Source organism: Pinibacter aurantiacus (genome assembly GCF_019130065.1).
Classification (GTDB): Bacteria; Bacteroidota; Bacteroidia; order Chitinophagales; family Chitinophagaceae; genus Pinibacter; species Pinibacter aurantiacus.
The window spans coordinates 692,057-739,429 of record NZ_JAHSPG010000003.1 but is presented as its reverse complement, the minus strand read 5'-3'; the positions used below and the strand labels follow the sequence as shown (position 1 = coordinate 739,429).

Here is a 47,373-nt window from a genome sequence, read left to right as displayed (position 1 = left end):
GGAATTAGGTATTAAAAATTAGGACGTTGCGGGTTGCCAGACCTGACAGGTTTTTAAAACCTGTCAGGTCTGGGAACCCGCATCTAAACAAAAAAAGCGACACCTTCCGGTATCGCTTTTCAATATTATGTGAAAAAAATTAAGCTTTTGGCTTTCTGAATATAGCAAAAACTTCTACCCCAAGACCAATAATGATCAACAGTGGAGCAATAGTAATGCGACGAGCGCTGTACACTTCATTTTGGTTAAATTCTGCAGGATTACTGCTTTTGCCCCCGGCCATCAGCATCATTCCCAAAGCAATGATGGCAACACCAACCAACATCCACATGAAATTTTCTTTACCCAGTACAAGATTGCTTGAGCTGCTTTTTTTGGCAGTAATTACTTTCTTTTCGCTCATATAGATTAAAAACTTAGGTGCGCAATATAGCAATAATTCAATAACTGAGTAACTGAATGACTGAATAATTGAGTGTATAACTATTAAAGGTTTGGTAAAAATGTAAACCTTCAGTTATTCAGTTACTCAGTTATTCTGTTATTAATAAAGGTCGTCCAGTTTCATTTTTAGGTATTTGATCACACTGCGGTGCGTACTTACCAGCGAAATGAAGATGCCGATCACCAACAGGCCAATGCATAAAATGGTGAACCAGTAAGGATCGCGAAGTGCTTTTAGCTCCGGAATTTGTTTTTCCAGGAAAATCACCAATCCAAAGACGCCAGTAAACGCCAGGATAGCGCTCAAAGCCCCGTTAATGATTGCGCGGATATCCATCGGTTTGGCGATAAACCATCTTGTGGCCCCCACCATTTGCATTGTTTTAATAAGAAAACGGTTGCTAAACATGGCCAAACGAATGGTATTGTCAATCAAAATAATCACCACAATGGAGAATATGATCGCAAGGATAAGAAAGCCCAGGCTTATCGGCCTCATGTTTTTCAGGATCTTGTCAACCAAAGATTGTGGGTATTGCACGTCGCTTACCGAAATGTTTTGCTCAAGATCTTTTTTAATGTTAGCCAGCGTGTCGCTGTTAACATATTCGCTTCTCAGCTTGAAATCGATACTTGCAGGCAGGGGATTTGCATCCAGCACGTTTTTCCAGTCTTCGTTCCCATCACCGATAAATTTTTTACGGGCAAGGTCCTTTGTTACATATTCGTATTCCTTAACGTAAGGCTTATTCGCAATATATTGTGTAAGGGCCACACTATCTCTTGAGGTGATATTTTCGCGCAGGTAAACGCGCACTTCGACATTTTCTTTAAAATACTGGCTAAGCTTATTTGCGTTGATTGCTATCCAGCCCCAGATGCCAAGAATAAAAAGTACGAGCGATACTCCTAAAATGGACATGAAATAGGAAGGTTTGGATCTTTTTGCGGAACTTTTTCCGGTTTGCGCCATACTGTTGATATTTTTCTGGTTAGTATTACGTTGCTAGACAGGCAAAAATAAAGGATTTAAATGCTGAATCCGTATTTTTGCCGCCCTAAGTAACGAGTAGGTTTTGCAAAATATTTTTCAAATGCGTCGATAAAAATAATTGCCAGCTTTTTTTAAGGTTTGTTTAAGGATTTCTATTTTACACGTCAGCAAATTTCGAACCCTTGAATGGACGGTCTTCTATGAAGCTTGGGCTATTATAAACTAAACATGAGCCGGAAATTTTTCTGCAAGAGTATACAACTCAAAACTGTTGGATTCCGGGGCTTTTACTCAGCCGTTAGCAATATAACAAAACGAATAAACATTTTTCTATAAACTGAAGAATAATGGAATACGATTTCAGACGAATAGAGAAAGACTGGCAAAAGAAATGGATCGATGCCAAAGTCTACAAAGTGAGCAATGATACAACAAAGCCAAAGTATTATGTACTGGACATGTTTCCTTATCCAAGTGGTGCGGGATTGCATGTAGGGCATCCTCTTGGTTATATTGCCAGTGATATTTTCAGCAGATACAAAAGACTAAAAGGTTACAACGTATTGCACCCAATGGGCTACGATGCATTTGGCTTGCCTGCCGAGCAATACGCCATCGAGCACGGCATTCACCCTGCCGTAAGTACGGATCAGAATATTAAAAACTTCCGCAGCCAGCTTGATAATATTGGTTTCTGCTACGATTGGGACAGAGAAGTAAAAACAAGTGATTCCAATTACTACAAATGGACGCAATGGATATTTCTGCAATTGTTTAAAAGCTGGTACAACCGCAAAACACAAAAAGCGGAAAGCATTGATGGGCTGATAAAAATATTTGAAACAGAAGGCAACGGCAATAATGTTTGTCCCGGCGATAAATCAATTTCTTTTTCAGCTGAAGAATGGAAAGCCTTTGATGAAAAGCGTCGCGAAGATATTTTGATGGAATATCGCTTATCGTTTTGCGGATACGGGGAAGTAAACTGGTGCGAGGCGCTGGGAACCGTGCTGGCAAATGATGAGGTGGTAAATGGCGTGAGTGAGCGTGGCGGTTATCCGGTGGTGAAAAAGAAATTGCGCCAATGGTACCTGCGCATTACTGAATATGCTGATCGCTTGCTAACCGGACTTGACAAGATCGAGTTCAGCGAAGCAATGAAGGAAATGCAAACCAACTGGATCGGTAAGAGCTATGGCGCAGAGATAACTTTTAATATCGTGAATGGTGAATCGTCAATCGTGAATGGCGCATCCATTGACGATTCTCGATTGACGGTTTACACAACCCGCCCCGATACTATTTTCGGTGTTGACTTCATGGTAATTGCTCCTGAACATGATTTGATCGAAAAGATTACTTCCGCTGATCAAAAGCAAGCCGTTGAAGAATACGTAACCTACGTGAAAAGCCGTAGCGACAGGGAAAGACAAGCTGAGAAAAAAATTACGGGTGCTTTCACCGGTGCTTATGCGGTGAATCCATTTAACGGAAAACAAATCCCTATCTGGATTTCAGAATATGTGTTGATCGGTTATGGAACCGGCGCTATCATGGCCGTTCCGTGTGGTGATGAAAGAGATTTCAAATTTGCACAGCATTTCAATATTCCGATTACCAACATTATTGGAAGTCATTTTGATGGAATAGAAGCAAATGCCACCAAAGATGCGCTTTTGGAAAACAGCGATTTCCTGAACGGTGTAAAAATGCGTGACGCAATGGACATCGTGATCACGAAACTGGAAGAAATGAGCATTGGTAAGCGCCAAACCAACTACCGCATGCGCGACGCTGCGTTTAGCCGCCAGCGTTACTGGGGCGAACCTTTCCCAATCGTGTGGAAAGATGGCATTGCGCATCCTTTGCCAGAAAATGAACTGCCGGTATTGCTTCCGGAAATGGATAAAATTAAAAACGGACCGGAAGGTGAGGGGCCATTGGCAAACCTTACTGAATGGAAAAACTATAACGGCGGCGTTCGTGAAGTAAATACAATGCCGGGTTATGCGGGATCATCATGGTATTTCCTGCGCTACATGGATCCTGAAAATAACCAGGAGTTCTGCAGCAGAAAAGCAAGCGATTACTGGGGCCAGGTTGACTTGTACATCGGCGGCACCGAACACGCAGTAGGACATTTGCTGTACAGCCGTATGTGGACGAAAGTATTGTTCGACCTTGGTTTGATTGGTCACGAAGAGCCTTACAAGAAACTGGTGAACCAGGGCATGATTCAGGGTTCTTCAAGATTTGTTTATCGTGTTCACGGATCAAATAAGTTTGTTTCTCACGGTTTGAAAGGAGAGTACCAGGTAGATGCGATTCATGTGGACGTAAACATTGTGGACGGCGTTGAGCTCGATACGGAGGCATTCAAACAATGGAAGAATGCAGAATTTGGTGATGCTGAATTTATTTTGGAAGGCGATAAATATATCTGCGGCGTTGAAGTGGAGAAAATGAGTAAATCAAAATTCAACACTGTTAACCCGGATTATCTAGTTGATAAATACGGAGCCGATACTTTCCGCATGTATGAAATGTTCCTTGGTCCGGTGGAAATGAGCAAGCCCTGGGATACAAAGGGCATTGAGGGTGTGCATAGATTTTTGAGAAAATTCTGGCGCTTATTTGTTGACGAAAACAAAGGCCTAATCGTTACCAATGATGCTCCTACAGACGCGGAATGGAAAGTGTTGTACAAAGCTGCTAAGAAAATTGAGGAAGACACTGAAAAATTCTCTTTCAATACAGCAGTAAGTACATTCATGATTGCAGTGAATGAGTTAGGAGATTTGAAATGCCACAAGAAAGCGATTCTTGAAAAATTGCTGATCGCGCTTACGCCGTATGCACCGCATATTGCGGAGGAACTTTGGCATATGATCGGCAATGAAGGTTATATCTTGGATGCAGGTTATCCGCCAATTGAAATTAAATACCTGGTTGAAACTGCGAAGGCGTATCCTGTTGCTATTAACGGTAAAACGAGAACAGAATTAACCATTGCACTTGATGCCACACAGCAACAAGTAGAAGAAATGGTAATGGCTGATGACATAGTAAAAAAATGGCTCGAAGGCAAAGCCCCTAAAAAAGTGATCTACGTGAAAAACAAAATGATCAACGTGGTGATGTAGGCAGCTTGGCTGTGCAAGAATATTTCACGCAAAGGCGCGAAGGAGCAAAGACGCAAAGGGTTCTTAAGTATAGAGGAGAGACTGTAGTTAAACAGTCTCTCCTTGTTTTTTAAGGAGCTCGTTCCGAATATTAATAAAAGAAAAAGGGTATTCTGCGTAAACAGAATACCCTTACTTATCTTAAAAAATCTTTGCGTCTTTGCTCCTTCGCGCCTTTGCGTGAAACTTAAACCAGCATTCTCAAAGGCTCTTCCAGGAAGCTTTTCAGCGTTTGCAGGAAAGCAGCGCCGGTTGCGCCGTCCACTACGCGGTGGTCGCAACTCAAAGTAACTTTCATGATGTTTCCTGGTTTTACAACGCCGTCTTTCACTACAGGCACCTGGCTGATACCGCCTACTGCAAGTATACAAGCATCTGGTGGATTGATGATCGCTGTGAATTCGTCTACGCCAAACATACCTAAGTTAGAGATGGTGAATGTGCTTCCTTCCCAATCTGCAGGTTGTAATTTTTTAGCTTTTGCGCGGGCAGCGAAGTCTTTTACTTCTGTACCGATCTGAGTAAGAGATTTAGTATCTGCGAAACGTACAACCGGAACCAGCAAACCTTCGTCAACCGCAACGGCAACGCCAATGTTCACGTGATGGTTCACACGAATTTTATCGCCCAACCAGCTGCTGTTGATAGCAGGGTGTTGTTTCAATGCAATAGCACAAGCTTTTAATACTAAGTCGTTGAATGAGATTTTTACAGCCGCTTTTTCATTGATCTTTGTACGTGCTGCAACAGCGTTATCCATATCGATAACCATTGTTACGTAGAAGTGAGGAGCAGTGAACAAGCTTTCACCAAGGCGTTTCGCAATTACTTTACGCATTTGAGAAACAGGTACTTCATCGAAGCTCACTTGTCCAGCAGGAGCTGAAGCCACAGCAGGTGCGCCTTTCGCAGCTGGGGCCGCTTGTTGTGCAGCAGGTTTGTAGCTGTCAACATCTGCTTTTATGATGCGTCCGCCATCACCACTTCCCGGAACTTGTGAGAGATCGATACCTTTTTCTTCGGCTACTTTTTTAGCAAGCGGAGAAGCTTTTACTCTTCCGTTGTCTGTAGAAGATTGTGCAGGGGCGCCTTGTGTCGGAGCAGCCTGTGCAGCAGAAGCCGTTTGTTGAGCAGGTGCAGCCGCTGGTTGAGAAGCGCCAGCAGATGCAGTGCCACCCCCTTTTGCAGCAGCAACAATTTTATCAACATCTACTTTTCCTTCTTCACCAATGATGCAAAGCAACGCGTTCACAGGAACTTTGTCGCCTTTTTGCGCACCTATATATAATAACTTACCATTCTTGTAGCTTTCCAGCTCCATGGTAGCTTTATCCGTTTCGATTTCCGCAAGTAGGTCGCCTTTTTTAACGTCGTCGCCTACTTTTTTGTGCCACTCAGCAATTACACCCTCGGTCATGGTGTCGCTAAGGCGAGGCATTAAAATAACCTCTTCAACTTTAGAAAGGTCAACCGAAGAACCGCCACTTGCAGGAGCAGCTTGGGGAGCCTGTTCTTGTTTAGGAGCTTCTTCCTTTTTCTCAGCCGCTGGAGCTGCAGCCGGAGTGCCGCCTTGTTTATTTAAAATTCCGGAAATATCTTCACCGGGAGCGCCGATGATGGCTAACAAATCATTCACCTGCAATTTTCCGCCGTTCTGTACGCCGATATGCAATAAGGTACCGTCTTTATAGCTTTCCAGTTCCATTGTGGCTTTATCTGTTTCTACTTCAGCTAACAGATCTCCTTTCTTCACAGTATCGCCTACCTTTTTATGCCATGCAGCAATAACCCCTTCTGTCATGGTATCACTCAAGCGGGGCATTAATATCTCTTCTGCCATAGATTATGATTGTTGATTTGAGGGTTCGAAATTAGGGCAAAATGAGGAAAAATCAGCAAAATAGCTTGAGGATCACCCAATAACTCCGTTGCACCCCGGTTAACGCATTTTATTTTCAGCGATTTCAACAAAAAACCGGTTTTAGTTAAACCGGTTTATGATAAATATCAGTTGTAAACGAAATTCTTACAAACCAAATTTACCCAGCAAGCTCGATAATCCTCCGCCACCGCCGCCGGTAAATGCGCCGATGATGTTTTGGAAATTGAAGCTTTGATCGTTGGGGTCATTTGTTTTGTGAATGAATTTTGCCATTACCATTGGAATGATAGCTGCAGCGATGCTTTGCGCCTGCGTTCCGCTAATGCCAAATTTTGAAGTGATGGATTCAACAAAATTGTTCGAAATGCCCTGCACCGCCGGATGATCTGCGGAAACGCCACTTTGCGATTGGAACAACTGCATAATACCATCTGCATTTCCCTGGCCATAGCTCTGCAGGCCGTTGGTAATGGAGCTTACTGCCTCGTTCATCACGTCCTGATTGTGCTCATTGGGAATAGCAGTGTTATCAACAACGGCCTCCTGGCTGTGTTGTTGAACCAGTTGTAATAATTCTTCAAACATAAAAATTGTTTTAATGAAGATAGGAGTTAAAAAAAATGTTTTGAGTAATAAGTTTTGAGTTATGAGTTATCATTTTATGAAATTCGATTGCCTACAATTCATAACTCATAACTCAAAACTCACAACTTCCTATGCAGGCTGCAAATACTGCGCATATGCATAGCCTTCAGCACCTCCATCTGTTCTGATAAGGTACCACTGGTCGCTTGTTTTATTTACCAGTGTTACGATCTCATTGTGCCCCGCTTTACCTACGATAGGTTGGTCGGTGCCCGGACCTTTGCGAATATTCAGGTTGCTGCTTTCTGTAACTACTTTCAGTTTGCCGCCATCTACAGCGCCGCCAACATTTACATTTAATACAAGATCGCCTGCGCGAAAATCCGGATCTATTTTATTGTAAATGTTCCAAAGGCTGTCTTTAGCGCCGCCATTTGGTGCATCACCGTCAACGTATAAAACACCATCCTGCTCTCTTACTTGCAGGTTAGACACGCCTGATGAATTCGCTGTATCGATCAGCTCTTTATATTTATCCTGTAGTGCCATGATATTTTATTTTATGGTTAATTTGTTTTCAACTTTTTTCGGTTTCAGAGATTGAACCTTTTGCATGAGCTTGGGAAGGTCGGCTCTTTTGATTTCTCCTGTCAAGGTTACCACGCCATCTTTTACAGAAGCCACAACTCCTGCATTATCTTTAATGGCATCAGTTACCATTTTGCTTAAATTGTCATCAGGAGAAATAGTAACAGGAGCAGCCGGTGGCAATGGTGGTGGTGGTGGTGCGACGGTCACATTGTTAACTACTGATTTTACGCCCTTTATCCCTTTCACAACATTTTCGCTGCTTACTTTGCACGCATCGTCTTTGCACTCACCGCTAATAGTTGCAACTCCATCTTTTACACTCACCTGGAGTGCAGATGTTGTAGGGTCGCCAGCAAGTGCGGTAGCTGCAGCAGATTGGACGTCTGCATCTTTAGGACCACAGGAAGCAATGCTTAAAGAAATGATCACTGCCGTTCCGAGAATGGCAAGGTTTTTTAGCCAGTTTTTTTTCATATTCATGATGTTTAATTCTAGTATTCAGCAATTTATCACTATCGCTGTTTCCACGTCATTACTATCAAAAAATGAACCTTTTGTAATAGTGATTGAGTTTATAACAGCTACAAAAAACAAAATGCCTTATGATCTATTGCATTTTGCGTGCCACTTGCGGGCAAGCACAATTAAACAACCATTCAGACTAAAAGGTTTGTTACGTTTTTAAGAAAATTGGGTTGGGAAAATAATGTGATGCGGCTAGAAAGCATACGCGGCTTTTAATACCCAAATACCGTAGCCACCTTTCGTTAAAGTGTTTGCTTCGGGCGTTCCATAACCAGGCAATGTATTTATTAGCCGGAGGCCAACGTCGATGCCATGTTGTTTTGCAACATCAAACTTATAACCAACTGAAGGAGCCAGCGAAATGTGAGTGCTTGTATTACTGCTACCTTGAATCATTGCGCCAATTTCTGCACCAAGAAATAATTTTTTCCAGCAGTAATATCTTAAACCTGCAAACAAAGGGATGTGGCCATAGCTGCTTATGCTCGTGTCATGAGCGATACTCGAATAGTCGATATAGGTGTATGTGCCCGAAAAATGGATGTAACCAAGACTTGCTGTGCAGGAAAAATTTTTCGAGAAGAGACGTTCTGTTTGTATCTCAAGGCCAACGCCTGTGGTGTTATTGCTTTCTGTGTTGGAAAAATAAGCAGGTTTTGAAAGCAATAGACCGGCTGAGTATGTTGTCTTTTTAGATTGCGCGAAAGACAACATAAATGTGAGACTTGTAACCAATAAAAGCAACAACTTTTTCATCAGGTGGTTTTTGTAGTTGACCCCGGCGCCGATGAAGTCGTTGCATCGCAAAGTTGTTAGCTAATGGTTGTTAGTTGTTAGGCTTTAAATCCTTTAACTGCAACTTAAGAATGCAGCACCTAAAGTCTAACAACTAAGAACTAACAACTTTCCTAGTCCCTGCTGAAACCCTGCATTACATAAAGCTGGTAAAGTCCAACAGGTATATATATCTGTAGTAATCTCGCTTCTGCGCAATTGCGGTTGATGGCCTGCTTAAGAGCCGGAATATAAACACGTTCAATGAGTGTTTTTAATTCCGCATCTCCATTCGCATATAGCTCCTGGGCAACGCTCATGCATTTTTTAATTCGGGAAATATCACAATCCTGTGCCGATTGGCGCGTGTAGGTAGCAAAGGCAAGCATGGCATCTTCAATGCCATTTTCTTTAATAGTGATTTTGGGGATGCTTTTCAATAATAAGCCGTTTGCCTCTTTACTTGTAATCATAGTCGGTGCTCTTTCTCTGTTTTTTTAAAAGTTAACCAGTAAACACAATCGTTAGTTTTTTTCCTGGAGCTTGTTTTGCAAGCATTTGGAAAAAACGTTATTTAATAAATTTACTGAAGTTTCAGATTTTTGACAAAAGTTTTTTGAAAAATCCAAATTTTTTGAACAGAATTTCCGGTAAATGAATTTCAAAAAACTGATGCGGATCATATCTTGGTCGTATTGGGTGGAGAGGTGGGCAACGGAAGTATGATGAATAACCGAATAATTGAATAACTGAATGTTTCTGTTTAACAGTCATCTTTGACTTTGAACATCAGTTATTCAGTTACTCAGTTATTCGGTTATTCGGTCATTGAAAAATCAGTGTCATCTGTGTGCTAGGTTTGTTTTTTAACAATTCCTGCCGCGTACAAATCAAATGTTCAAACTATTTTCCGTTTTAATTAAACCCTTATGACCCAAACACCATTTACCTTGTCAGGCAAACTTCTAATTGCTATTATTTTTCTTTCTCTCTGTGTCACGCAGCGTACAACGGCTCAAAAAAAATTCAGTCTTACAATAGTTGCTGATTCGTCGATTGATGTTAAAGGATTACATTGTCAGTATTATAACGGTTTCGGACTTGCTTTTGTACCGGATACTTTTACCGGAAACAAGATCACACTAACGGACGAATATATTTCGAAGTATGCTGCTGTTGATATCTCTTATAATAATCATGGAGATTTCCAGGGCGGCTATACATTTTTTATAGATGAAGAACCTGCAACGATTCACATAGGCAGTGTTAAAGATGGAACTGAAAATAAACTTCGTTACTCCAAACTTGAAAATGCAACCGACTTTTTTGATACGTCAACCAATTTTCTGTTGAAAGAATTGCGGGAGTTTCGGAAAGATGAAGATGAGGCCCTGTCAAGGCTTTGGGCAAATCATAATTACCATGACATAACCTATAACGATTCGCTGCGAGCCCTTAATGAAAAACTCCTAAAAGCTGGCAGCGAAAAGAATATCTTATTCATCAAGAAGCATCCTGAAGAATATTTTTCTTTCTATTGGTTCCAGGATCAGGTTGTTGGGAATTCACTGGAAAAGGAAAAAGACACCGCGTATTTGCGAAGTCTTGTTACGACAATGACAGAAATTTTTCCTGAACGTGTGGTAAGTAGTGCGGAAGGGCAGTGGTTGATCGTACGCATTAATGCTGCATTGTACCCGCCGCCGCAGAAAGGAATGCCCGTGCCTGACGTTCAACTCAGGGACATAAATGGGAAGAGTGTTAAGCTGTCGGATTTTAAAGGCAGGTATGTATTGCTTGATTTCTGGGCAAGCTGGTGCCCGCCATGTAGAAAAAATGGACCGGTACTAAAAACTATTGCTGCGCAGTATAAAAAGAATTTGCAAATTGTCGGCATTTCGATCGACAACAATTTAACGGCGTGGAGAGATGCGATAAAAGAAGATGGATTGACGTGGGTAAATCTTTGTGATGCAAAACTGGGAAACAATAGTGCAGCCATGCATTACAAGATTACTTCTGTTCCGCACTATTTTTTAATTGACGCTTCAGGAAAATTAATAATGGAGACAAGCGGAGACCTGGAAGCGATTAAGAGCAGGCTCAGGGCAGTTTTTCCTTAGAGAGCACGCAGATGACGCTGATTGGACTGAGTAACTGAATAACTGAGTAACTGAGTAAATGAGTAAATGAATCATTGAATAACTGAATGTTTCTGTTTAACAGTCGTCTTTGACTTTGAACATTCAGTTATTCAGTTACTCAGTTATTCAGTTATTAAAACGGCTAAGCTTTTCCTAAACGATTTATTTTTACGAGTTGAGATAACATATAGATAATGATGCCCCACACAAGTGCCACCAATGATACGACTGTTACAACGAGCGTTATTGGAGCATTTTCAGCGGTTCCCCAGAGCGTTCTCTGATCAAACCTGTCTTTTACAGTTGTTGGTACGCCCCAGTTGGTGGATTTTGTTGCCAGGAGTTCTCCGGTTTGGTCGTTCTCTTCTACCTTGGCAAGCACAGTTACATTCCCTTCATGATCACCGGGTATGTCAGTTGGAAAGTCGGCCACTGCTTCGCCATTATCATCGGTTGTTACGGCATCTCCCAAAGGAAGTGAGCCGAAACTTTTCTTAACTAAAAAAATTACATCCACGCCTTTTAGCGGAGCATGATTTTTTGTAACAACGGCTTTCGCTTGTTTAACGCTGTCTTGTTCGCCGAAGGTTAACGTAATTTGCGCTTCTGCATTTGTGCTATCCTGCGCAGACAAACGTTGTGTGCAGAGCACGAAAAAACTGCAGCTTAGTGCCAAACCGCGGATGATATGATTAAGCTTTAGCTTCATACAAATTAGTTTGTTCATCAGTTTGAGGTGTTTGCTGCTCTTCGGTCATTTCCCAAATTGAAATGATAGGGAACAGTCTTACAAAAAAAGTAATAACCAACAGCGCACCGGCCAGTGATGCCGCTGTAATGGCCCACTCTTCCCACGTTGGCATATAAGTGTGCCACGATGCAGGAACGTTCTGAATGGGGATGAAAGGGTGAAGAAGCGTAGGAACTACAATGAGAAAACGCTTGAACCATGCACCAACCACCACCATGAGGGAAACGATAAATACTGGAAGTGGCGCTCTTCCTTTTTTAAATAGCATAACAACGATGGGAACTATCATGCCGAATATCTGCACGCTCCAAAACAACGGCGCATAGTGGCCAGTGAACAGGGATTTAAGATGTTCGCCATCTACCGTTTTCATTTTATAACCCGGCACCAAATATTCGTTGATGTTGAAATAGAGATAGACCAATGACAACAGCACCAATAGTTTTGCCATGTTGTCAAAATGTTTTGTTGTGATGTATTTTTTTAAGCTATAATGATTCCTCAAAACGTATGTAACGGCAATTACACCTGCGCAACCAGCCTGGAATGCACCGGCAACAAAATAAGGGCCGAAGTTGGAGCTATCCCAACCGGCTCTATAGGTTGTTGCAAACAACCATGAAGTAACGGTGTGAATGCCTAACGCAAGGGGAACAACAAGCACCGCAAGCACATTGATACATTTGTGTATAAGCGTATATTGTTGCGCAGTACCCCTCCAGTTCAAGGCGAGGAAGGTGTAAAACCATTTTTTGAATTTGGAAGACGCGGGAGTCAGGTCGCGGCAAATAGCAATGTCCGGAAGCAGGGGAATGTAAAGCAACAAACTGCTTACAACAAGATAAGTGGTGATAACAATAACATCCCAAAGAATAGGCGATTGAATTCTTCCAAACGCAAAGAGGTGCCAGAATCTTTCGGGTCTTCCCATGTCCACAATGATGATGATAGCAGCAAAGAATATTGCAGCCACGGCAATTATTTCTGAAATGCGCACAAGTGGTGTGCGCCATTTTACATTGGCGAGTTTAAGAATGGCACTCACGAGCGAACCAACGAGGCTTATGGCAACAAAAAAAACGAAGTTGGATATGTATATTCCCCACGAAGTAAAATCGCGCATATCGGTTACAACAAGGCCCTTCTGCAATTGCCGGATGTAGGCAAAAAAGCCAATCACAACGATTACCAGCAGGAGGCCCACCCATAACTTGCCCGAAGCGTTGAATTTTTTCGGCATCAAATCCGTGAGCAGCTGATTCGATTTATCCAACTTTATTTTTACCGGTTCCATTTGTAATTAATAATTAATAATTAAGAATTAACAGTGCCGCATTGCTTAGTAATTCGATCACTGGTTAATGGCCTGACTGATGAGTGGTTTGTCCTTCTGCATCTGGCGGTACTTCTGCATCTTTAAAAGGAAATTGTCTGTTTACAGGAGGCAGATAATAAACCCTTGGTTTGGTTCCCAGATCTTCGAGGTATCTGTAACCAGACTTATCTTTTAATAACTGGCTCAGTCGAACAGTTTCATCACCGTTGCTTACCACATCTTCTACTTCATCGCCAAAATAGAATACACCGTTGGGGCAGGCTTGCACACAATCCGGCAGTTCATTTTTTGCTGTCTGGGTAGGGCAGAAGTCGCACTTCTCTACTGTGCCCGTAACGTGTGTGCTGCAGGCCGCGTGTGGCTTTATTTCATTCATCTGGGTAATGTTCAACTGGTATTCAGTATCCCAGTTGAAAACCCTTGCAGAATATGGACAAGCTACCATGCAGAATCTGCAACCGATACAGCGATCGTTGTCTATGCCTACAATTCCATCCGTCAATTTAAAAGTGGCGCCGACCGGACATACTTTTACACACGGCGGATTGTCGCAGTGAAAGCATGGTGTAGGCATCCAGTAAGGAGACGCCTTGTCAGAATCCTGCATTTTGTTGATCTTGATGTAGCTGCGATTGTCTGGGAGGTAGTGCATCTTTGAACAGGCGCTTTTGCATTTGCCTGCATTCTTGCACCTGGAAAGATCAATCACCATTACAAACTTTTTACCGGGCACACCCTCACGCACATTGTGTTTGGAAAGGAGTGAGTCCGGTATCGCAGGATTGATCATTGATGAATCTACTTCCACTATTTTGCCATCAGGAGAAAGCAGTTTCACCTTATCGCCTGTTTTGGGCTTTGTGTCCTTGCACGCCGTTTCCAATAGTCCCACACCCGTCGCTACAGCGGCAGTAGCTACAAAACCCTTTCGCAGGAAATCTCTACGCGAATCATTCGATTCGTTATTATTTGAATCCATGGAATACAAATTGAAAATTGAAAGTTGAAAGTTGAAAATGGAATTGAAAATTGAAAGTTGAAAATGGGGTATGTCTTGAAGGCGAATGCGATTCGCCCCTACGGCGATTCATTTTCAACTTTCAATTTTCAATTTTCAACTATTTCTTAAAAGTGCGTATGTAGTTTACAAGACTCCATATTTCGTCTTCGTCAGAAATTTTCTTTTTAAATCCAGGCATATCATCTCTCCCTTCGCTTATTTTATAAAACAGCGCTCCGTCTGATTGACTTTGTGTTGCCGCAGCAGAAAAGTCTCCCGGATGCGTGGTTAATTTCGCTGCTTTTGATCCGTCTCCCTTGCCCATTTTGCCATGACATGACGCGCAGTTTTTTGCCCATGAAGCTTTACCTGTATTAATAGAAGAGGCGTCAGCTTTAATAGGGTTGGCCATCTTAGCGTTCTTATCAGGAACCGGCCATGGTTTTGGTTGTTGTTTTGAAAAAGTAAAACTTACAACCACGATAAATGTTGTCATCAGTAAAAGGACACTTAGTGTTTTTGTTTTCATAAACTTGTTTTGAGGTGTATTGATAAAGAATATGTTTCTACCAGTTCCAAAGCCGCGTCATGTTAAAGCCGATCAACCACTGCCCATCTTTGTAATCATTGTTGTTATAGTAATTATTTCTCGACGGTGTTATATAACGATAGTTGCCCACCAATACCTGGAACGTGTGCCCGGTGGTATTGATTTCAAGCCCTGCAGAAAGGTTTGGATTTGGGTTGTTTGTTAAATGTTTTGTGAGTGGCTGGTCATAGTTCAGCAGAAGGTTGAGCGTGTTGTTCAATTTTACTTTTCCTGAAACAGCTATTGCAAAATGGTCGTGTTTCATTTCTTTGCCGAGCACGCTCTTTCCATCTGCAGTGGTGTCTCCGGGATAGTAGCCTTGCACCACGTTCACGTGTGTGAGGCTTGGCGCCACCTGTATGGAAAATCTGTCGCCGAACTTTCTGGCAATAATTATTTGATTAAAGAACATCAGGCGATCCGTACCATGCGGGTAAAGACCGCCGGTTGGGTCTGATCTTGTATCGACAGACATGTTGCCGTAGTAGGTTACACTCACGGGAATTTTATTATCTTTTGTTTGCTTGAGGCCCGCATATTTTACATAACCTTCCCATGTTAGGTTGTATTCTGTCAGGGAAAGTCCGACCATTAAATCTTCTCTTGGCACATAGTCAGCTCCAATGCGGATATTGATACCACCAAAAAGACCAAACAGGCTCTGGTAGCCTCCATCAATAGTTCCGAAGCGGTGCATGAAATCAAGCTGGAACGACCCTTTTGTGGGCACCATTACAGACTGGTTATCCAGCAGCCAGATGTTTTCAAATGTATTTGGCACCGGCTTACTTTTTTTGGGTGCTGCTGCGGCGGCTTCTGTTGCTTCCTCTTTCACTGCAGTGGAGTCTTGCGCATTCAAAAAATTCAGGCATCCCAGCAAGCAAAACAATACTAAGGCAGCTTTATGTGACCGGTTATATAGTGTTGTGTGTGCTTTCATTTGTGCGTTTTTTACGATGTAGTTAGTTATTAGGAGCGCCTATTTTGATCCAGTCCAGCACCATTTGTATCTGAGTTTGTGGCAGCTTGCCGGTTGGAGGCATCAAGCCATTGTTAATCTCCTGGTACAAAATACTTTCTGTGGGAATGGTTGTATTTACAAACCCTCCCGACATTAGTGCATTGTAAGACTTATCTGCTGTTAAGATTGGATTATGTCCCCCATCGCCATGGCAGCCGGTTGTAGCGCAGTTCGTGTTAAAAATGGGCTGGAGGTCGTTACTGAAACTTACGTTTTGTGGAGGTGCGTTAGGATCGGGCGGAGTGATAACATCGTAGTAACAGCCTGTTGTCAGTGCCATTATTAACATTGCCATCACCCAATATATTTTTCTGACTTTCATAATTGATATTTTGCGTTAGTCATTAAATGGTGTTTAACATGTGTTGTGGCGTCAGAACTTAATCGCCGCATTACAGATAATGTCTACGTTATCACCAATACTGGTTGATACAATGCCGAAATCAGAAAGGGCGAGGATGGAAAAATCCAGGCTGAATCCGTAGGTGTCCTGTGTTCCCTGCTCTGCTTTTCCATCATAGCTTAGCTTGGCAGTAATTTCTTTGGTTACTTTATGGAAGGTGAAATCGGCAGTTACGATGTAGCCTTTATCTGTTGTGCTGAATACAACTTTCTTGCTTTTGATTACTGCCATGTTACTGTCTACCGCACCTGCGCCAGCTGCGGTACCAAATGTTGCAAGCAAACATCCGCCGTCTCTTGCCGGTTCACTGGTGTTAACTGAGTTCAGCCATACATCCGCCGTGAAATAGATGCTGTCCGGGTTTTCTTCCCAGAATTTGAACCGGGTAATATGGAACGTATTGAAACGTCCCGTTAGGGCTGAAACCGAGCCTAGGTACTTGGTTGACCAGTTAACGTTGGAGTGGGCTTTGTCGAAGCCGGCTGCGTTGTCAACGTGTTGGTCGCCACGGGTGATAGGACCGCCGCCGCCGCCGCCACTTGGCACGAGCTCATCCTTGTGTGTGCAGGAAATAACGTAAAACAAGAAGGTTATTATAAGCGTAACGCTTATCGCCGAGATTTTTACTTTTAGGTTCATGGCGGTCAATTTGGATATGAAGAATTTTAGTTAAACTCTTAAAAGCAGGTCATTTTTTGTGTGCATCATTCATCCAGTCGAAGACTTCTTTTTCCGTGGCTTTTTTTGCAACGGTATTTTGCTCAAGTGCAGACTTTTTTACCATTACCAATGTGCCGTCTGGCATCAGCATTGGCACCATGGAAGTCTCTTCCGATTGTAGATGATGCAGTAGTGGAGCGCCGACACCGATTGTGGTGCCCGCGACGATGACCGACTTAATGAACTTTCGTCGATTATTTTTTGTAGGCATATGATTAGAGATTGCTATTGACTATTTAATCCGTGCAACATGGACGCGGATTTATAAATTCCGTGAAATCAATGGGCAGCGGCTCTGGGGCTAGCTAATCAGTTTTGTGGAATTACGCTCAATAGCTTGTTGATGCAACGCGCAAGTTGAGTTTTGAAGTTTGCAAAAAGTATGGATTGCGTCGTAAGTCTCTTCGTGGAGCGGCCCATTTTTTCCGTCCGTATAACCACACATCTTCCGTTTTTGGGAAATAAAAAAGGACATTCCTGACGATTCTATGACTCTTTCCAGAATAAGACAACCTAGGTATGTAATTTGTTTGCGAGATTGGAAAAAAAATTTTTCCACGATATGGCTCATTTATGGGAGAAGTTTTTGCCGGTAAAAACAAAAGAGCTGCCTCAAACGAGACAGCTCTTTTTAGTTTTGGGTTAAGGATCCTATTTTCTATTTTCTGCTTATTAAACCCGCTTTTCTCAGCAATCTTCTATTTTGACTTCTATGCATGAATTTGAATACCAATGCATAAATGATAGGAAGAATGAGCAAAGTAAGCAGCGTAGAAGTAATCAAACCTCCGATTACTACGATCGCCAATGGTTTTTGTGTTTCTGAACCGATACCTGTAGAAATTGCCGCCGGCAACAATCCGATCATCGCCATGAGTGCAGTCATTACCACCGGACGCACACGAGAGTGAACGCCCTCGAGAATGGCTTCGTTCAGGTGCATTCCGCCTTCAAGGTTTTTCCGGAAAACCGATATCATGATCACACCGTTCTGGATACAGACACCAAACAAGGCGATGAACCCAATACCGGCAGAAATGCTGAAGTTGATGCCTGTTACGTGCAATGCAAGAATACCGCCAATCAATGCAAACGGCACGTTCATTAACGTAAGAATTGCATCTTTTGAGTTGCCGAATGTTACAAACAAAATCAGGAATATCACGAGCAAACAAATCGGTACTACGCGAGCCAATGTTTTTGTGGCACGCTGCTGGTTTTCAAACTCTCCGTTCCATGACATTTTATAACCGTCTGGCAGTTGGGTTGCTGCGTTTACTTTTTGCTGTGCCTCTGCAATGGTGCTTCCAAGGTCGCGGCCGCGAACCGAAAATTTCACCGTGATGTAACGCATGTTATTGTCGCGGTAAATAAATGCCGGGCCTGTTAATGTTCTGATGCTGGAAATTTCTTTCAGCGGAACTTTGGCACCGTCTGTTGCAGGCACCATCAGGTTTTCGACTGCTTCACGTGTTGCACGGTAATCTTTTTGATAACGGACACGCACATCAAATTTTCTTTCGCCTTCAAATAATTCAGTGGCTGCTTTACCACCAATAGCCATTTCAATAACAGCGTTTGCATCGGCTGTAGAAACACCGTAGAACGCCATTTTCTGTTGGTCCAATTCTATACGGAACTCAGGCTGACCAAGATTTCTGATCACACCCAAATCCTCAACGCCCTGCACGCCTTTCAAAATGTTCATTACATGTGTTGCACTTGTATCAAGCACGTTGAAATCCTGGCCAAAGATCTTCACTACCAACGCTGCCGGTACACCCGCAACGGCTTCCGCGACGTTATCGCGAATTGGTTGTGAATAGTTGAACACAATGCCCGGGAATTTTTGCAGTTTGGCATCCATTTGATCAACGATCTCATCCGTGGTGAGTTTATCTGTTCTCTCTTTTTTAGGAGTAAGATCAACGGCGATCTGCACGTTAAAAAATCCTTTAGGATCAGTACCATCGTTAGTACGTCCTACCTGTGTCAAAGTATTTTTCACATCAGGGAAAGTGCGGATCACTTTATTCATCTCTGCGGCGATGCTGTCTGCTTCATTCAACGACACGCTTCTTGGCAATTCTGCGGACACCCAAAGTGCGCCTTCATCGAGTTGCGGCAAGAATTCAGATCCCAAAAACTTAAACGAGAAGAATGATACAAACATTATGATGAATGCAATAATCACACTCAGCTTTTGATTGGCATACAATTTTTTCAGACCCTTTAGTGTAATGCTCTCAAAGAAAATTACAATCGGGTTGTGTTTTTCACGCACATTCTTTTTCAACAAAATGCTTGATAATGCAGGCACCAGCGTAAGTGTAAGAATCAATGCTCCTAACAATGCAAAACCTAAAGTGTAGGCGAGAGGAGAGAACATTTTACCTTCTACTTTCTGGAATGCGAAGATGGGTATCAAACAGGTGATGATGATCAACTTGGAGAAGAAGATGGATTTACCCATTTCTGCACCGGTGTTCTTGAACAGGCCAAGCTTTGCCAGTTTGTTGAATTTCTCCATGCCCACTTCATGCGCCCGCTTGTCGAGTGCCACAAACAACCCCTCCACCATCACGACGGCTCCATCTATAATAATACCAAAGTCAATCGCTCCCATCGAAAGCAGGTTGGCGTTCATGCCTTTGATGCGCATACAAATGAAGGCAAACAAAAGTGACAGCGGAATGATGATACTTACGATCACCGTTGTGCGCCAGTCTGCCATGAAAAGAAATACGATCACCGTTACCAGTACGATACCTTCAATAAGATTGTGAATAACCGTTTCCTGGGCAAAGTCCATCAATGTGGTACGATCGTAGAATGGAACGATCTTCACATCTTTTGGCAAAATGGTTTTGTTAAGTTCCGTTATTTTTTCGTGTACGCGATCTAAAACCTCACTTGGGTTTTCTCCCTTGCGCATTACCACAATACCTTCAATCTGATTACGTTTTTCGTTCAGCGCAACAGTTCCCAGGCGCGGTTTACCGGCTTCCATAACATTGGCAACATTCTTTACCAGCAATGGTACACCGTTTATTTTCGTGATAATAATGTTTTCAATTTCGTCAATGTTATTAAGCAAACCAATACCACGTACTATATAAGCCTGGCCATTTCTTTCAATTACATCACCACCCACGTTTACGTTGCTCTTTGAAACGGCATCATATACATCGAGTGAGCTCAGGTTGTATTTGATCAGCAACTCAGGGTTCACACTTACTTCAAATATTTTTTCTTCACCACCAAAACTGTTTACATCGGCAACACCCGACACTGATTTGAACTGGCGATCAAGTACCCAATCCTGCAAAGCTGTAAGCTCATGCACAGATTTGGTAGCGCTTTGCAAAGTGTAGCGGTAAATTTCACCCGTTGGTCCGTAAGGCGGCTGCACTTCCGGTTGTATGTTGTCAGGAAGATCAGCGTTAATGATACGGCTCATTACCTGCTGCCGTGCAAACGCGTCATCTACTCCGTCATCAAATATCAAAGTGATATAACTAAGACCAAATGAAGAGTTGGTACGAAGATTCGCTTTTTTCTGTACGGAGTTCAGCACCGTTTCAAGCGGAATGGTAATAAACTTCTCTACCTCCTCCGCACTTCTTCCGGGCCATTGCGTAATAATAACTATCTGTGTATTGGTAACATCCGGAAATGTTTCGATAGGGGTTTCTTTATAGCTCCAAATTCCTATTGCTACCAGCACTACTGTCATAAAGAAAACGAAGTAGCGGTGGCGCAGTGAAAAATGGATAATGCTTTTTATGAACTTATTCATGCTAATGATTGATAATCGTGAATAGTGAATGGTGAAACGTGAATAGTAAATCGTGTAATGTCGATCGCGAGTCGTGAATGATGAATATTGATATTGTAACTACATTCACGATTCACGATTGACCATTCACGCTATTGCTGCGACAATGCTCTAAAGAACAACACCTGGTTCTTAGAGATTACTTTGTCTCCAAGCTCTACGCCTTCGTTAATGAATGCCGGACCGCCTTCTGTTGCTTTGATCACTTTTACTTCGTGCAATTTCAAATCACACTGGCCTTTGTAAGTAACCACATAGCTTTTGCCATCGTCACTAACCAATGCAGACGCAGGAATGCTCATCGCTTTTCTTCCTTCTTTATTTTCTATCAGTACGTTGGCAAACATTTCAGGTTTCAATGCCAGACCTTTGTTAGGCAAATCAATTCTTACTTTCATTACTTTGGTTTGCGGATCAAGTATCTGATTGATCATATCTACTTTGCCTACAAACACTGAATCAGGATAAGCAAGTGTGGTTACTTTAGCAGTGTAACCTTCTTTAATGCGTGAGATGTCCGACTCATACACGTTTGCAATTACCCACACATCAGTAATGTCACCAATAGTAAACATGTTCTCTGTATTGTCAGCTCTGATAAAGCTTCCCGGATTGATTTTTCTTTCCAGTAAATAACCGCTTCTTGGAGCAATGATGGTAAAGTTTCCGTTTTTATCCGTGCGGCCGCTACCATTGATGCGCAAAGTTTCCCTGATCTTTGTTTCAGCAGAAGTTGCTTTTTGTAAATTTTGTTTTGCTTCTTCAAATTCACGCTGGCTGCTGATGCCGTTGTTGTATAAAGCTTCAGCGTTTTCATATTGTCTTTTGGCAATGGCAACATCCGATTCTGCAGCTACGAGGTCGCTGTAATTTCCTGCGATCTCAGCACTTTTAATCACTGCCAGTACCTGCCCTTGTTTGATTCTGTCTCCGAGGTTTACTTTTACTTCGGCCACCTGGCCGCTACTGAAAGGATATAGTTTCACGACTTTACTTTCATTGAAACTGATCTCTCCTGAAAGCTTGAGCTGATCATCGATGTTCGACATTTTTACAGAATCTATGGTGATCATAGGTAACATAGAATCGCTTACACATACCTGTTTTGACACGGGGTCCGGTTGCTTCTTTTCTTTACAAGCAAATAAGAATACCGGTAATCCTAAAGTCGCTATAATTAATTTGTTCATATTATCGGGTTGAAGAGTACTTATTGAATAATGTTTTTGCCCACTGTGAAATTTAATTCCGCCACTGCATTGCGTAAATTAAGTTCCTGCTCCATACGGTTTGATTTTGTTTCTTTATACGAATCGAAGAAGTCGATAAACTCGATCAGGCTCACTTGTCTTTCTTTATAACTCTTGATCATGTTTTGCAGCAAATTGTCGTAAGGCTGATCAAGTACTCCGGCACCTTTGCCGACGATCTTTTGGGAGATCAGCCACTTGTTGTAGGCAGCTTGCACTTCCTGGTCAATTTGCGATTGGTATTGTGTTACCTGTACCTGGGCCTGTTCAATGCTTTTTTGCGCAGCATTGATGTTGCCTTTGTTTCTGTTTAAAATGGGTAATGGCAAACCAACGCCGAGGCCCCAGTAGTTGAACTGGTAGCTCGATGCGTGGTCGTACTCTACGCCAACTGTTACATCTGGCGCCTTCAATGATTTTTGATAAGCAAGATTATGTTGTTGGTTGAGAACGTTTGTTTGTGTAAGCAAATAATCCGGCCTTGTTGCCCGGGCTGTGTCCAGCAGGTTTATAAGAGGAAGCGGAGTGCCGAAGTCTGTAGTCATTTGCGGCATGTCTACCACAATTGTAGAATCGCCGCCCATTTGCAACAGAACACGTAGATCTCTTTGTACATCTGCCATTTGCGTTTCCAGCGATGCCTGGTCCGTTTGCAATGAATACAGCAAAGCTTTTACACGGATATTTTCTTTTTGAGAAATGTTGCCCGCTTTATACTGTGCATCCATGGCGTTAACCATTTGCTCAAGGGAGGTCAGCTCTTCCTGGTATAGTTGGAAAGTAGATTGCTGCTGGTACAAAGTGTTCATGCTTGTGTGCAATACAAAGCTCAGGTTACGCAACAGGTCGTTGAATTGTTGTTCAGCAGAAAGAACCTGGTCGTTCGCAAGATGTATAAGCTTGTTTCTTTTGCCGGCAGTAAGAATAACCTGCTGTAATTGTACATCAAGTTGGCCTCCGTGACCGAGATTGTCTTCTTTCACCAGTCCCTGCCTGATCGTCTTCAGATCCAGGTTCTGCGAAACCGTTAGTGTTGGATTTTGCCAATACTTCGCTTGCTGTACAAGGGCCTTGTTGATGTCAATGTTGTACTTCTGGGCAATAAGTGACAGGTTCCGCGTAACGAACATTTTTTCGGCGTCGGGTAGGGTAAGATGTATGCTGTCTGGTTTATTCTGCGCCCTCAGGAAAGAGGTAGCAAAACATAGGATGAACAGCAAACTGTACGAGTGCTTCTGCATATATAAATAATACTGGTTTACAAAATGAGTGCAAAGATGTTTTCGTATTTAGTTAAGCCGCGATTAACATCTGTTAACTGCTGGTTAACTAACGAATTGACAATTATTTGATCTGATTTGTTTAACATTTCCGGATCAAAAATGGCAAGGAGTGCTCGTTAGAGTGGTAGAGAGGGCGGGAATGATGAATGGTGAAAGGTGAATGTTGCACCAAGTTAATGTTCGAACTTGTCGCAGGGCGACGCATTCACGATTGACGATTGACGTGTTACGACTTCACAGGCACATTAAACCGGAATCCCACACCATGTATGGTTTCCAGTACAACGTCCGGGTCGGTCTTAAAATGCTTGCGTACTTTGGTGATGAAAACGTCCATGCTTCTTCCGAGGAAATAGTCATCTTTTCCCCAGACATTTAAAAGCACTTCTTCGCGTTTTAATACTTTGTTAGGGTGCTGGCAAAGAAACAGCAACAATTCAGCTTCTTTTTGCGTAAGTGTGCTGTTGCCTTCCGGAGAAGTTATCGTAAGGTTAGCAAAGGAAAATTTGAGTTTACCGATCTGGTAGTCCTGCACCTGCTCGGAATACATTTTTTTGGTCCTTCTTAAAAACACATCCATGCGGAGCAGTAGTTCCGGCATGCTGAAGGGCTTGGTAATATAGTCATCCGCGCCGCTTTGAAAGCCCTTGATCTTATCTTCTTCCAGTGATTTGGCAGTGAGGAAAAGAATGGGAACGACGTCTGACTGCTGTCTTATTTTTTTAGCTACTTCAAAACCATCTTTATGCGGCATCATCACGTCCAGTAAACAGATGTCAAATTCATTCTTGTTGAACCTTTCAATGGCTGTTTGGCCATCTGCACACAAGATTACCTCATAGCCCGCCTCTTCGAGGCTGTCTTTGATTACAAAACCCAACGCTGCATCGTCTTCTGCCAATAGAACTTTTGCTTTGTAACTCATTGATTATAATTTGGGTAAAACAATTCTAAATTCTGTACCTATTTCCGGTATACTATTTACCGTGATTTTTCCGTGGTGCGCAACCACTACCTTTTTTACGAAGTTCAATCCCAGGCCAAAACCTTTTACATTGTGCACATCACCGGTTGGAATTCGGTAAAACTTCCTAAATATATGTTTTAAATACTCCTTTTTAATGCCTATGCCGTTATCTTTTACTGAAAGTGTGAAGTGGCCGTTCTGTGCACTGGTGGAAATTATGACCAACGGATGCTCGGAATATTTGATCGCATTCTCAACCAGATTTACCACAACAAGCGAAATATGCGGCTTGTCTGCCGATATAACAACGTGTTTGGGGTCGAGCTGCAAATCGATCTTTGCATTTTTCATCTTAATCAGGGGGTCCAGCTGCGTTATCACTTCGCTGATCATCTCATTCGGATCGAAGGTGGTTTTTTCCAGTGTCAGGAAGTTTTCATCGGTCGTTGCCGTTTTTAGCAGCCTTTCTACCTGGTATTGTAAATGTTCCGTTTGCTGCTTGATGATCAGGCTGTACTGTTTTAAACGATCGGGCTGGTTGAGAATGGCCGGCCCCACAAGTACGTCCGATGCAAGTTTCATCACTGCAAGAGGCGTTTTAAATTCGTGTGTAAAGTTGTTCACGAAGTCCTTCTGCAGTTCATTCAGTGTTTTTTGTTTGTATAAATAAAACAAGGTTGCCGGCAAAGCGAGCAGCACCACAAAAAGCAGGATGGTAGCGCTTATCCACCAGCCGAGCTTTTGTACAATGTATTGTCTTCTGTGCGGAAAATAGAGGTATATGTATGAGTGATCAAGATTGAGCTCAGGAAGGTCAATTTGTGTTTCGCGTGGGTTAAGGGAAGCGGCTGTCGGAAGATACAACTGGTACAAATATTTTTTTGAACCCACATCATACAGCGCCATTTTACAATCTGACAGTACTTCAAAGTCCTCAAACTCGCTAATGAGAAAGTGCGAGAGCGAGTCTTTTGGCGGAATGCTGTCTATCTCGATAATGAATGTATTGAGGTCAGGATGGTCAATAAGCTTCTGCAACTGGGTTCCGGGATAATCTGCTATATCAATATCTTCAAAAAGGCCGCGGACGGCTTTTACAACATTGTTATTAAATTCCCGTTCTTCAAACTTGTACACCTTATTCAACCAATATAACTGCACACCAATGATGATGACAATTATTACGGTGGAAAGGAGTAAAATCCATTTTAAAGTTTTTGAACGCATACGAAAAATTGGTACTGGAACGTTTGTTACAAAATTCATTTCAAATATTGAATGAACCTGTGTTTGCCTTGTTAAGCCGTGGTTAAGCTGTTAACACTGGTTAAGCTGAAGTTAACACAAAAAAAAAATTTTTCGGGTTAAAAATTGTTGCCCATTTTTACATCGTTAAACAAATCCATACAATGAAAAAATTATTTCTTGCTGCTGCAATGCTGTTATCTGTAAGCGCTTTCAGCTTTGCACAAACTAAGGCTTCATCAGGACAAACACAAACCACTCAACACACTAAAAAGGATGGTACTCCTGATAAGCGCTACAAAGAAAACAAAACAGCAAAAGATACTGTAGTACATGCTAAAAAAGACGGTACTCCAGATAAAAGATATAAAGAAAATAAAAAGAATTAAAGATAGTAATAGAGGGTTTTTTAGGGTTAATGACGCTGCTTTTCCAAGCAGCGTTTCTTTTTTGCCCAGGCAAAAAAGAAAAATTTGAAAATGTGGTGATTTGAAAATTTGAAAATGCTTTGTGTGCGGCAGTCACAGTATTGTTTAAACTTTTCGCCCTGCAAGAACGAAACATGCAATTAGAGCGCTGCACAGCTCATTTTCAAATCCTCAAATTTTCAAATTATTGCTTTATATGCTCTTTGAGCAGGCTACGAGCACTCTGCATATCCGGAATGTCCTTAAACGCATCTTTTGGGATTAAGAAAAATGAGCGGGCGTCGAAATAGAGGTGGAAGAAATAAGGCGTTTCCAAAAAATTACTGAAGAGGTTCCACTCCCATTTTTTTGAGCCTCTATCATTAGAAAGGGTGAGACCATCGTCTTTGAAGTCCACAGAAAACTCATCTTTAAATGTATGTGCCCTCCTGTAAATGCTGGCGGGCAGCACACTCCATATCACGACCATCAGCACAAGCCACAACAGTGAAAAGATCAGGAATGAGATGGGTTGTATCTTCTTGAAATAAAACAGACCTGCCGATAACAATGCAAATACATTGATGATGATGATCAAAAATTTTATTTCCGGTCTTGTGAAAAAATGATATCGCAAGCCTTGTATCACCTGTTTCTTGTTGTAGTTGAAATGGATGGTCATAGAGCAAAAGTAGGAATTTGAAAATTTGAAAATTTGAGAATTTGAAAATGTTTTAAGTGCAACCGAAAACGGAACCCTGCTCTTCAAGGCTTGTAGCCTTGAAGCTGTATTCCATCGCCTCCGGCGATTTTATTGTTTCCAGAGGCAACAAAATAGAACTTCAAGGCTACAAGCCTTGAAGAGCAGGCTTTGTATTTTCAAAAATCATAATTATCATCACGATCATGAGAATCTGCGTTTTCTCTACTTGTAGTCGCTTATGGAAATTTTTGCAGTGCAGAAACCGTATTCTTCAATGTCGTTGCTGCTTACGATGATGAGGCGGTTGTTGCCAAATTCGCTGATCATGCGTTTGTAGAGTTCGTAACCCGCATCATCAAAATTTGTACAAGGTTCATCAAGCAACAATAAATGCGCGTTGGAGAAAATGGCCTGGGCCAATTTTACCCGTTGCTTCATACCGCTGCTATAATAGCGGATCTGCTTGTGTGCGGCTTTTTCAAGGCCAACATATTCGAGGATATTCTTTTCGTTCCAGCCATCGAGCAACGGCTTGAAAGTTTGGTGGAATGAAAGGAATTCTGTTGCTGTCATTTCCTCTATGAGTTCGAGGTATGGAGCACAAATTGAAAGATGTTTGTAAAGATTTTGTTCGCCGATGGAAGTGGGTTTTTGAGTTTCGGATTTACCTGCTGATAAATCCGAAACTTCTATTTTCCCTTCACTGAAAGCGGTTGCGCCTCCAATGCACTGTAGTAATGTAGATTTGCCGGAACCATTTGGTCCCACTATTGCGTAAGCGTTGCCGCTTGTGAATGTGTAATTGACGTGACGAAAGATCCAGTCGCGGTTGAACCGTTTTCCTGCATCAGATAGCGAGATCGTCATCATTGTTGCCTTTGGTATATCTTTTAATAATGCCACGGCCACTTTCTCTCACAAATGTCAAAATATCATCACGCTCGTCAGTTGCCGGATATTCTTCTTCAATGAACTCAAGCGCCTGAGAGGTGTTGAGGCCTTTGTTATAAAGAACTCTGTAAATATCAAGAATGTGATTGATGCGCTCGATTGTAAATCCGCGACGTTTTAAGCCTACAGAGTTTACACCTGCATAGCTAAGCGGGTTTCTTGCTGCTTTGATAAAAGGGGGAACATCTTTGCTTACCAATGAACCACCGCCGATGTATGCGTGCTGACCAATTTGAACGAATTGGTGAACGGCGCACATACCTGCAAGGATGGACCAGTCGCCCATAACAACGTGACCTGCCATTTGCGTATTGTTGGTAAGAATGCAGTTGTTTCCTATCTGACAGTCGTGCGCTATGTGGCTGTAAGCCTGGATAAGACAATTTGAACCTACCGATGTTTTACCTCTTTCCTTTGTGCCACGGTTGATGGTAACAAATTCGCGGATTGTTGTAGAGTCCCCAATTTCAACCAGTGAATCTTCTCCTTCAAATTTTAAGTCTTGAGGGATGGCGGAGATAACGGCACCAGGAAAAATTCTGCAATTTTTTCCGATTCTTGCGCCTTCCATGATGGTAACGTTAGAACCAATCCAGGTTCCTTCGCCAATTTCAACATTAGGATGGATAACAGTAAATGGATCAACTTTTACGTTGGGAGCTAGTTTCGCGCTAGGATGAATATATGTATGCGGGTGAATCATAAAGATAAAGACATTATAAAAGAGCCAGTTTTGAACTGGCTCAAGTAAAAATTTATTTGCAAAAGTAGGTTGGCCAAACCATATAACCTATTTAATTGATACTAAGAACTTGCTAATGTTAACTCCTCTTTACCAATTGCGCTACTAAATCAGCTTCTGTAGCTACTTTATTTCCAACATATACAGTTCCTTTCATTTCGCAAATGCCACGACGGATCGGCGCAGCCAGTTCCATTTTAAGGATCATTGTGTCGCCCGGCACCACCTTTTGTTTAAACTTACAGTTGTCAATTTTGATAAAGTAAGTATCGTAGCTGCCACCGCCTAATGCGTTGATTGCCAAAATACCGCCTGTTTGTGCCAGCGCCTCAATCTGCAATACACCAGGCATTACAGGATTTCCCGGGAAGTGGCCTGTAAAGAACGGCTCGTTGAACGTTACGTTCTTAATACCGATAATGCGTTTGTCAGTCAGCTCAATAATCTTATCTACCAACAAGAACGGATATCTGTGTGGTAAAGTTTTTTCAATTTGCTGAGTGGTATATACAGCAGGCATTGTTGGATCGTAAATAGGAATATCCTTTACATGCTTGTTCTTCTTGATATACTGTTTGATCTTCTTCGCAAACTCAACGTTTGTACTGTGACCGGGACGATTAGCAATAATTCTTGCTTTGATAGGGTAACCGATCAGCGCCAGATCTCCCACAATATCAAGTAGTTTGTGGCGAGCTGGTTCATTTAGGTAGCGCAGCTCAAGGTTGTTTAAATAACCTTCGCTCTTCACTTCCATTTTATCTCTCTTGAAAACTTTTGCAAGTCTTGCCATTTCTTCTTCCGTTACCGGTTTATCAACAACAACGATCGCATTGTTAATGTCGCCGCCTTTGATAAGGTTGTGCGCCAGCAAGGTTTCCAACTCGTGCAGGAAGCAGAAAGTACGGCAGGGTGCAATTTCCTGTTTGAAATCACGCATGTGCTTTAAACCTGCATGCTGTGTACCCAATACCGGAGAATTGAAATCTATTAATGTAGTGATCTGATAACCAACTGAAGGCATGGCTACCATTTCCACTCTTTTTTGTTCGTCGTAATGATGAATGTTTTCGTCTATGCTGTACCAGATTTTTGTAGCGTCTTGTTCCAGCACACCAACTTCTTCAATCATTTCTACAAATGGCTGGGAACTTCCGTCCATAATTGGCGTTTCCGGGCCGTTGATTTCGATAAGGCAGTTGTCAATGCCCATACCTACAAGAGCTGCCAAAACGTGCTCTACTGTACTCACTCTTGCACCATTGTCTTCAATGGTTGTGCCTCTGGAAGTATCTGTTACTAAGTCGCAATCTGCTTTAATAATAGGATGTCCGGGCAAATCAACACGTTGAAACTGAAGGCCAAAACCTGGATTTGCAGGTTTCAAAGTCATATCTACACTTATTCCTGTGTGTAGTCCTGTACCTGAAATGCTTACTTCTGCACCAAGCGTATGTTGTTTGTCGGGATTGAAATTTAAGTCCATTCGATTTTCTTAAGTCCGCAAAGATAGCTATTAACAGTGAATAGATTCGCCTACAATATGGATCATTTATTTACAAGCATTTATACTATAAAAAAAGAAAGCCATAATCGTAATGTTACGCTTATGGCTGCAAAAGCTCAATGAAAAAAGTATTTATCTCAAATTGCGACAACCCCTGTAATGGTGGTTTGCAGCATCTGACGTGGTAATTGTTCTGGCGCACGACGACAGGAATGCGACTACAATTGCTAGGGTAATGACTGTTTTCATGTTACTTGGATTAAATATTTGATTCGATAACTGTAACGAAAAACAAGCCGAAATAGTATAAAAAAGTCTAAAGTTTACATAAAGAATAGTCAGTTAATCAAATGTTTGCAGGGGATTTCGAGGGGGAGAGCTGCAAAATTACCAAGACACCCTATTCTTCGCCTTCTTTGTAATATTAAAGCTTCGTGAAATATTGAAGCCAAAATAAATGGCACCGTCGCCCCATTTACCCAATGTTCTTCCAATGTATTGCGTTTCCACCATTCCCTGTGAATTGGTAAATACCAGTTGGAATACGTGCCCACCGGTTTCTATGTCCCAGCCAAGAGAAAATGAATTGTAGACGTCCATGGAATTTACCTGGTTAGGAAGGAGATAGTTGTATTCTGCGGTAATCGCCATTCTTTTGGTAAACTTCACACGACCTCCGGCAGAGATTGCAAACTGATTGTTCTTGTCATCTGCTGTTGGAACAATGTTATAATGAAGGAAAGTAGGAACCAATTGAAAAGAGATATTGCGGTTGAATTTTCTTGCGATCAACAATTGCGCAGTGTACGCAGTGCGATACGTTGCATCTAAATATGGTTTATCATCGTAGTGCTGCGTGAAGTGATTGATGGAACCCAAGAGGCTTACAGACACAGGCATGTTCACTGCACCGGTTGACTGTCGTAGTAATTTATATTTCACATAGCCATCAAACATTTTCTCATAAGAACTTCTGCCGATGCCAATTGCAAGTCTTGACGAAATACCGTAATCAAGCCCTAAGCGCAATGTCGCATTATCCAATCCCCATAAATTGTAAGCTCCGCTGTTGAGCTGACCAAAGCGGTGCTGTATCACAAAATCTAAGACACCTGCACCGGGGGCTTCAACAGTTTGCATATTGATGACGTGCAGCGCCTTGAATGTGCCGGTAGTGTAAATGACGCCACTGCTTGCCTGCATAGAATCATTCAATGATTTTAAAAGAGAAGAATCCTGTGCATGCAATTCTCCGATTGTTATTATGATGATTAGTGAGCAAAAAAATTTCTTTAGAGACATGGAAGTTTGATTTATGGTGAATGGTGAATGGTGAATGGTGAATGCGAAACCCTAAAAAAGCGTGATGCATTGTAAACGCAAATCGTCAATAGTGAATGCAAAATATAGAGCTCGCAGCTACATTCACCATTGACCATTCACGTTTCACGGCCTCACTTTGCGTTACAGTCCAGCTTTACAACCACGTTCATTTCTTTCGCTATTTTATCACGCACTATAGAAGGAATGGTGATATTGTAGTCCTCTGGTTTCATTTTGAATTCGGCTTGTCCTGTCATTCTTCCCTGTTGCATTTGCAACGTTGCCGGTATTTCTATTGGACGAGTTACATTGTGCAGCGTCATATTGCCCTTGATGGTTACTTTGTAAATGCTGTCGCTTCCCGGCGGTACATTGATTGTATATGTACCTGTGAAACTGGCTTTGGGATATTTGTCACTCTCCACATAATTTTCGTTGAAATGCTCCTGCATTAATTCTTTTGTGAAAATGAACCCTTTCAGTAGCAGCGTAATAGCCATGTTTTTGTTGCCCGCGTCAATGATGGCGTACACCTGCTTGTTTTCTGCCCTGATATCTTCCATTGGGGTTTTTCCATAAAAGCCTATAAAGCCGGAACGTGTCATGTACTGCTGGCTATGCGCCCAATAGCAGTTTATAAGAAGGATAAGGAAGATGCTAATCTTTTTCATCTGAATCTAATTTTTCAATTATTCTTGATCGTTAGTTATTCTTTGCTCCCTGGTTAACCCATGCAGTGATCTTATTGATTGAACAATCATCCAGTTTGGGTCTTCCATAAGGCATTGCCGGAAATCCGGGTGCATGTGTAACAACGCCAACGAGGTGCCCCGCATCGGCATGAACTTTAAGGTTGCTGTAGGTGCTCAGGTCAATGCCACCACTACCTGCAGTGCTACCTGCGCCGTGGCATTCATAGCAATTATTGGAAAGTATGTTCACTATATCTGTGCTATACTTTACTGCTGTTGTGTCACAGGTGATGCCATCGCTCAGGCTTTCTTCATTCGCTTTTGAACAGGAAATTGCCAGACATGTTATTATTGCTGCAACAACTAACGAGGATGAAATGTATTTACGCATAGAGTGCTTCTTTTTTCGATTCATTTTATTCAATAACACAATCCACCACATTTACATCGAGCAGAAAACCGGTGCATCTGCCTTTAATAGTTATGAGTGAATTGACCGAAGGAACTTTCAATGATTGTGCATTGTAAAAGCTGCAATTGATACCTCCCGCAGCTTTTTCGCCTGCACTAAGTAAAATGCTAATGGTAGTGCTGTCTTTCTGAACGGCGTTCACTGTTCCTTTGATGCTTATTACCTTTCCTGTGTAATTTTTATCTGCTTCTGTTTCGTTAGAGAGATAAGCGTTGAATAATTCAGCAGCACTGATGTTTGCTGAAGGTGCAATATCTCTCGCATCTGTATGTGGTTTTTGATAGGCATAGTAGGCCCAGGCGGCGAGGCATAACAACACAATCCCCGCTGCGAGAAAAAGCACTTTCTTTCGCATATACTTAAATGTTACTGTAAAGAATGATTAAATCAGAAGCGATGCGTAATGCCCACTTGTAGCCCTATGCTGGAGATAGGGAGGTTGCCAATACCAACTCCTGTTAAAGGAAGTCTTAAATATGGCTCTGTTCTTAAGCTGCCTATTTTACCAAGTTTGTATTCATAACCGGCACTTAAAGTCATAACTGAGAACAAGTTGTTGCCTGAGTTATTATAGGTTCTTTCTGCGCCGTAATAGCTACTGCCATGCTTAGCATAGTAATAGTATTCTTCTTTCTTCATAAAATAAGAGGTAAGCCCAGCCGTTGCGAAAAAGTTTCCTTTTTTCTTGAAAGAGAAATTATAACGTGCACTTACGGGAACTTCAAACATGTTACATGCACCGTCAATGTTTAGAACCTGGACAGCAGGGGGGATGCCTGTATTTTTTGTATCGAAATATTCTCCATCGCTATAGTATTGTTTTTTATCCCAGAGCACCCCTGTTTCTATTGCCCATTTTTTATTGAATTGATACCCCACCAGTATGCCTGCTCCAAAGCCTATATGTTCTACTGTTTGCATTTTGATGGTGCTTACATCAGCGGCGCCTAATATACTGATGTAAATCCCATGCTGTTTACCTTTCTCTACTTTAATGTCGTTCTTTTTTGTAGCAGCAACGGTGTTGTTGATTGCAATCGAGTCTTTATGTTTTTCGACTAAAGGACCTGGTTGCGGATTTGTGTTTTTTAACGGGATATTGGATATGTTCTGTTGATCATTGGATATGGATGCTAGATCTTCATTGGATTTGGATATGGATGGTTGATCATTATCGGATATGGACCTATTGGATACGGATTTATTGGATATGGATTGCCGGTCGTTTCTGGATATGGATTCTTGGTTTCGGTCGGATATGGATATTATATTGCCGGACTTTTGGTTTTTCCTGGATTTGGATTTTGATCTCTGGTTATCATAGGTAATATCTTGTGCATTCCTTGTATTGGAACTGCTTGTATTTGTTGTTAAGTCATTTGTTGTTGTTTTAGGGTTATTAAATAGTTTTCCGGATTGTTTTTCATTTTTCAAAGAGATTGGATTGTCATTGGTTTTCCTTTCTAAGGAAATTGGATTGTTGTTAGAAGCTTCTGTTTTATCTGGATATTGGATATTGCTATTCGTTGTTACCAGTTTTTGGCTCGCCGGTGCACTGTTTTTCTCATCTCCGCTTTTAGCCGCCGCAACTGTATTTGTTTTATTTATTCCGCTGCCTGTTTTGATGTTATGTGTAAACACAAAGCCAAGCGGCAGTATCAACAGGAACCAGAAGAATCGTCTGCGATCATTTTTGTCTCTGCCTGCGCGCAAAGGGTTATTGTTCCCTGATTGCAGTGCAGATTCAATTCTGCTCCAGTCTGGTTCAGGTGTTCTTAAAGGATACTCTTCAGCAGCCTTTCTAAACAGGTCGTCCATATTGTCATCTAAATACTGCATAGTTCTATTGCCCCACTGTCTTTGTTAATAAATTTTTGCAGTAATGCCCTTGCTTTCGATAAGTTAGATTTAGAGGTTCCAACAGAAATACAAAGAGACTCTGCTATCTCGTGGTGCGTGAAGCCGTCTATTACAAACATGTTGAACACAATCCGGTAAACCGGCGGTAACTTTTTTACGTAAATCATCAGCTCTTTATAGAGCACTCGCTGATCGGCATTCGCACTTCTATCGGGTTCCTCCCATACATGATCAGCAATACCGCCGATTTCCGGCATAAGGTCATTTTTACGTAAAGCATCAATTGCTGTGTTCACCATAATTTGTCTCAACCATCCCATGAACATTTTCTCTAAATGTTCTTCGTTTTCACATTTGAAGGTTGAGAACTTCATAAACAGTTTCACATACCCATCATTTACTACATCTACCGCTTTGTCATAGTGATATATATAGCGGAACACTATCTTCAAGGCATAGCCGTAATATTTCTCATAAAGTGCCTTCTGACACCTTGAGTCTTGCTTTAAGCAACCCGATATTATTTGTGCAATGCCTATCAAAATTCTTGTTGTGTTGTGCTATTTGAAAGTATATACGAAAGGTACAAAAAAAGGTTGCCTGCCGGGGGCGAAGAAATGAATAATTGCGTGACAGGATAATTCAGACAGTTGGTTTTCAATGGTTTGCAGTTTTAGGTTTTTAAGGAAGAAAAATGAGAAATTGTTCTTTTTAAAGGGTGAACAAGATAAGAACGCGGTTGTGAATACTATTATTATATGGTGATGCCCCGCCAATATTGGATTTTTCGAAATAGAGAGCTGTTGAATGGCGATTATAGGGGGAATTCAGTCAATATATGTTAATCTAATCGCCGGTGTTTTTTTATGCCGTCAAATAATAATTTGGCATGGGGCTTCTTCGAAGCCTACTAACGTGTCACCCCTCTGGGGCTGGTATTCGGTTCACTGTGGTTCAATAATTTCTACGAACGTGACGCCCAGCTGGAGCTCTTTGCGACTTGCAGAGTATATCAAATAGCCCCAGCGGGGCGACACGTTCGTAGAAAAGAAAACGTTTTGGAAAATATGTTGCCAGCCCCGTAGGGGCGACATGTTAACCTCGCGAAGCGAAAATCAACGGGGTGCTTTGGATAAAGGCAACGGCAGAGATCAAACCAGCAGCGAACACCTCAATTATTCAATCATCCAATCGATTCAATTATTAAAACAAAAATCCCGATAGTGGAAACTACCGGGATGAGTTTTTGGTTGGTTTATTATCGAAAAAGATAGATCAATTTAGCTGCAACCCATGCTATTGCCACAGTTCAGGCATTTGTAGCAAGTGCCGCTGCGAAGCGTGATGTGTCCACACACGTTACATGAAGGCGCATCGCTCTGCATATTTTTTGCTGCTGCATTTACCGCATCCAGACCACTTTCCACTTTAATAGCCGCTGCTTTTTGAGGTTTGTGTGAATGCGAATGGTGAGGCTGAGGAGAGGGCGCACTCGCCGCCGCTACGATTCTTACATCGCTCAGCTTTGGTGTTTTTTTGTCATACTCCAGTGTAGTTGGAATTTCATCCCAATCGTCAGTTCCAGTGTTGCCTACTTCCGGTCTGTCAAGCACGTGAACCAGGTCAGTTCTGCCTAAGTATTCGTAAGCCAGTGAACGGAACAGGAAGTCAACAATGGAAGTAGTGGTTTTGATATTCGGGTGATCTACCATGCCTGCCGGATCGAAGCGGGTGAATACAAATTTCTCTACGAACTCTTCCAATGGAACACCGTATTGTAAGCCGATAGAAACAGCTATAGCAAAGCAATTCAACATGCTGCGCATTGTAGCCCCTTCTTTCGCCATGTCGATGAAGATTTCACCTACAGTGCCATCACCGTATTCGCCGGTACGTACAAACAAGGTCTGGCCGTTTATTTTAGCTTTCTGTGTAAAACCTCTGCGCTTAGCCGGAAGTGTTTTTCTTTCTACTATGCGCGACAGCTGACGTTTCAATTTAGTATCAGGAGAAGCCTGAACACGTTTTTGAACTTCTTCCAGCAAATCTTCCACTGTTAATTTACCCAGATCCACAATTACAGATTCCTGAGATGGAGTTTCTTCCGCTTTCTCATCCTCTGCTTCTGCAGTTTTTGCTTTCTTGTCGCTCTTTGTGCTTAATGGTTGGCTCAGTTTGCTTCCGTCGCGGTATAGCGCGTTCGCTTTAAGACCCAGCTGCCAGCTCAGCATATACGCATCTGCAATTTCTTCTACAGTAGCTTCATTTGGAAGATTGATCGTTTTTGAAATAGCGCCGCTGATGAATGGTTGTGTTGCGCCCATCATACGGATGTGACCGTGTGCATGAATATAGCGTTCGCCTTTTTTGCCGCATTTGTTTGCGCAATCAAATACTGAAAGGTGTTCTGCTTTTAAGTATGGAGCGCCTTCAACAGTCATTGTTCCGCATACATAATCATTTGCTTCTGCAATTTGCTCATCAGTAAAGCCGAGTGCCTCCAGCAAGCTCCATTCGAAGTTGAAATATTGCTCCGGTTTGAAGCCAAGACGTTGTAAACATTCTTCGCCCAAAGTATATACGTTGAATACAAAACCAACTTCAAAAGCGGAACTTACTGCCGTATCGAGTTTTTTAATTTCTTCTGCAATAAATCCTTTTTCGCTTAATGATTGGTGATTGATGTGGGGAGCGCCTGCAAAATTTGCTGTACCCACTGCATATTTCACTATTGCATCAATTTCTTTAGCATTGTAACCAAGATTTCTCAATGCAGTAGGAACACTTTGGTTGATAATTTTGAAATATCCACCGCCGCTTAATTTTTTGAATTTCACCAAAGCAAAATCTGGCTCAACACCTGTGGTGTCGCAATCCATAACAAGGCCGATTGTTCCGGTAGGAGCAATCACGGTTGTCTGAGCATTTCTATAACCAAATTTTTCACCCAGCTGAACAGCTTCGTCCCACGCTTTGGTAGCTGCTTTCAACAGATCTTCAGGACAATATTTTGCATTGATACCTTGTGGTGTAAGGCTCAATCCTTCGTATGCTCCATTTGCATCGTATGCAGCAGCACGGTGGTTGCGCATTACGCGAAGCATGTGTTCTTTGTTTTCTTCGTAGCGAGGGAAGGCGCCTAACACTTCGGCCATTTCTGCAGAAGTTGAGTAAGCAACACCTGTCATGATCGCTGTAATAGCACCTGCGATTGCTCTTGCTTCTTCGCTGTCATAAGCAATGCCTTTTACCATTAGCATGGTACCAAGGTTTGCATAGCCAAGACCAAGCGTTCTGTAGTCGTAAGAAAGCTGGGCAACCTCTTTAGAAGGGAATTGCGCCATCAATACAGATACTTCCAATACCACTGTCCATAAACGGCAAGAGTATGCGTAACCTTCAATATCGAAAACGTTAGTATCGATATCAAAAAACTTCATCAGGTTGGCAGACGCAAGGTTACAAGCCGTATTGTCCAGGAACATATATTCTGAACATGGATTAGAAGCACGGATGGGGCCGCCTTCAGGGCAAGTGTGCCATTCATTGATGGTAGTGTCGTATTGAGTGCCCGGATCTGCGCAGCGCCATGCAGCGTATGCAATTTTGTTCCATAGCTCACGGGCCTTTATTCTCTTCATTACACGACCATCTGTTCTTGCTTTCAATTCCCAATCTTCATCTGCTTCAAGTTTTGCGAAAAAGTCGTTGGGAATGCGGACAGAGTTATTGGAATTCTGCCCGCTTACGGTTCTATATGCTTCGCCTTCGTAATCGGATGGATAACCTGCAGCGATCAACGCACCTACTTTCTTTTCTTCCTCTACTTTCCAGTCGATGAAGTCAATAATTTCAGGGTGGTCAAGATCAAGACAAACCATTTTTGCAGCACGGCGTGTAGTACCGCCGCTTTTAATGGCACCTGCAGAGCGGTCGCCAATTTTCAGGAAGCTCATCAAGCCGCTGGACGTACCGCCGCCGCTTAATTTTTCCCCTTCGCCGCGAATGCTACTGAAGTTGGTACCAACACCACTACCATATTTAAAAATGCGTGCTTCACGGATCCAAAGGTCCATGATACCACCATCATTTACCAGGTCATCCTCTACGCTTAAGATGAAACATGCGTGAGGTTGAGGACGCTCGTAAGCAGAGGTCGATTTTTTCAACACACCATCTCTGGCATCTACAAAGTAGTGGCCCTGTGGCTTACCGGTGATTCCGTAGCTTTCATGCAGGCCTGTATTGAACCATTGCGGGCTGTTAGGAACACAAGCCTGGTTCAAAATACTATATACAAGTTCTTCGTAGAAAACCTGTGCATCTTTTTCTGAAGCGAAATAGCCGTAACGTTCGCCCCATACGCGCCAGCAATTGGCCATACGGTGTGCTACCTGTTTTGCAGAAGTCTCACGGCCAAGTGAACCATCAGGCTGGGGAACGCCAGCCTTACGAAAATATTTTTGGGCAAGAATATCCGTTGCAATCTGGCTCCATTGTTTCGGTACTTCAACATTCGTCATCTCAAACACTACTTCGCCGCTTGGGTTACGAATTACCGATGTGCGGTAATCGTATTCGAACTGGTCAAACACGCTCACTTCATCTTTCGTGAAGCGACGGCTGAACTGCAGTCCTTTTACAGATTGCTTTTTAGTTGCCATAATGAAAAGTCTTTAGAAGTTTTTAGTAAGTAAAGTCCAATATCCTTTGTGGTAAAAACGAAAGTATTTTTTAAAATTGGCAAAAGCCAGTCCTAAATATTAACAGCTTGTGGAAAAAACAAGTGGAAAATTCCACAAGTGCCTCAGGTCGTGCATTCCTTAAAAACAAAGGGAAACCATGATTTTTGTTAATAAGAAATTTACGATTTTTTATGGAATAAATTTTGAAATTTGCCATACTTTTTTATATTAAGAAGGATACGGAACTCTATTACTAATACTATACCAATTTATTGATGAAGAAGATTTTATTGATCCTATTTGTGGTACTTACTTGTTCGTATGCAGGGTTTACCCAATCTGCATTTTCCGGATGGTTTGCATCATTCAATACCGTTAAGTTAAATTCAAAATTCAGCTTACATACAGATCTCGCAGCCCGCTCCACCAACAAATGGGAACACTTTGCCACATATATCGTAAGGCCCGGATTGAATTACCACATCAATAAAAAGATGGTTGCTACAGTGGGCTATGCCTACGTTGCACACAGGCGCACCATTGATGGCGTAAATGGATATACCCCAGAGCATCGCATATGGGAGCAGTTTATTTTTAATCAGCCGGTTGCCTTTACCACATTGCAGCACAGGCTGAGACTGGAGCAGCGTTTTATAGCAACCCCTCAACTTAAAGATGGAAAAATTACAAGCGATGATCATGTATATGCAAACAGGCTCCGTTATTTCTTTCGCGATGTAATTCCTTTTAGTGGACAAAAACAATTTACCAAGGGACTGTTTGCTTCTGTGCAAAATGAAATCTTCGTTAATCTTGGGGATAAGTCAAACGTGAATGGGAAATTTTTTGACCAAAACAGAGCCTACATTTCCGTTGGATACCGTTTTGTAAAAAGTTTTGATGCAGAAATTGGCTACATGAACCAATATGTTTCGGGTAAGGGAAGCAGTTATGTGAACAATAGCATTTTGCAGCTGGCGACTTATTTGAGACTATAGCTGAATAACTGATTAACTGAATAACTGAATGTTTATATTCAACATGAATTTTTGACTTTAACCACTCAGTTATTCAGTTAATCAGTTATTCAGTCATTTCCCCGCCCTCTCCGCGATCTTAATTTGCATGATAGTTGCTATAGATTGGGCTCTTTGTTTGGCAAGGATGGCAATATCGCCTTCAAAGTACTCGTCAATAGTTTCGTGGAATAGTTTCAGCCAGCGGTCGAAATGCGCCTTGGTCAGGGGAACTTTTTCATTAAGTGATATGTGCAGAGGCATGGGGTTGCCGGAATATTTATTGTTTTGCAACAGCACATTTTCCCAGAAATCAAACATTACGGGAAGATGCGCTTCCCAGTTTACTTTTGCCACGTCATTGAAAATAAAACCGATCATTTCATCGTTAATTACCTTGTCGTAAAAATTTTTTACAAGAGTTTCGATGTCTTTTCTTGATTGTATTGTTTTCTTCATACAGGTGTAAAGCCTGACTATTTAAGGAATAAAGTATAGTAGCTTTTCGTTGTAAAGTTATTTTAATCCTTTTTGATAAATCGAGGGTCAATAAACTTTAGCATTAATAACTGTTAAACCCAAAAAGTTTTGCATTTTTGTAAATCGGCAACCAGTAAATAGATGCGAAATAGTATATATCAATCATTAGTGGAGAAGAAAAAACAAGGGAAGAAATCCTTTGCCGTGTTAATCGACCCTGATAAGGTGGATATCGCTTTGCTGGATCAGTTAATAGCGTTGTCCATTGAAGCTAAGGTGGATTATTTGTTCGTAGGCGGTAGTTTGGTCGTGAGCAACCACCTTGATGAATGCATACAGCATATTAAAGAGAATTGTTCCATTCCTGTTATATTATTTCCGGGCAGCCCATCGCAGATTTCTAAATACGCAGATGCCTTACTGTATCTTTCGTTGATATCTGGCAGAAATCCTGAATTATTAATTGGTCAGCACGTTATTTCGGCACCGTTTGTAAAGCAAAGCGGCCTCGAAATTATGAGCACCGGTTATATGGTAGTTGATGGCGGAGCGCCCACTACTGTTTCCTACATAAGCAACGCATCTCCCATTCCTGCCGACAAAAATGAAATTGCCCTGTGCACAGCACTGGCAGGCGAAATGCTGGGCATGAAGCTGATCTATATGGACGCAGGGAGTGGAGCAAAACGTGCCATTACAGAAGGCATGATCAAAAAAGTGGCATCAAACATTGAAGTTCCATTAATAGTGGGCGGCGGAATAACTACGCCTGAAAAGGCTTACCTTAATTGCAAGGCCGGTGCCGACGTAATTGTGGTGGGCAACGCAATTGAAAAAGATATTGCACTTATAAAAGAAATGAGCGCAGCTGTGCACAGTGTGGAGTTGAAAATTGAAAGTTGAAAATTGAAAATGGTAGGGGCGAATCGTATTCGCCCTTTCTAAATAACGCAAAAGGTCGAACATATTAATAATGTTCGACCTTTTGCATTTTATAAACTCAGGGCGAATGCGATTCGCCCCTACCATTCCCCGCTCGCTTACTTTTTTGGATCGAGCGCTGTTGTCAGTCTGTCAGCAATATCCTGCAAATGAGCTTTGGTTATAGCATCAGGTGCAGTTGCGGCCGCAGCACGTACCTCAGCAGCAAGCGTTCTTGCATGTGCTTTGGCAAGGGAAGTAATATCGCTAGGTTTAATCTGAGAGCCACCCATCATTGGGTTTTGGTTCTCCTGAGGAACAAACAAAGCGATCAATCTTTCAACATATACTTTTTGAAGATTTCTTCTGTAGATGTCAATTTTTTGATGAGTTGCCACCTCTGTCCAAATGCCTTTTTTCAGGTCAGAAAGCATATCTGTAACAGTATATGCCTCCGTGCCCAATTGAGCTTCAGCTCTTACCAGTGAATTTAAAATACCAGAATTCAGCAACCTGTTCAATGTATTTTCCTGCAATTGACCAATGGTGCTTACAGGGTCACTTCCAGTAAGGGAAGAGTATTTTTTATTTACAAGCCAGGTAGGTGTTTTGAATAGCTGAGCCTGCAGGAAAGCCATTGCTTCCTTTTGTTTTGCTTTAGAAACAAATTCAAACACGGCACCACTTTGCTCAACCGTTTTAGGAGTTGTCATAACGCCACCAATGTTTTTAGCAGCATGGCCCATGTAGCGACCAAATTGGCTGGTAAGCTCACGATACATTGTCGTAAGGTTATTGTAGCCATCATTTGGTTCTTTTGTCCACTCTTCGAGATTTGGTAAAATGCGCTGAAGGTTCTTAATACCATATGCACCTGCTTTCATTGCATCGTCGCCAAGGTCTTCGTTTTGACAGCGAGGGTCCAATGGATCAGATTCTGTACCGAACCAAAGACGTTTGTTTGCATTAAGACTGTCGATGATCCATTTGTTCAGAATTGGATCTTCAGCTTCTGCAGTTTTTGCGTCCGGGAACCATCTGTAACCCCACTGGATCGCCCACATATCATAATCTCCAATGCGAGGGAACAAACCTTTTTCTGTGATATTATCTTCTGGTTGTGCTACGTAGTTAAAACGTGCATAATCCATGATAGAAGGAGTATGGCCATTTGCTTCTACCCATTTTTTATCTCTAAGTTTTTCAACAGGCACAGTGGAAGAAGAGCCATAGTTGTGACGCAGACCCAAAGTGTGACCAACTTCGTGAGACGATACAAAACGGATAAGTTGTCCCATCAGCTCATCGTCAAAACGCATTTTTCTTGCTTTTGGATCAACAGCCGCAGTCTGGATCATGTACCAGTTACGAACAAGCGACATTACGTTGTGGTACCAGTTAATGTGTGTTTCGATAATTTCCCCGCTACGTGGGTCATGCACGTGAGGACCGCTCGCATTAGGAATATCAGAAGGCTTGTAAACAATAGCAGAGTGGCTTGCATCTTCAAGGCTCCACTGAGGATCATTGGTTGGTGCTTCTTTCGCCATGATCGCATTTTTCCAGCCTGCTTTTTCAAAGGCAGCCTGCCAGTCGTTTACACCCTGGATCAAATAAGGAACCCATTTTTTAGGCGTTGCCGGATCGATATAGAAAACGATTGGTTTTTTAGGCTCAACCAGTTCTCCGCGTTTGTATTTTTCAACATCTTCCGGTTTCGGCTCCAATCTCCAGCGTGTAATCATGCTGATGTTTTTTACACCTTGTGGATCTGCGTCGAAATCTACATAACCTGTGGCAAAATAACCTACACGTCCATCGAAATAACGTGCCTGCATTGGTGCAGACGGCAACAACACCATAGAACTGTTAAGCTCGTATGTAGCTGGAGTAGCACTAGGAGGTACACCCGGGAATTGAGGACCGGATTTGATATATGTTTTAACCGTTCTGATCTCAACATTCATAGGGAAAGAACGTACATTCTGGATGTATGATTTGTCCGCCTGGTACATGCCCAGTTTGAAAATGTTCTTTGCTGCAGGTTCAAAAAACAAAATGTCGTTATCACCACTGATGTAGTCTGTAAAATCAATTACCGAAGACGTGCTGGTCTTGTGGGTGCTATCTGCATAAGCATAGGCTTTAACATCGAACGCAGCAACGATCGGTTGCAGATTAGAGTTCAGCACCGAACGGTACATACCGTTTGCAGAAGTATCTTTAGAAACTTCCTGGAACGAAATGCTTTTAATGAATATTTTATTGTTAGGTCCTTTTGCAAATTGGATAACATTATCGCCAATCTGGTCGCCGGCATATCCGTAGAAACCTGCGCGGGCACCAGATGCAGCTTTTGTGATCCTGTTTACGATAAGGATATCTCTGCCCAATAAAGAGTCTGGTATTTCAAAGTAGAATTTGTCCTCTACTTTATGCACTTTGAACAAACCGGTATCGGTAACGGCTTTTGACGTGATTACCTCTTTGTAAGGTTTTGGTCCTTGTTTGGGAGGTCCTGGCGGCATTGCCGGAGGCATTTGCGGTGCGGTTGCTGGTGCTGGGGTGGGTTGCTTTTTCCCTGGTTTTTCCTGGGCAATAGCTGCGCCGGCAAGAGTGGTGCAAGCTATTGTGGAAAGTAATACGGTCTTAAACCTGGTCATTTTCATTTCAGTAAATAATTAAGCGCCGAAAATAGTTTAAGCGATCTCCAGCGAAAAATAAATTACAGCAACGGAAGAAATACAGGGACGAAACGGCAAAATACGTGATCTGATTAGTAGAGGTATAATATATTATAATATTATCTAAAAAGCTGTATCTTACTATGAAGTTTTCGTTAAGACTACCATTATCGACTGAGCCCGAATTAGCTAAAATCAAGACCTGATAAAGTTATTTAGAACTTTATTTACCAAAAATTCTTATTTTTTCGGTGTTTCTTAAATATTTCTGATCCTAATTTGGTTTTTGAAAAAGTTTTTTCGTTAGAATTGTGTCCCTTAAATTTTGTGTATTAAAATTTGTAAATAAAAATTTGTTTAAAAACTAAAAAACAAACGATCATGGCTGAAACAAAACCTACAGCGACAGTTAAGGCTGCTACTACATCCGTTCAGGTTCAGAAGAGAAGTAACTCAATTTCATGGCTCGCTCCAGTGTGTTGTATTATCGCCGGTTACATCATTTGGCGATTTGTTCTAGGAAACGCAAGTAATTTTAAAGTTCCAGATCCTAATGGTGGATTTTGGCCTAACCACAAAGGACCAATCGGTACATTCACCAAAATGTACGAAGGTGGTATCATCGTTCCAATCTTGATCGGTTGTTTATTGACTGTAATAACTTTCGTAATTGAAAGATTGCTTACTATTTCAAAAGCATCTGGTACTGGTAACAACGCAGAGTTCATCCGCAAAGTGCAATATCACCTTGCTAACAGAAACGTTGACGCTGCTCTTTCTGAGTGCGACAAACAAAAAGGTTCTGTTGGTAACGTAATGAAAGCTGGTCTGCGCAAATACAAAGAAATGATCACTACTACAGAATTGGATACAGAACAAAAAGTAGTGGCTATTCAGAAAGAAGTAGAAGAAGCTACTGCTTTGGAATTGCCTATGCTTGAGAAAAACCTGGTATTCCTTTCAACAATCGCTTCAGTAGCTACATTGTTGGGTCTGTTGGGTACGGTAATGGGTATGATCCGTTCATTCTCTAAACTGGGTGATGAAAGTGGTGGAAGCGCAGCTGCACAAGAGTTGTCTCAAGGTATCTCTGAGGCCCTTTACAACACTGCATTGGGTATCGGTACTTCTGCTGTTTCTATCATCATGTACAACGTATTTACTACTAAAATTGATACTATCACTTACGGCATCGACGAATCTGGATTTACTTTGACTCAGAGCTTCGCTTCTTTGTACAAATAAGTAAATTTTATTCGCGGGGTTTTTTATGGAATCCTGTGAAAACAGAATCTAAATAGTGAATATTAATTTTATTAAGTCATGCCTAGAGTCAAATTACCGCGAAAGAGTACCGCTATTGATATGACTGCGATGTGTGATGTGGCGTTCCTTTTGTTGTCATTCTTTATCTTGACAACGAAATTTAAGCCATCTGAGGCACTAGCGGTTGTAACACCTAGCTCGGTATCTTCTAAAGCAGCGGAGTCGAAAGATGTTGTTTTAGTGACCATCGATCCAAATGGAAAAGTATACTTTTCTGTTTCCGACGATGCTCCTAAAAAAGAGTTAATCGAAGCAGTGAATACCAGCAGAAATCTGGGATTGACAAGCGGAGAAATCGCAAACTTATCATCAACCAACGTTCCTTTTATAGGAGTTCCATTCAGCCAATTGAAATCTTTGGCGTCTAAAACCAAAGACGATTTTAAAGCTGGTGCAAACTGGCCTGGAATTCCGGTTCTTGATACTTTGAATAACGAACTTACAGACTGGGTTGCTGCAGCAGTATCAGCTTTCCAGGGTCAAAAAATGGCCCTTCAGGTAAAAGGTGATAACAGTTCAAAATACCCAGCTTTTCAGGCTGTTATCAGAGCGTTCAAGAAAAATGATCAATTGAAGTTTCAAATGATTACCAACGCTGAAGGTGTTCCTGAAGGTACAGAACTGTACAAGAAGAACATGTCGAACATGGCTGCAGGAAAATCGATATCAGCGGAGTAAACCTATTTTTTAACAATAATATTTTTGCGATATGGCAGAAATGGACACATCAGGCGGCGGTGGCCACAAGAAGGGCCCCGGCGTTAAGAAAGGTAAGAAACTTTCTACACGTGTTGACCTTACGCCAATGGTGGACCTGGGATTCCTGTTGATCACCTTCTTTATCTTCACAACAACAATGAGCCAGCCAACGGCTATGAAGCTTAACCTGCCTAAGGATACAGACAAGCCTGAAGAGCAGAACAAAGCGAAAGAGTCCGGCGCGCTTACCCTGTTGCTGGGTGGAAAGGACATGGTGTACTACTACGAAGGTATATTAGCACCAGACGGTTCTAATTTTAAGTCAAGTTCCTTCAAAGATGTACGTGATGTTATCCTGAATAAAAAGAAATCAACAAAACCAGATGATTTTGTAGTGGTAATTAAGGCAAACGCTGATGCTACTTACAAGAACACCGTGGATATTTTGGACGAGATGACCATTAACGATGTAAAACGTTACGCTTTGGTAGACATTTTTGACGTTGAGAATCAACTGATAAAAGCTACAGAAGGTAGTGCTACAAATAAATAATGGTTGTTTTTGTGGAATAACTAACGAAATGAATCTAATTTAAAAAGCTTTACGATGGAAGTAAACAAAATATTAACCGCCGACGTCCTTGACATCATTTTTGATGGCAGGAACAAGTCGTACGGTGCTTATGAGTTACGCAAGACATACAATAAGCGCATTGTAACAGCTTTGGCCGTTACCGCTGCAATATGTCTGCTGATCTTCCTGGGTTACTTTGTTTCAAAAGCTCTTGAAAAGAACGCCGACAAAAAAGAAATGGTTGTTCAGGATGTGCAGCTGGAAGAAGTAAAACAAGAAGAGAAAAAGAACGAACCGCCTCCTCCGCCTCCACCACCAAAACCAGTGGAGCCACCAAAAGTGGAGATGGCAAAATTTACACCTCCTAAGATTGTAAAAGATGAAGAGGTTAAAGAAGACGAAAAGCCACCAGAAGTTGAAAAACTTGAAGATGTAAAAATCGGTGCGAAAAATCAGGAAGGTGTGAAAGACGAAGGTGTTGTAGCCCCTCCTGTATCTGATGCTGGTAAAGGTGTAGTTGAAGCTCCTAAAAAAGTAGAAGAAGACTGGGACAAAACTTTTACAAAAGTGGAAATCGAGTCTGAATACCCAGGTGGAGCAAGTGCATGGGCACGCTACCTGAATAAAAGCTTAAACTATCCATCTGAAGCTCAGGAAGCTGAAATCCAAGGTACTGTAGTAGTACAGTTCATCGTGGACAAAGAAGGTAACGTGAGTGAAGTGGAAGCAATCAGCGGACCGAAAGAATTACAAGGTGAAGCTGTTCGCGTAATTAAGAAAAGTGGTAAATGGACTCCAGCCGTTCAA

At 42.0% G+C, this 47,373-nt stretch carries 43 protein-coding genes (1 of these 43 running past the window's edge); 9 read left to right on the top strand and 34 right to left on the bottom strand.

Annotated features, from left to right (window positions below; all coding sequences use genetic code 11):
* Positions 1-139: 139 nt before the first annotated feature.
* Complete coding sequence (locus KTO63_RS08845; RefSeq protein WP_217790863.1) at positions 140-403, bottom strand: DUF3098 domain-containing protein; 264 nt, start codon at positions 401-403, stop codon at positions 140-142.
* 141 nt (positions 404-544) lie between these two features.
* Positions 545-1,417: a cell division protein FtsX gene (locus KTO63_RS08840; RefSeq protein ID WP_217790862.1), complete on the bottom strand. Its 873-nt coding sequence runs from the start codon at positions 1,415-1,417 to the stop codon at positions 545-547.
* 368 nt (positions 1,418-1,785) lie between these two features.
* Here KTO63_RS08840 and leuS point away from each other — a divergent pair, with 368 nt between their 5' ends.
* Positions 1,786-4,581: a leucine--tRNA ligase gene (gene leuS, locus KTO63_RS08835; RefSeq protein ID WP_217790861.1), complete on the top strand. Its 2,796-nt coding sequence runs from the start codon at positions 1,786-1,788 to the stop codon at positions 4,579-4,581.
* Between the two features lie 226 nt (positions 4,582-4,807).
* Here the strand turns inward: leuS and KTO63_RS08830 are convergent, their stop codons facing one another.
* From KTO63_RS08830 to KTO63_RS08805, 6 genes are all read right to left on the bottom strand, one after another.
* Positions 4,808-6,460, bottom strand: coding sequence for a pyruvate dehydrogenase complex dihydrolipoamide acetyltransferase (locus tag KTO63_RS08830; protein ID WP_217790860.1), 1,653 nt, complete (start codon positions 6,458-6,460; stop codon positions 4,808-4,810).
* A gap of 186 nt (positions 6,461-6,646) precedes the next feature.
* Positions 6,647-7,087 (bottom strand): DUF937 domain-containing protein, encoded by a 441-nt coding sequence (locus tag KTO63_RS08825; RefSeq protein ID WP_217790859.1) that lies wholly within the window; start codon positions 7,085-7,087, stop codon positions 6,647-6,649.
* Positions 7,088-7,216: 129 nt separating this feature from the next.
* Positions 7,217-7,636, bottom strand: coding sequence for an SH3 domain-containing protein (locus KTO63_RS08820; protein ID WP_217790858.1), 420 nt, complete (start codon positions 7,634-7,636; stop codon positions 7,217-7,219).
* A 6-nt stretch (positions 7,637-7,642) separates the two neighbouring features.
* Complete coding sequence (locus KTO63_RS08815; RefSeq protein WP_217790857.1) at positions 7,643-8,152, bottom strand: BON domain-containing protein; 510 nt, start codon at positions 8,150-8,152, stop codon at positions 7,643-7,645.
* 243 nt (positions 8,153-8,395) lie between these two features.
* Complete coding sequence (locus KTO63_RS08810; RefSeq protein ID WP_217790856.1) at positions 8,396-8,959, bottom strand: hypothetical protein; 564 nt, start codon at positions 8,957-8,959, stop codon at positions 8,396-8,398.
* Between the two features lie 152 nt (positions 8,960-9,111).
* Positions 9,112-9,450 carry a DUF7674 family protein gene (locus KTO63_RS08805; protein ID WP_217790855.1) on the bottom strand — a complete coding sequence of 113 codons (339 nt, stop codon included), beginning with the start codon at positions 9,448-9,450 and terminating at the stop codon, positions 9,112-9,114.
* A gap of 456 nt (positions 9,451-9,906) precedes the next feature.
* Between KTO63_RS08805 and KTO63_RS08800 the strand changes: the two genes are divergently transcribed.
* Positions 9,907-11,100, top strand: coding sequence for a TlpA family protein disulfide reductase (locus KTO63_RS08800; RefSeq protein ID WP_217790854.1), 1,194 nt, complete (start codon positions 9,907-9,909; stop codon positions 11,098-11,100).
* Between the two features lie 163 nt (positions 11,101-11,263).
* Here KTO63_RS08800 and KTO63_RS08795 read toward each other — a convergent pair whose 3' ends face one another.
* The 13 genes from KTO63_RS08795 to KTO63_RS08735 all read right to left on the bottom strand — a co-directional run bounded on the left by KTO63_RS08795 (position 11,264) and on the right by KTO63_RS08735 (position 25,506).
* Positions 11,264-11,830, bottom strand: a complete 567-nt coding sequence (locus tag KTO63_RS08795; protein WP_217790853.1) for a hypothetical protein — start codon at positions 11,828-11,830, stop codon at positions 11,264-11,266.
* Positions 11,814-13,166, bottom strand: coding sequence for an NrfD/PsrC family molybdoenzyme membrane anchor subunit (nrfD, locus tag KTO63_RS08790; protein ID WP_217790852.1), 1,353 nt, complete (start codon positions 13,164-13,166; stop codon positions 11,814-11,816). The genes KTO63_RS08795 and nrfD overlap by 17 nt, the downstream gene beginning before the upstream one ends.
* Before the next feature lie 64 nt (positions 13,167-13,230).
* Positions 13,231-14,187, bottom strand: coding sequence for a 4Fe-4S dicluster domain-containing protein (locus KTO63_RS08785; RefSeq protein ID WP_217790851.1), 957 nt, complete (start codon positions 14,185-14,187; stop codon positions 13,231-13,233).
* 139 nt (positions 14,188-14,326) lie between these two features.
* Positions 14,327-14,737 (bottom strand): c-type cytochrome, encoded by a 411-nt coding sequence (locus tag KTO63_RS08780; protein ID WP_217790850.1) that lies wholly within the window; start codon positions 14,735-14,737, stop codon positions 14,327-14,329.
* Between the two features lie 37 nt (positions 14,738-14,774).
* Positions 14,775-15,737, bottom strand: coding sequence for a DUF5777 family beta-barrel protein (locus KTO63_RS08775; RefSeq protein ID WP_217790849.1), 963 nt, complete (start codon positions 15,735-15,737; stop codon positions 14,775-14,777).
* A gap of 22 nt (positions 15,738-15,759) precedes the next feature.
* Entirely contained in the window at positions 15,760-16,140 is a 381-nt protein-coding gene (locus KTO63_RS08770; RefSeq protein WP_217790848.1) for a c-type cytochrome, read from the bottom strand.
* 51 nt (positions 16,141-16,191) lie between these two features.
* Positions 16,192-16,860, bottom strand: coding sequence for a YceI family protein (locus KTO63_RS08765; protein WP_217790847.1), 669 nt, complete (start codon positions 16,858-16,860; stop codon positions 16,192-16,194).
* A gap of 49 nt (positions 16,861-16,909) precedes the next feature.
* Positions 16,910-17,152 (bottom strand): hypothetical protein, encoded by a 243-nt coding sequence (locus tag KTO63_RS08760; RefSeq protein ID WP_217790846.1) that lies wholly within the window; start codon positions 17,150-17,152, stop codon positions 16,910-16,912.
* 447 nt (positions 17,153-17,599) lie between these two features.
* Positions 17,600-20,740, bottom strand: a complete 3,141-nt coding sequence (locus KTO63_RS08755; protein ID WP_217790845.1) for an efflux RND transporter permease subunit — start codon at positions 20,738-20,740, stop codon at positions 17,600-17,602.
* 131 nt (positions 20,741-20,871) lie between these two features.
* Complete coding sequence (locus tag KTO63_RS08750) at positions 20,872-21,969, bottom strand: efflux RND transporter periplasmic adaptor subunit (protein ID WP_217790844.1); 1,098 nt, start codon at positions 21,967-21,969, stop codon at positions 20,872-20,874.
* A 20-nt stretch (positions 21,970-21,989) separates the two neighbouring features.
* A complete protein-coding gene (locus KTO63_RS08745; RefSeq protein WP_217790843.1) occupies positions 21,990-23,270 on the bottom strand; it encodes a TolC family protein in 1,281 nt (426 codons plus the stop codon).
* Between the two features lie 268 nt (positions 23,271-23,538).
* On the bottom strand, positions 23,539-24,237 hold the full coding sequence (locus tag KTO63_RS08740) for a response regulator transcription factor (protein WP_217790842.1): 699 nt from the start codon (positions 24,235-24,237) through the stop codon (positions 23,539-23,541).
* A 3-nt stretch (positions 24,238-24,240) separates the two neighbouring features.
* Positions 24,241-25,506 (bottom strand): sensor histidine kinase, encoded by a 1,266-nt coding sequence (locus KTO63_RS08735; RefSeq protein WP_217790841.1) that lies wholly within the window; start codon positions 25,504-25,506, stop codon positions 24,241-24,243.
* Between the two features lie 182 nt (positions 25,507-25,688).
* Here KTO63_RS08735 and KTO63_RS08730 point away from each other — a divergent pair, with 182 nt between their 5' ends.
* Positions 25,689-25,913: a hypothetical protein gene (locus tag KTO63_RS08730; protein WP_217790840.1), complete on the top strand. Its 225-nt coding sequence runs from the start codon at positions 25,689-25,691 to the stop codon at positions 25,911-25,913.
* A gap of 223 nt (positions 25,914-26,136) precedes the next feature.
* Here KTO63_RS08730 and KTO63_RS08725 read toward each other — a convergent pair whose 3' ends face one another.
* From KTO63_RS08725 to KTO63_RS08675, 11 genes are all read right to left on the bottom strand, one after another.
* The gene (locus tag KTO63_RS08725; RefSeq protein WP_217790839.1) at positions 26,137-26,613 is read right to left on the bottom strand and encodes a YcxB family protein; all 477 of its coding nucleotides are present in this window, start codon (positions 26,611-26,613) and stop codon (positions 26,137-26,139) included.
* 243 nt (positions 26,614-26,856) lie between these two features.
* Positions 26,857-27,504 (bottom strand): ABC transporter ATP-binding protein, encoded by a 648-nt coding sequence (locus KTO63_RS08720; protein WP_232373090.1) that lies wholly within the window; start codon positions 27,502-27,504, stop codon positions 26,857-26,859.
* The gene (lpxA, locus tag KTO63_RS08715) at positions 27,482-28,288 is read right to left on the bottom strand and encodes an acyl-ACP--UDP-N-acetylglucosamine O-acyltransferase (protein WP_217790838.1); all 807 of its coding nucleotides are present in this window, start codon (positions 28,286-28,288) and stop codon (positions 27,482-27,484) included. The genes KTO63_RS08720 and lpxA overlap by 23 nt, the downstream gene beginning before the upstream one ends.
* A 118-nt stretch (positions 28,289-28,406) precedes the next feature.
* Positions 28,407-29,813 (bottom strand): bifunctional UDP-3-O-[3-hydroxymyristoyl] N-acetylglucosamine deacetylase/3-hydroxyacyl-ACP dehydratase, encoded by a 1,407-nt coding sequence (locus tag KTO63_RS08710; protein ID WP_217790837.1) that lies wholly within the window; start codon positions 29,811-29,813, stop codon positions 28,407-28,409.
* 408 nt (positions 29,814-30,221) lie between these two features.
* Positions 30,222-31,136 (bottom strand): DUF5777 family beta-barrel protein, encoded by a 915-nt coding sequence (locus tag KTO63_RS08705; protein ID WP_217790836.1) that lies wholly within the window; start codon positions 31,134-31,136, stop codon positions 30,222-30,224.
* 152 nt (positions 31,137-31,288) lie between these two features.
* On the bottom strand, positions 31,289-31,828 hold the full coding sequence (locus KTO63_RS08700) for a YceI family protein (protein WP_217790835.1): 540 nt from the start codon (positions 31,826-31,828) through the stop codon (positions 31,289-31,291).
* Positions 31,829-31,859: 31 nt separating this feature from the next.
* A complete protein-coding gene (locus tag KTO63_RS08695) occupies positions 31,860-32,240 on the bottom strand; it encodes a hypothetical protein (RefSeq protein ID WP_217790834.1) in 381 nt (126 codons plus the stop codon).
* A 25-nt stretch (positions 32,241-32,265) separates the two neighbouring features.
* Positions 32,266-32,676 carry an OB-fold putative lipoprotein gene (locus KTO63_RS08690; protein ID WP_217790833.1) on the bottom strand — a complete coding sequence of 137 codons (411 nt, stop codon included), beginning with the start codon at positions 32,674-32,676 and terminating at the stop codon, positions 32,266-32,268.
* Positions 32,677-32,708: 32 nt separating this feature from the next.
* Positions 32,709-34,160 carry an outer membrane beta-barrel protein gene (locus tag KTO63_RS08685; protein WP_217790832.1) on the bottom strand — a complete coding sequence of 484 codons (1,452 nt, stop codon included), beginning with the start codon at positions 34,158-34,160 and terminating at the stop codon, positions 32,709-32,711.
* A complete protein-coding gene (locus KTO63_RS08680; protein WP_217790831.1) occupies positions 34,148-34,723 on the bottom strand; it encodes an RNA polymerase sigma factor in 576 nt (191 codons plus the stop codon). The genes KTO63_RS08685 and KTO63_RS08680 overlap by 13 nt, the downstream gene beginning before the upstream one ends.
* 738 nt (positions 34,724-35,461) lie before the next feature.
* Positions 35,462-38,845 (bottom strand): vitamin B12-dependent ribonucleotide reductase, encoded by a 3,384-nt coding sequence (locus KTO63_RS08675; protein ID WP_217790830.1) that lies wholly within the window; start codon positions 38,843-38,845, stop codon positions 35,462-35,464.
* 296 nt (positions 38,846-39,141) lie between these two features.
* Here KTO63_RS08675 and KTO63_RS08670 point away from each other — a divergent pair, with 296 nt between their 5' ends.
* Positions 39,142-39,864 carry a DUF2490 domain-containing protein gene (locus tag KTO63_RS08670; RefSeq protein ID WP_217790829.1) on the top strand — a complete coding sequence of 241 codons (723 nt, stop codon included), beginning with the start codon at positions 39,142-39,144 and terminating at the stop codon, positions 39,862-39,864.
* A gap of 93 nt (positions 39,865-39,957) precedes the next feature.
* Here KTO63_RS08670 and KTO63_RS08665 read toward each other — a convergent pair whose 3' ends face one another.
* The gene (locus tag KTO63_RS08665) at positions 39,958-40,341 is read right to left on the bottom strand and encodes a group III truncated hemoglobin (protein WP_217790828.1); all 384 of its coding nucleotides are present in this window, start codon (positions 40,339-40,341) and stop codon (positions 39,958-39,960) included.
* A 162-nt stretch (positions 40,342-40,503) separates the two neighbouring features.
* Between KTO63_RS08665 and KTO63_RS08660 the strand changes: the two genes are divergently transcribed.
* On the top strand, positions 40,504-41,265 hold the full coding sequence (locus KTO63_RS08660) for a geranylgeranylglyceryl/heptaprenylglyceryl phosphate synthase (RefSeq protein WP_217790827.1): 762 nt from the start codon (positions 40,504-40,506) through the stop codon (positions 41,263-41,265).
* A gap of 137 nt (positions 41,266-41,402) precedes the next feature.
* Here KTO63_RS08660 and KTO63_RS08655 read toward each other — a convergent pair whose 3' ends face one another.
* The gene (locus tag KTO63_RS08655) at positions 41,403-43,952 is read right to left on the bottom strand and encodes a zinc-dependent metalloprotease (RefSeq protein ID WP_217790826.1); all 2,550 of its coding nucleotides are present in this window, start codon (positions 43,950-43,952) and stop codon (positions 41,403-41,405) included.
* A 396-nt stretch (positions 43,953-44,348) separates the two neighbouring features.
* Here KTO63_RS08655 and KTO63_RS08650 point away from each other — a divergent pair, with 396 nt between their 5' ends.
* From KTO63_RS08650 to KTO63_RS08635, 4 genes are all read left to right on the top strand, one after another.
* Complete coding sequence (locus KTO63_RS08650) at positions 44,349-45,212, top strand: MotA/TolQ/ExbB proton channel family protein (RefSeq protein ID WP_217790825.1); 864 nt, start codon at positions 44,349-44,351, stop codon at positions 45,210-45,212.
* 78 nt (positions 45,213-45,290) lie between these two features.
* On the top strand, positions 45,291-45,971 hold the full coding sequence (locus KTO63_RS08645; protein WP_217790824.1) for an ExbD/TolR family protein: 681 nt from the start codon (positions 45,291-45,293) through the stop codon (positions 45,969-45,971).
* A 31-nt stretch (positions 45,972-46,002) separates the two neighbouring features.
* The gene (locus KTO63_RS08640) at positions 46,003-46,545 is read left to right on the top strand and encodes an ExbD/TolR family protein (RefSeq protein WP_217790823.1); all 543 of its coding nucleotides are present in this window, start codon (positions 46,003-46,005) and stop codon (positions 46,543-46,545) included.
* Positions 46,546-46,599: 54 nt separating this feature from the next.
* Positions 46,600-47,373, top strand: partial view of an energy transducer TonB gene (locus tag KTO63_RS08635; RefSeq protein ID WP_217790822.1) — the 5' portion only. The gene runs 63 nt beyond the window's last position; 774 of the gene's 837 nt are visible here — the first part of the coding sequence; it begins with the start codon at positions 46,600-46,602; its stop codon lies beyond the right edge, outside the window.

What these genes read in the sequence shown, in the direction of transcription:
- KTO63_RS08780 (WP_217790850.1), bottom strand. Translation starts at nt 14,737, where the DNA reads ATGAAAACAAAAACACTAAGTGTCCTTTTACTGATGACAACATTTATC.
- KTO63_RS08800 (WP_217790854.1), top strand. Translation starts at nt 9,907, where the DNA reads ATGACCCAAACACCATTTACCTTGTCAGGCAAACTTCTAATTGCTATT.
- KTO63_RS08750 (WP_217790844.1), bottom strand. Translation starts at nt 21,969, where the DNA reads ATGAACAAATTAATTATAGCGACTTTAGGATTACCGGTATTCTTATTT.
- KTO63_RS08695 (WP_217790834.1), bottom strand. Translation starts at nt 32,240, where the DNA reads ATGCGTAAATACATTTCATCCTCGTTAGTTGTTGCAGCAATAATAACA.
- leuS (WP_217790861.1), top strand. Translation starts at nt 1,786, where the DNA reads ATGGAATACGATTTCAGACGAATAGAGAAAGACTGGCAAAAGAAATGG.
- KTO63_RS08645 (WP_217790824.1), top strand. Translation starts at nt 45,291, where the DNA reads ATGCCTAGAGTCAAATTACCGCGAAAGAGTACCGCTATTGATATGACT.
- KTO63_RS08795 (WP_217790853.1), bottom strand. Translation starts at nt 11,830, where the DNA reads ATGAAGCTAAAGCTTAATCATATCATCCGCGGTTTGGCACTAAGCTGC.
- KTO63_RS08650 (WP_217790825.1), top strand. Translation starts at nt 44,349, where the DNA reads ATGGCTGAAACAAAACCTACAGCGACAGTTAAGGCTGCTACTACATCC.
- KTO63_RS08770 (WP_217790848.1), bottom strand. Translation starts at nt 16,140, where the DNA reads ATGAAAGTCAGAAAAATATATTGGGTGATGGCAATGTTAATAATGGCA.
- KTO63_RS08735 (WP_217790841.1), bottom strand. Translation starts at nt 25,506, where the DNA reads ATGCGTTCAAAAACTTTAAAATGGATTTTACTCCTTTCCACCGTAATA.
- KTO63_RS08720 (WP_232373090.1), bottom strand. Translation starts at nt 27,504, where the DNA reads ATGATGACGATCTCGCTATCTGATGCAGGAAAACGGTTCAACCGCGAC.
- KTO63_RS08845 (WP_217790863.1), bottom strand. Translation starts at nt 403, where the DNA reads ATGAGCGAAAAGAAAGTAATTACTGCCAAAAAAAGCAGCTCAAGCAAT.
- KTO63_RS08725 (WP_217790839.1), bottom strand. Translation starts at nt 26,613, where the DNA reads ATGACCATCCATTTCAACTACAACAAGAAACAGGTGATACAAGGCTTG.
- KTO63_RS08760 (WP_217790846.1), bottom strand. Translation starts at nt 17,152, where the DNA reads ATGCCTACAAAAAATAATCGACGAAAGTTCATTAAGTCGGTCATCGTC.
- KTO63_RS08685 (WP_217790832.1), bottom strand. Translation starts at nt 34,160, where the DNA reads ATGCAGTATTTAGATGACAATATGGACGACCTGTTTAGAAAGGCTGCT.
- KTO63_RS08820 (WP_217790858.1), bottom strand. Translation starts at nt 7,636, where the DNA reads ATGGCACTACAGGATAAATATAAAGAGCTGATCGATACAGCGAATTCA.
- KTO63_RS08710 (WP_217790837.1), bottom strand. Translation starts at nt 29,813, where the DNA reads ATGGACTTAAATTTCAATCCCGACAAACAACATACGCTTGGTGCAGAA.
- KTO63_RS08665 (WP_217790828.1), bottom strand. Translation starts at nt 40,341, where the DNA reads ATGAAGAAAACAATACAATCAAGAAAAGACATCGAAACTCTTGTAAAA.
- KTO63_RS08660 (WP_217790827.1), top strand. Translation starts at nt 40,504, where the DNA reads ATGCGAAATAGTATATATCAATCATTAGTGGAGAAGAAAAAACAAGGG.
- KTO63_RS08840 (WP_217790862.1), bottom strand. Translation starts at nt 1,417, where the DNA reads ATGGCGCAAACCGGAAAAAGTTCCGCAAAAAGATCCAAACCTTCCTAT.
- KTO63_RS08690 (WP_217790833.1), bottom strand. Translation starts at nt 32,676, where the DNA reads ATGCGAAAGAAAGTGCTTTTTCTCGCAGCGGGGATTGTGTTGTTATGC.
- KTO63_RS08745 (WP_217790843.1), bottom strand. Translation starts at nt 23,270, where the DNA reads ATGCAGAAGCACTCGTACAGTTTGCTGTTCATCCTATGTTTTGCTACC.
- KTO63_RS08670 (WP_217790829.1), top strand. Translation starts at nt 39,142, where the DNA reads ATGAAGAAGATTTTATTGATCCTATTTGTGGTACTTACTTGTTCGTAT.
- KTO63_RS08640 (WP_217790823.1), top strand. Translation starts at nt 46,003, where the DNA reads ATGGCAGAAATGGACACATCAGGCGGCGGTGGCCACAAGAAGGGCCCC.
- KTO63_RS08775 (WP_217790849.1), bottom strand. Translation starts at nt 15,737, where the DNA reads ATGAAAGCACACACAACACTATATAACCGGTCACATAAAGCTGCCTTA.
- KTO63_RS08740 (WP_217790842.1), bottom strand. Translation starts at nt 24,237, where the DNA reads ATGAGTTACAAAGCAAAAGTTCTATTGGCAGAAGACGATGCAGCGTTG.
- nrfD (WP_217790852.1), bottom strand. Translation starts at nt 13,166, where the DNA reads ATGGAACCGGTAAAAATAAAGTTGGATAAATCGAATCAGCTGCTCACG.
- KTO63_RS08785 (WP_217790851.1), bottom strand. Translation starts at nt 14,187, where the DNA reads ATGGATTCAAATAATAACGAATCGAATGATTCGCGTAGAGATTTCCTG.
- KTO63_RS08830 (WP_217790860.1), bottom strand. Translation starts at nt 6,460, where the DNA reads ATGGCAGAAGAGATATTAATGCCCCGCTTGAGTGATACCATGACAGAA.
- KTO63_RS08805 (WP_217790855.1), bottom strand. Translation starts at nt 9,450, where the DNA reads ATGATTACAAGTAAAGAGGCAAACGGCTTATTATTGAAAAGCATCCCC.
- KTO63_RS08810 (WP_217790856.1), bottom strand. Translation starts at nt 8,959, where the DNA reads ATGAAAAAGTTGTTGCTTTTATTGGTTACAAGTCTCACATTTATGTTG.
- KTO63_RS08755 (WP_217790845.1), bottom strand. Translation starts at nt 20,740, where the DNA reads ATGAATAAGTTCATAAAAAGCATTATCCATTTTTCACTGCGCCACCGC.
- KTO63_RS08705 (WP_217790836.1), bottom strand. Translation starts at nt 31,136, where the DNA reads ATGTCTCTAAAGAAATTTTTTTGCTCACTAATCATCATAATAACAATC.
- lpxA (WP_217790838.1), bottom strand. Translation starts at nt 28,288, where the DNA reads ATGATTCACCCGCATACATATATTCATCCTAGCGCGAAACTAGCTCCC.
- KTO63_RS08815 (WP_217790857.1), bottom strand. Translation starts at nt 8,152, where the DNA reads ATGAAAAAAAACTGGCTAAAAAACCTTGCCATTCTCGGAACGGCAGTG.
- KTO63_RS08700 (WP_217790835.1), bottom strand. Translation starts at nt 31,828, where the DNA reads ATGAAAAAGATTAGCATCTTCCTTATCCTTCTTATAAACTGCTATTGG.
- KTO63_RS08730 (WP_217790840.1), top strand. Translation starts at nt 25,689, where the DNA reads ATGAAAAAATTATTTCTTGCTGCTGCAATGCTGTTATCTGTAAGCGCT.
- KTO63_RS08655 (WP_217790826.1), bottom strand. Translation starts at nt 43,952, where the DNA reads ATGAAAATGACCAGGTTTAAGACCGTATTACTTTCCACAATAGCTTGC.
- KTO63_RS08825 (WP_217790859.1), bottom strand. Translation starts at nt 7,087, where the DNA reads ATGTTTGAAGAATTATTACAACTGGTTCAACAACACAGCCAGGAGGCC.
- KTO63_RS08675 (WP_217790830.1), bottom strand. Translation starts at nt 38,845, where the DNA reads ATGGCAACTAAAAAGCAATCTGTAAAAGGACTGCAGTTCAGCCGTCGC.
- KTO63_RS08765 (WP_217790847.1), bottom strand. Translation starts at nt 16,860, where the DNA reads ATGAACCTAAAAGTAAAAATCTCGGCGATAAGCGTTACGCTTATAATA.